Origin of the sequence: Oceanobacillus sp. CF4.6 (assembly GCF_051262635.1) — a bacterium.
Taxonomy (GTDB): domain Bacteria; phylum Bacillota; class Bacilli; order Bacillales; family Amphibacillaceae; genus Oceanobacillus.
Genome location: NZ_JBIMEX010000002.1, coordinates 1 through 57,671 on the forward strand (window position 1 = coordinate 1; position 57,671 = coordinate 57,671).

The following is a 57,671-nucleotide window of genomic DNA, read 5'->3' on the forward strand; positions in this document are numbered from 1 at the left end:
CTAAGTAAAACTTAATTGAGGTTGTTTCAGAAAGAAAAACAAGTTTTCTTCCTTTGACATACTGGTTGTTTTGTTCAGTTTTCAAAGAGCAAATTTGTAAGTCGTTTAAAATAGCGACCCGATTAATATACCACATTCAGCAAGTATTTGTCAACATTTATTTTTTTCTTGTAAACAGATGTTGTCTTTGCTTACTTGTGGAATCTTATTATAGCATTTATTATCAAAGCTTGTCAATACTATTATTTGTGTTTGTCGAAAAAAATAAAATTACTGTTTACCAAGTCGGCATCAACCGGTTCCTAAACAGTAAAATTAATATTACACGCTTTTATTCATAAAATCAACCTATTCTTACTAGAGGTTATTTCCATTTTTCCCAGAGATAACCTCTAACAATAGTCAGACGATTACTTCGCCTTCCCACTTCAACATGCCGCCTTTCATATTTATAACCTTAAAACCTTGTTCGTTCAAATACTTCGATGCATTCATACTTCTGGCACCTGAACGGCAAACGAGTATATAATCTTTGTTTTTATCCAATTCGGAGGCTGCTTCAGGAATTTCTCCCAATGGAATATGTTTCGCTTTCTCAATAATACCTTGCGCAACTTCCTCATCTTCTCTTACATCAATCACTACAATATTATCTTTATTCATTAGTTCTTCTACTTCTGTTGGCGTTATTTCTTTAATATCTGCCACAACAATCATCCTTTCCTATTATATGCAACTTCAATTTTACGGATTTTACGCATAAGATGCAAACACTACGCGCAATCTAACTGCATTAAAACAATCGTGATTAGCGACGTAACATTTAAAAAAATAAACATTGAACGGAGTGAGTCTGCAATGCAATTCCTGTTTCTTCTATTATTAGTTATCCCTTCTGTTACTTTTGCTGCTGAAACAGATCCTAAAGAAGCGATCATAATAGAAACCTATCATGAAGATGTTACAGGTGATGGTGAAAAGGAGACAATTGAATTAAAAGGGATGCTTTTCTCCCCTGATGCCCAGTATTATCAGGATATATGGGCAGAGGTCACATCAACTTCAAGTAATGATTGGAAAATTAGCTATGGCGGTGGATATGATCCCGTTATACAGTTTATTGATTTAAATCATGATGGCATCAACGATATTTTTTTCCAAAGTCCAACTGGTGGAAGTGGTGGGCTGTATACTTATAACTTCCGGACGCTCGCAAATGGTAATATGAAAGAGATTGACTTGCCTGAACAACGCTTTGTTGAAGGGAGTTTTGAAGAAAACTTCAAGGCTACACTCCAAATGAATCCTGGTGATAAACCGATTATAATAGAAGTAATGGATAGAGCTGGTGATTATATACGTCTCGGTATTTATGATAAGAATGGTAAGTTATTGGTACAAACACCGCTAATGATTGATCCGATTGCTTTTTTTGAACCAATTAAGATTAGCGACAGTAAAGGTTATGGGTTAAAAAGTTATAAACAAATAAGTGGTGCTTATCATGCGGATGGTCTTGGTACTATTGAAACGCTGTGGTATTTTGAAAATGGTGAATGGGTTATTTTAAAAACAGAATGGGTACCTTCAGATTAAATACGCCCTACTTATTCTTCCCTGAATATAAAGATCTCTCCTTATTATAAGAAGAGATCTTTTTTCATTTTTTTAATTTGCTACGAAGTTAACCAGCTTTCCTGGTACGACAATCACTTTTCGGATTGTTTTACCTTCCAGCCATTTTTGCATACCTTCATCAGCACGTGCTGCTTTTTCCAAGTCGTCTTTAGAAATATCTACGGAAACATTAATTTTCGAACGAACTTTTCCCATTACTTGAAGGACTACTTCAACCTCATTCTCAACTAATTTGGATTCGTCATATACAGGCCATTTGGAATAGCTGATCGTTTCTGTATAACCAAGTTTCGCCCAAAGTTCTTCAGCAATATGTGGTGCAACTGGTGAAAGTAGCTTCACAATACCTTCCATATATGCTTTTGGCATACTGTCTGCTTTATAACCGTCATTGATGAACACCATCATTTGGGAAATACCTGTATTAAAATGAAGGTTCTCAAAATCATCGGTCACTTTTTTCACGGTTTCATGATATACCTTATCAAGATCAGCATTCTCTCCATCTATAATCTTATCGGATAGTTTACCATCATCATTGATGAACAATCTCCAAACTCGATCAAGGAATCTTCTAGCACCATCAAGTCCATTTGTTGACCAGGCAACAGATGCATCCAGTGGTCCCATGAACATTTCATATAGACGAAGTGTGTCTGCTCCGTGAGAAACAACGATATCATCAGGGTTAACAACATTCCCCTTGGATTTACTCATTTTTTCATTACCTTCACCAAGGATCATTCCTTGATTGTACAATTTCTGGAATGGCTCTTTTGTGGATACCACACCGATATCGTACAGGAATTTATGCCAGAAACGAGCATATAGCAAGTGAAGTACGGCATGTTCCGCTCCACCGATGTAAATATCGATTGGCAACCATTCTTTCAACGCTTCCGGATCTGCAAGCTGTTCCGTATTGTCCGGATCGATATAACGGAGGAAATACCAGCAGCTGCCTGCCCATTGTGGCATTGTATTTGTTTCACGGCGCCCCTTCATACCTGTTTTTGGATCAATGACATGGACCCATTCTGTATTATTGGCAAGAGGTGACTCTCCTGTACCAGATGGTTTTATCTCGGACATCACTGGAAGTTCCAATGGTAGCTCTTCTTCAGGGACCGCTGACATAGAACCATCTTCCCAATGAATGATTGGAATTGGTTCACCCCAGTACCGTTGTCTTGCGAACAACCAGTCACGTAGACGATACGTAACCTTCTTTTCGCCTTTATTTTCTGAAACAAGCCAGTCAATCATTTTGCTAATACTTTCATCTTTTCCAAGACCATTCAAGAAGTCGGAGTTTACATGTTCACCATCACCTGTATAAGCTTCTTTTGTAACATCTCCACCGGCCACAACTTCTATGATCGGCAACTCAAATTTGCTTGCAAACTCATAGTCACGTTCATCATGTGCCGGTACCGCCATAATTGCACCCGTCCCATAACTCATCAATACGTAATCAGCAACCCAAATCGGCATCTTTTCATTATTAACTGGATTAATCGCATATGCTCCAGTAAATACACCGGTTTTACCTTTTGCAAGATCGGTCCGCTCAAGGTCAGATTTTGTTTGAACATCATTCAAATAAGCATCAACTGCATTTATTTGTTCTGCAGTTGTAATTTTTTTAACAAATGGATGTTCAGGAGCAAGTACGGCATAGGTTGCACCAAACAATGTATCTGGACGTGTTGTGAAGACAGTAAATTCTTCATCATGGCCGTCAATATGGAACGTTACTTCAGCACCTTCTGAGCGACCAATCCAGTTGCGTTGCATTTCTTTTAAACTGTCAGGCCAATCTAAATCATCCAGATCTTCAAGAAGGCGATCTGCATAAGCAGTAATTTTCAGCATCCATTGTTTCATTGGTTTACGAACAACCGGATGCCCACCACGTTCACTTTTTCCATCAATAACTTCTTCGTTTGCCAACACCGTTCCAAGAGCAGGACACCAGTTAACAGCAACTTCATCAATATAGGCAAGACCCTTTTCATAAAGCTTAATGAAAATCCATTGTGTCCATTTATAATAATCTGGATCGGTTGTATTTACTTCACGGTCCCAATCATAGGAGAAACCAAGCTCCTGAATTTGACGTTTAAAAGTAGCAATGTTTTTCGCAGTGAATTCTGCAGGACTATTCCCTGTGTCTATAGCATATTGCTCTGCAGGAAGCCCGAAAGCATCCCAGCCCATTGGATGTAATACTTCATACCCTTGCATTCGCTTCATGCGGGATAGAATATCCGTTGCTGTATAGCCTTCCGGATGCCCAACATGAAGCCCAACCCCTGATGGATATGGGAACATATCTAGTGCATAAAATTTATCCTTTTCGGAAAAGGTCTCCGTTTTAAATGTTTTATTTTCCAACCAATGTTTTTGCCATTTCTTTTCAATTTGCTGATGGTTAAAACTCATATTCTTTACCTTCCTTCCACTGCTCAACACTCTATTCGATGGGCGCTAACGTTAGTTTCAACAACAAAAAAAGCCACTCATCCCTATGTAGGGACGAGAAGCTTTATCTCCCGCGGTACCACCCAAATTAACGCAAATTAGCGTTCGCTTGTAATCCTTAACGCGGATGTATCGGCAGAAGCTACTTGCGTTCACTTCTGCAACATTAAAGGTGAGTTCATAAATATCTCCAGCAGCAGTTTCCACCAAACACTACTTCTCTAAGCCTGAAAAAATTTACTACTAATCCTTATCAGAGTCGTTGAATTATTTAACCGAATTATAATGAAAAGGCGCCTCATTGTCAAGGCGACACGTATTTTCTATTTAATGCTTCATTCTATGTGAAATGTTCAAATTGGATAGTGCATACTTTTCAGAAATATTTCAATACATATTTTATTTCTTATAAAAGCGCTTCCATGATAAAATAAGTGAAAACATTAAATTTATAACGAAGGAACGTGCTCATTCATGCTAAAAGGCGTCTTAAATTATGCACATTATTTACTCGAAGAATCCATTGAAAAAGGTGAAAAAGTAATTGATGCAACGTGTGGTAATGGAAATGACACCTTATTTTTAAGCAACATTGTCGGCGAACACGGACATGTCTATGCTTTTGATATCCAGGAACAAGCGATTGCAAGTACTAGGAAAGCATTGATTAGCCATCAACGGACAAATGTATCGCTCATTCATGATAGCCATTCACAAATTGGTGACTATATAAAGAAAACAGAGATTGGTGGAGCCATATTCAATCTCGGATACTTGCCAAAAAGCGATAAATCCATTATTACAAAAGCAGCGTCCACCGTAACTGCAATTGATTCTATTTTAACTCTATTAAAGAAAGGTGGTCTTGTTGTTACTGTCGTATATTATGGACATAAGGGCGGTAAGGATGAGAAAAAGTCTCTATTGGCATACCTTCTTCAGTTGGACCAGAAAGAATATAATGTATTACGCTATGGATTTATCAATCAGAAAAACGACCCACCATTTATTCTTGCGATAGAGAAAAAGATCTAGGAGCCTGTCATTTCCCAGTTTTTAAGCTACACAACGATGACCGAATCAACCCGCTTGATCACCGGTACAATGATAACATTTGGTGGCATCGCTATTTACCTATTCCTAACGAATCGTATGAATAAGGCATAAACCTTTAAAAATGGGATTACAAAAACAAACCTTTGTAATCCCATTACTTTATTTACTCGGATACAGTCCTTGAAGAAATTCAATCGACTGATTGATTAATGCTTTTAAAACGTCTATATCAATATCTGCTACTTTATTGATATACACACAAGCTTTCCCTGTCGTATGCTTCCCAAAGTCCTTCAACAGTTCTCCTCTTCTATCATCCCCAGTAGCAAAGTACAGACTATGTTTTGCTTTACGCGGCGAAAAGCCAACTAACGGTGCATCGCCTTCATGACCTGTTTCATATTTATAATGATACGAACCGAATCCTATAATACTTGGTCCCCACATCTTTGCTTCGAAACCCGTTGTTTCCGTAAATATATCCAGAAGTTTGTAGGCATCCTCCCGCTTTTTGGGATTATCCACATTTTCGATAAATTCAATTACACTATGGTCTGTTTCTTTTGTTTTTAACTCATACACGTTCGTTCCCTCCTCAGGAATTTTCCATTTTATGATAAAATTTAATAGTGAAATTAATAAATTTTGCAGTATTTCCACTCGCCTTCAGTAGCGCCTTGCACATCTCTTCTGAACCTCTTACCTGCTCCAATTTTTCATCGGCTAAATAGAGTCCAACAAGGCCCTGAACGATCAATTCATGAAATTTCCTGTCTGGAAGTTGTTTCACATGTTTGTTAGACTGCTTGATAAAGTAGATGAGGCGTTCCTTCATTTGTTGATCATCGGAATAAAAATGACAGAAATTCAGATCTCCCTCTACCATGTCTTCTTGCTGATCAATATAATAATCAAGCAGGATATGTAAGCCTTGCACGAATGGAAAATAACCATTATATATAATCTGTGATATGTTGCTATCCATTTTACCACCTAATGTATAGGATACAAGACAATAGATTCCTATTGTCGAACCCGCTGCTGCGGAATATTCATACCATGATAATTCGGGTGCCTTCTCTTTGTCTTCCTCATACCAACTTGTTAAACGGGGGATTCTCTCCTCTACCGTTACATGCTTATGTACCTGTAAATCAGCATACATTCCCTCTAATTTCCAGACCTGATCGATAATCGTTGAATAACCATCCAGTTCTTCAAGAATTTGTTGACATGTTCCTACGAGCTCTGTTAAGTATCCCCCGTCATTCTGATTTTCACGTAGACGGTAATAGTTCTTCAACTCCTTATTGTCAGGGTTCAGAGCGTCTTTCATTGCCAGATGCAATAGTCTGAAATCATGAGGATCAAGTGATGTGCTGCGATCACAAAGATTATCAAGATAGTCACTGATGGTCTGATAGGCAACAATGAAGCGAACCGCTGTTTTAGCATTCTCGCCCGCAAGGAGTGCATACGCACCCCCACCCTGACAATGAAACTTTTTGGAATCGATACTCGCAATTGCCTGTGACCTCAATTCCTTATCGGGAATCTGTTCCGCTCGATTTCTCCAATAATTGATTTCCTCATCCACCATCGGAAAAATTTTCTGAAAACTGGACCGCAGAAGTGAAATAACGTTGCCTGGTGCTTGATTCACATGGTTCCCTCCATTCCATACAAAATTCCATCATATTTGCTATACTAATTATATCACCAAAATGAATTGAAAAATACAAATGAAAACAGGGGGAAAAATCATGATTGACCACTATCATCATATTTATCCAAAAATTCATGATACTGCTTTTATCGCAAAAGATGCGGTGATTAATGGAGACGTCGAAATTGGCGAAGAATCAAGCATTTGGTTCAAAACTGTGATTCGTGGAGATATTGCACCTACCCGTATTGGCAAAAGGGTTAGTATTCAAGATCTATCCATGCTGCATCAAAGTCCTAATAACCCGCTTATTGTAGAAGACGATGTAACGGTTGGCCACCAGGTTACCCTGCACTCAGCCATCATCCGTAAAAATGCATTGGTCGGAATGGGGTCGATTATTTTGGATGGAGCAGAAGTTGGCGAAAATGCATTCGTCGGAGCTGGAAGTCTCGTCCCACCAGGTAAAAAAATCCCACCAAACACCATGGTAATGGGCAGGCCAGCCAAGGTTGTAAGGGAACTGAACGAAGAAGATTATGCTGAAATGGAACGTGTTCGAAAATCATACGTAGAAAAAGGGAAATATTATAAAGAGCATACAAATATGGGGCTTTATTGAAAAATGGAAAGGCTAAAGCGAATCGATTATCTACTTTAGAGGCAATTTGTAAGGCTTTAGAATGTCAGCCTGGGGATATCTTAGAATACCGAAGTGATGAAGAAACCTAACCTAAGATTAATAAAGACATTTATTCAAATTTAAGGCACAAATAGAAGAGCAATAAAACACAGTTGGGAGCAAGCACTACCCGTGTTTGTTTCCGGTTGTTATTATGTGAAGAATAGATAAAGTTATGGTTGCAATTTATATCAACTACAAAGATTAAAAGCAACACCCCATTTCGAATATAGCCTATAAATGAAAACCTAACTATAAATTAAACATCCCAAAGAACTCAGATTTGAATACGACTACTACAGTAGCAATGATAAATATCAACTGAATAAGTGTAAACAGATAATTATTTTTCCCTTTTAGATATTTCCATTCCATATAAGCCCTTATTAATTCTTGTACTGCCATAATGACCATACCAACTACGAATAAATACCAAGAAGTTTCCATACCAAAATCCGAAGAATCAGCAATCAGGTAGAACATAGCAATCAAATAAACCATAACAGAAATTACTCGTATTCTCTTATCATACTTTTTATGTGTATCATTAACATAATGATTCGAGAACCATTTCAGGCGTTCAACATTCAATAATTTTCTCATGATCCAATTAAAAATGAAAATGATTAGTGAAAGAGTCCCTGTTAGGATAGCTATTTTCAATATTAAATGATCGCCATTATCATAATAATACATAACCTACCCTCCCTTATTTCTATACTACCAAACTGTATTATAATAAAAAACTACTATTTAGTAATTCAACGTTAGAATCTAGTTTATTTCGGACTTCTGCATCGTTCTTTAACAATACTACAAAGAATTCATATTAGAAAACTTGGCATGCGCCAAGCCTTTTCGGCGAATGCCTTAGTTGCACTTATTGCAAGTAAGAAAGTTTATACTTTCTTACTTGCCAAAAAAGCCACACAGCCTTTACAGCGTTGTGTGGCTTTCTATCATACATTTTATTTCGTCATTGCTATTAATTCATCAATTTTGTCTGTTTTCTCCCACGGAAATAAGATATCCGTTCTGCCAAAATGTCCATAGGCAGCAGTTTCTTTGTATATTGGTTTTCGCAAGTCAAGCATGCGGATAATTCCTGCTGGGCGCAAATCGAATAATTTACGGACTGCATCTACAAGAACTTCCTCGCTAACCTTTCCTGTACCAAATGTGTTAATTGCAATGGACACAGGTTCTGCTACACCGATCGCGTAAGCCAATTGAACTTCACATGACTTTGCAAGGCCAGCAGCCACAATATTTTTAGCAACATAGCGTGCAGCATATGCAGCAGAACGGTCTACTTTGGTAGCATCTTTCCCACTGAATGCTCCCCCACCATGACGTGCATACCCGCCATATGTGTCCACAATAATCTTACGGCCAGTTAAACCGACATCTCCTTGTGGTCCACCAATAACGAAGCGGCCAGTCGGATTAATAAAGTACTTCGTAGATTCATCAAGCAAGTCAGCAGGAACAACTTTACGAATAACATGTTCAATCATATCTTTTTCAATTTGTTCCGTAGTTGTATCCTGGCGATGCTGTGTAGAAATAACAATTGTATCAATGCGAACCGGTTGATCATTTTCATCATACTCTATTGTTACCTGTGTTTTTCCATCCGGACGTAAATAATCCAATACATTTTCTTTACGGACATCCGCCAAACGTTTGGATAGTTTATGTGCCAGTGAAATAGGTAAAGGCATGTATTCCTCTGTTTCATCACAGGCAAAACCAAACATTAACCCTTGGTCTCCTGCACCAATTGCATCAATCTCATCTTCACTCATTTTTCCTTGACGTGCTTCCAGTGCAGTATCAACTCCACCTGCAATATCGGCAGATTGTTCATCAATTGCAGTAAGTACGGCACATGTTTCAAAGTCAAAGCCATATTTTGCACGTGTATAGCCAATTCCTTTGACCGTTTCTCGAACAATCGCTGGAATGTCTACATAGGTGCTTGTGGAAATTTCACCTGCAACTAATACGAGTCCAGTTGTAACCGTAGTTTCACATGCTACCCTTGCATTTGGATCTTTCTTTAAAATTTCATCCAGAACTGCATCAGATATTTGGTCTGCCATTTTATCCGGATGTCCCTCTGTTACCGATTCTGATGTAAATAAACGACGATTTGCAGCCATATGGCTAAACTCTCCTTTGTTAAATATTACGGAACTCTATATCAATCATTCTCTTCTATATTATTCAAAGTACCTTCAAAAGGTAAAACAATTTTTAGATGACCAGTTAAATATGTTTTCATTAAAAATAATTTTAATATCCTTAAAAAACAAAAAAAGCCTTTCCTTCAATGCATGAGGAAAGGGACTACTAGCTGGCCTTTCGCTCTTATTGTTCAAGGAAAAATCCTTGCATCAGGTTAGCACCTTTTCACCGTAGTGATGGTTGCTGGGTTTCATCGGGTCTGTCCCTCCACCGACTCTGAATAAGAGAGTATCCGTTCAAAATTTAGATTACCGAAACAATGGCAAACTGTCAACTGTTTTAAACATGTAAGCGGTATCACATAAAGTTCATAAATTTCTTGTTTAATTAGTATGGACTATTAATTTAAATGTGTTATACTAATAAGCATATTAAGATAAATAATCTGAAAAGTTATTTCATTATAACATACAATACCTTTAAAAAGGCAGGAGAGTTCAATATGAAAACTGTGGAAAAGTCATTACTAAAAGAGCTTTACACCCATCAAAATATTCAACCAAATTTATCGGTGTCACAATTAGTTGAAAAAATCTTAAGCCGTAATGAAGGAATTTTGACTTCAACTGGTGCAGTGTGTGCTTCAACTGGAACATATACTGGTCGTTCACCAGGGGATAAATTTATTGTGAACGATGAAGTTTCTAAAGATTTTATTGACTGGGGAAAAGTAAACCAACCTATTCGTGAAGAAGTATTTGATCTTTTGTACAGTAAAGTGATTGACTATTTAAAAGAGAAAGAGGAAATTTACCAATTTAAAGGCTTTGCCGGAGCAGATGAGAAATACCGTTTACCGATTCAGGTAATCAGTGAATACGCATGGCACAATCTATTTTCAAGACAGTTATTCATACCACCGACAGAAGAAGAATTAGATAATCATCAAGCTGAATTTACTGTTATTTCTGCTCCTGACTTTAAAGCAGATCCAGCGATAGATGGTACGAATTCAGAAGCTTTCATATTGATTTCCTTCAAGAAACGCATCGTATTAATTGGGGGTACGGAATACGCGGGAGAAATCAAAAAATCAATCTTCTCAATTATGAACTACCTGCTCCCACAGCGTAATGTGCTATCCATGCATTGTTCCGCAAATGTCGGTGCTGAAGGTGATGTCGCATTATTCTTCGGTCTATCCGGTACTGGAAAAACAACATTGTCGGCAGATCCTTATCGTCGTCTAATCGGTGATGATGAACATGGTTGGAGTCCAAATGGCGTGTTTAATATTGAAGGCGGCTGTTATGCAAAATGCATCAATCTCTCTGAAGAAAAGGAACCGCAAATTTTTAATGCCATTCGCTATGGTTCTGTACTTGAAAACGTGATTTTGGATTCAGATTCACGTATTCCAGATTATGATGATATATCTCTAACTGAAAATACACGTGCAGCATACCCGCTTGAAAATATTGATAACATCGTCATACCAAGTGTTGCAGGGCATCCGAATACAATCATTTTCCTGACAGCAGATGCTTCCGGTACATTGCCACCGATCAGCAGATTAACGAAGGAACAGGCGATGTATCATTTTCTTAGTGGTTACACGAGCAAACTAGCTGGTACCGAACGTGGCGTAACAGAACCACAGGCCACATTCTCTGCTTGCTTCGGCTCTCCATTCCTGCCTTTAGCTCCATCAAAATACGCAGAAATGCTTGGAGAAAAGATTGATATGTATGAATCCAGCGTCTTTTTGGTTAACACTGGTTGGACTGGTGGCTCCTATGGTAAAGGAAATCGCATGAAGCTTTCCTACACTCGTGCAATGGTCCACGCTGCATTGGAAGGTGAATTGAACTCTGTTGAAACAGTAACCGATGGCATCTTTGGATTGGAAATTCCCATGCATGTACCAGGTGTTCCTGATGAAGTTCTTATCCCTAAGAATACATGGGAAGATAAAGCTGCCTACCAAAAAGCAGCTGAATCACTTGCCCTTAAATTCCAAAAGAACTTTGAAAAGTTCACGTTGGCAAGTGACGAAATCAAGCAAGCAGGACCGTTGTATAAAGGTTAAAACTTAGTTTCCTCATCCCAAAAAGATTATTTATATGAGTAAAAGTCTTGGTCCGCTTTTGTGCTAGTAGCCGGTCTCCCGATGGAGGCCGGCTTTTTTATTTTGGATCTTTTCGTATACTTTGTTGCATTTTTAACCTTCTCAGTTTCTATAAACTGCGAAGTAACTGCTGGTTTTCTATCAGTATGCAGGAACTTCGGCGACCGCTCTGGGAAATACACTTCGCTTTTCGCGGGCGGCTGGTGAGCCTCTCTTCCCGTTGGAGTCTCCGTGTATTTCCCATAGCTAGTTAAGGTTGCTAACAATTACTATACTTGCGGGTGCTAAAATAACATCATACAACTTCACCAGTCCGGGATTGCTCTGGGCGGTGACTCCTACGGGAACAGCACGTGTCCGAAGACCCCGCAGAGCGATTTTCTCGAGGAGGCTGAGGCCGTGCCCGTGGAAAGCATCCGCCCAGAGCAATCCCGGACGGTAGCAAGAGCACATTTCTCCTGAAAATGATTTCTAACATGATAGAAGTTATGTCGCAGTTTATCTCGACTACGGAGCAGTTAACAACAATCCATGCGAAAAGTACTTTACTTTTTAATAGTATTTGAGACCTGAGTTGGGTGCGGTTATTTGGTTTTGTATGTAGCGTTCGATACACTGTATACCGCTCTTCAAATATGGGCATTCACACATTTTTCCCATATCGCATAAAATGTGTTGATAAACCATCACATATTTTGAAGGGAAAGAAATGTATGAAGAAAATTAGATTCATTGCTGTTTTGTCAGGTTTTTTCCTCATCTTCCTTTCGGCATGTAATGCTGCGGAAACAACGAAAATAAGTTTAGCAGAGGTTACGCGTTCTCTCTTTTATGCACCACAGTATGTAGCGCTTGAGAAGGGATTTTTTGAAGAGGAAGGCCTTGAAGTCGAGCTGCAAACAACATGGGGTGGCGATACGACGATGACTGCACTACTTTCAGGTGGGGCTGATATTGCATTGGTCGGATCTGAAACATCCATTTACGTGTATGCACAGGATTCAAGGGATTATGCGATTAACTTCGCACAACTAACCCAGACGGATGGTACTTTTCTGGTAGCAAAGGAGCCGAAACCTGATTTTACATGGGAAGATCTTGAAGGTAGTAACTTTTTAGGACAGCGTGTTGGCGGTATGCCTCAAATGGTTGGAGAATATGTTTTAAAGCAACATGGCATTGATCCACACGCAGACCTCGACCTTGTTCAGAACATCGATTTTGCGAATATTGCCGGTGCCTTTGCATCTGGGGATTACGAATATGTTCAATTGTTTGAACCCACTGCGAGTGTATTTGAAAAAGAGGGTCAAGGACATATTGTCGCTTCCTTCGGTGAGGAATCGGGGAAAGTCCCTTATACCGTCTTTATGACGAAACAAAGCTATATGGAAGAGAATGATAAAGCTGTGGAAGCATTCACCCGCGCGATTTATAAAGCACAACAATGGGTACAGGAAAACAGTGCGAAAGAAATAGCTGAAGTCATCGAGCCTTACTTTGAAGATACCGATTTGGAAATGCTCGCATCATCAATTAATCGCTATAAGAGCCAAGGATCCTTTGCCACTGATCCAATCTTGGATGAGGAAGAGTGGGATAATTTGAAAGCCATTATGGAAGAGGCTGGCGAACTTCCTATTGATGCCCCTTATAGTGACTTAGTGGATACCGACTATGCTGAAAGAGTCATGACGGATTAAAAGGAGGAGAGCTTGTGTCATTTTTGACTTTGGACCATGTCTCCCATCATTATTTCTCTAAAAATAGCTTTACAAAAGCATTAAATAATATTTCCTTAACCGTTAAAGAGGGAGAATTTGTCGCAGTGCTTGGACCGAGTGGTTGTGGTAAGTCTACCCTTCTCTCCATTATCGCTGGCATCATCCGGCAAACGGAAGGAAATGTTTTACTTCAGGGAAAAGCAATTTGGGAATCCGAAATGGATATTGGTTATATGCTCCAGCAGGATTACCTCTTTCCTTGGAAAACGATTATTGATAACACGTTGCTCGGTCCTAAAATTAATAAGATTCATACCATGGAATTAAAGGATAAAGCAGTTCAACTGCTCGATGAGGTTGGCTTAAGAGATGTATCTAAAAAATATCCAAATGAACTCTCTGGTGGTATGCGTCAGCGTGTAGCATTAGTAAGAACGCTCATTAATGACCCAAAAATTTTATTGCTTGATGAACCATTTTCAGCACTTGATTACCAGACAAAACTGAATCTGGAGGATCTCGTCGCAGATTTACTGAAATCCTATCATAAAACCGCGGTACTTGTAACACATGATATTGGAGAAGCAATCGCAATGAGCGACCGCATTGTTATGATGAATGCCAATCCGGGGTCAATTGCCAAAGTATATGATGTTCCCATCGAGCTTCGAAACGAAGTCCCTTTCATGGTAAGACGTCATCCAAAGTTCCAGATTCTATTTGATAAGATTTGGGATGAACTCGAAGCAAAGGGGTCTGACAAAAAGGCGGTGGAAATCTCAAATGAATGATCGCCAATTATTTGAAAGGTATCAACGGGGTTTAAAAAGGGAATCAAAAATCATTTTCAGTTGGCAGCTAAGCATTCTAGTTGTGTGTATCGGCCTCTGGGAAACAGCCAGCCGCTTCTATTGGATCGATCCATTGTTATTTAGCTCGCCGAGTAAGGTTTTGAACCTGCTCATAACCCGATTTGCGAATGGTTCTATTTTTACCCATATACAAATAACTCTTTTTGAAACGATCATTGGGTTTATCATCGGAACAATCGGTGGAATTATTATCGCTACGATGCTCTGGTCATCCGGACGATTCGCAAAAATTATGGACCCCTATCTTGTTATATTCAATGCAATGCCAAAAGTAGCTCTCGGACCAATTCTTATTGTAGCACTCGGTCCCGGCTATCTTTCTATTATCGCTATGGGGTTCATCATTTCGGTTATCGTAACCACCTTAGTTGTCTTCTCCGCATTTAATGAAGTTGACCCAAACTATGAGAAAGTACTGCGGAGTTTCGGTGCAACGCGATGGCAATGCTTCAAGGAAGCCATTTTTCCAGCAGCCATGCCAGCCATGATCTCTACTTTGAAAGTTAATGTTGGCCTTTCATGGGTTGGCGTTATTGTCGGAGAATATCTAGTATCCAAACAAGGTCTTGGATATTTAATTATCTATGGATTTCAAGTATTTGATTTCACCCTCGTTATGTCAAGTCTTGTTATCATCGCTATCTTGGCAGCAATAATGTATAAGTTGGTGGAAAGGCTTGAGCGTTGGGTAATCAGAAACAGAAATATATAGCTTGATTCTTCAGGCTGTAAGTTTCTGTTTTTATTTGTGGATCGATATTGAGGAAAATGGAAGAATTTTAATAGAACAAAGACCACATCCACCCAGATGTAGTCTTTGTTCCATTACATTTTATTCGTTTTAATGTATTTCATGCAGTTTTCCAGAACGCCGTCTTTCATAATAAAACTGTATTTCTTGATATATTTGACTTTACCAGGGATATATTTGAGCAAAATAGGTCCTTCTGTTTCGTAATAGGTTTCCTGTTCTGTCAGTTTATCGATTGTAGCAAAGTAAACATTTTTTATTACCGTATCGCTTCTGCCATCTACCATATACTGACCAACATAATTAATATCCTGGATGGTACCGCCTGTTTCTTCCATCACTTCTCGTACGGCTGCTTCTTTAGCTGTTTCTCCTTCTTCCACTTTCCCACCTGGAAACTCCAATCCGCGTTCACTGTGTTTGGTTAAAAGCCACTGCCCTTTATGCCTGCATATCACCCATACATGCATGGGGCTCTCTGAAAAGGGGTGATCTTCAAAGGAAAGCTTTACTTCATTGTTGTAATAATCTCTGAATGTTATCAAATAATTCAACTGCCTTTTTTGCTGGTTGGAAAGTTAGTTATATATGATATTTGTAATTTTCCAATCGTTATCAAATGTAAATTCCAACTCCAGCGAGTAGTTGCCATCAAGATCAGTATGGTTGTCCTGAACAACTTTTACCGTTGAAGCGTCCACTGTTATCATATCATAATCATTTTCTTCAAGAAACCATGGTGGCGTTTCTGTTGGCAAAATATACATACCATCTGCTTCCTCACTGTAATAAAAGTCAACAAATTCCTGTGCAGTTTCCTTCGTTGTCACTGTTTCAAATTCTCTCAGAAGTTCATCTTTTGTATCGAAATGAATTACTTTATAATTGGCATCGATATCCTGTACGAGAATATCCATGAATTGATTTGTTAAATTTATTACTTCCGCATGGGTTAATTCCTGTTCTCCCTGTGTTTTCACTACTTCTTTAACGGAAGATAAAGTTTTGATTTGTTGGTGATCATTCGCAAATACCTGCTCCTTATTCACAGTCAGATTCCCCACCAATAGGAATAGCGTAATGATTCCTATTGGTATAACCCACTTTAATTTCATATGATGTTTTTTCATTTTAAATCCCCCTGGTCGTTCATCAAGTGTTATGTGCTTTTTCTATTCCTTTTATTCCAAGAGATTAAACATGTTTTACGAATTATATTCCAACATTTAGCTACATATGATTGTCCGATAAGATTCCCATGGATTCAATATGGGATCTTGTCTGTTCATCCCCAAGTTGATGGAGCATTCTAAATGCTTCTGTGATGTTGACATCATATTCATCGTTGGCTTTGTCATTATGATATGGAACGATTGGAACATGGGCACGTATAAACGAATCAACGCTTGCTCCGTGCATGTTCTCCATTGTGGCTCTTAACAAGGCTATATCTTCGGAACTTGCGTAGATTATATAATCATCATTATTTTGGTAGCGGTTCTGAGAGATTTCGCCAGTACCAATGTTCACATAATATTTTCCCTTTTCCAATTCAAGCACCTCCTGTCTTTAATTTGGCTCATTTACAGAAATTTAACCAAAAAGAGCATTTGCCCATCGTCAGGCAAATGCTCGTATGTTACTTATTATGGTTTTTCTGGATCATCATTGATAAAGGGATCTGTATCATCGATAGTCTGTTCCGTTGACTTATTAAGATTCACTTCTGTATCTTCCATCAGATCCGTTACATCCGTTTGTTTCGCTTCTTGTTCTTTCACTGATGTTTCGTCAATCGTGTTATCGAACTTACGTAAATATTTGCTTGCGAAATCTTTTCCGCCAAGTCCAAATGCAAGACCGAATGCTAAAGCTACACCACCAAGGATGAGGATAAATGCTGCATTAACAATAGTCGGAGCAATTCCAAGTTGTGTCAGTGCCATAAATCCAGCTAATACAAGAATGGCGTATTTTGCAAAACCGGCCAGAGCATTAGCAGCAGGACCATCTAAGATATTTCTCAACAGCTTTTGAACCATATTTCCCAGGATAATCGCTACTCCTAGAATTAGCACTGCAGCAAGCACATGTGGAATGTAAGCTGTAATTATTGTTGCAATTCCTACAAGGAAGTCAAGCTGTACAAGATTCAATGCCTGTACGGTAAGGAAAAATACAATCAGTATCTGTACGATATACCCTACAATTGAAGAAGGTGTCATTTTATTGGACACTGCGTTTTTACTGCCTACATTTAATTTAGAAGATAAACGATTAAAACCGAGTCGTTGTAAATAATCTTCCACAAACCCACCAATCAGCTTACCTAACCAAACACCGACAAGAACAAGTCCAATTGCAACCAGGATACTTGGAATCATGTTCATGATTGTGTTCAGCATCGCAATAGCCGGGTCTGTAATTCCTCTTAGTTCAAGTTGTTCAAGTGCAGCAATCGTAATTGGAATCAAAATTAAAATAAATACGATATTACCTACAAATGCCGCAAAGCTTGTCCCTTCAAATAATTTGGTAAGCTTCAGGCGATCAATCAGTTTTTCGGAACCTACAGCATGTAACAGATTCGTTACAATACTTTTAACAATCTTAGCTACAAACCAACCTACTCCAAAAATAATGGCTGCAGCAATCAACTTCGGAATGAATCCAAGGATCGTTGCCAATAAGCCACTAAATGGTTCTGCTACACCTTGAATATTCAGTGCATCAAGAACACCTGGGATAAACAACAGTAAAATCAGATAAAATACGATCTTACCAATTGTTTGTGTATATTTTTGTATATCTGCTTCTGTTTTTGCCAGCTTAAGTTTGAAAAATAATTGTTGTAAATTGACTTTTTTGCTTCCTTCAACAATTAACCATTGGGCAATGCTCGCAATAACCCAAGCCAGTAGAAGGATAAGTGCTGCGCTTAGAACAGCAGGAATAAAGTTCAGGAATGTAGAGATAAGTTCAGAAAGTGGATTTGCAATCATATTCAGATTCAATACATTAAAGAACAGAATGAAGACAACCACTAGAAGTATGTAATAAACCACTTTCCCGATGAGTTTAGCTGAGTTGACTGGTTTATCACTTGTACGGTATTTGTTTATTAATTTATCGTCCCAATCGGTTTTTTTTAACGCTTTTTCAACTAAATTTCCGATTACTTTGGCGATTAACCACCCTACTACTAGAACAATAAGTGCAACTACAAAATTTTGCAGTCCTTGCATAAAACTACCCGATAAATAATTGTCCATAAAATTGTTCATACATATCAAGCTCCCTTCAAGTATATACCCTATGTATACCTTAAGAGAGCCAGCTTGAAACATTTAATATAGATCGAGTAATTTGTTACGCACCAATTTATTCGAAGCATTTCTAGGAAGTCCTTCAACAAAGTGAATTTCTTTAGGCAATTTATATTTTGCCAAACGTTTTTTTAGATAGGTGTAAATTGCGTCCACGGTTACTTCTTCATGTTTGACGATGTATGCGATGGGTACTTGCCCCCAGACATCATCTTTTTTTCCAGCAACGCCTACTTCATGGATTTGTTCCATACCGCTAAGCACACTTTCGATTTCGGATGGATATATGTTTTCCCCACCTGAAATAATTAAATCATTGCGTCGGTCCACGACATATAAAAATCCTTCATCATCGAGATAACCCATATCACCTGTTGCCAGCCAGCCATTGTCGAATAATTTTCTATTCGCATCCTCGTTCTTAAAATAACCATTCGTCACCATGGGTCCTTTTACGAGAATTTCCCCTATTAACTCATCTGTAGCTCGTGCAATTTTCAATTGTGCAGGGAATAGTGGTTTTCCAGCTGATCCGATTTTCTCAAGTGCATCTTTCGGTGCAAGCGTTACAATTTGAGAAGCAGTCTCCGTCATGCCATAGGATTGAAATACAGGAATTTTTTTCTCCTTCGCTCGTTCCAACATTGGCTTTGGTGCCGGTCCACCTCCTAGAAGCATGCAACGAAATGATTCGGGATAGCTTTCGTCACCGAGTCGATCCATCAGACGTTGCACCATCATGGTAACGACGGAAACAATGGTAACTCCTTTATTCATAATAGCTTGATGTACTGTTGCAGCATCAAATTTTTCCAGAAGATAGACTGGCATACCATAGATTACACTCTTAATTGAGGTCGATAATCCACTCACATGAAAAATTGGAAGTGGTATCAGCCATTTATCGTCTTTATTCAAACCAAGATTCAATGCTGATCCAATTGCACTCCACCAATGATTGCCATACGTATGGAGGACTCCTTTTGGAAAACCAGTTGTGCCGGAAGTATATATAATCGTAAAGGTATTATCCAAATCTAACTCCGATTTTAAGATTACCTCTTTTCCTGGTTGTGCTTCAATATCGGAAAACGATTGAATGTGTTTTACTTTTAAAGATTGAGCTGATTCTTTTAAATGATCTGCAGTTAGCAAAATGGAAACTTCTGCATCTTTCACTTGATAATTAAGCTCTTCGCCAGTCAGCCGAGTATTTAATAAAACACCAACAGCACCTAAATAGCTTAATGCATGAATGGCCACAATCATCGGAATTTGGTTCGTCGATAGTATTCCAACATGACTTCCTTCAGTAACTCCACGTTGTGCCAGTTGCTTAGCAAAGCGCTGGCTTTTTTCTTTTAACCGTTTAAATGTAACCGTGCTGCCATCTTCCAACTCCATTGCAATTGCTTCTGGAGCCAAATCAGCTTGTTTCGTTAACCAATGTGGAATAACTTCTGCCATTATGTTGATTCTCCTTACTGATATATAGTAACGATGGATGCAACGATTCGAGAGGGATACTTCTAAAAACAAAAACCTCTGCCCAGGTTAGCAAAGGTTTTCGTATGATCATCCGTCTTTAGATCAAGGGAAACGCGGAAATTGTTTAAAGTCCGGTTTTCTCTTTTCTTTGAAAGCGTCGCGTCCTTCTTTTGCTTCATCTGATGTGTAGTAAAGTAATGTCGCCTCTCCACCAAGTTGCTGCAAACCAGCAAGTCCATCTGTATCTGCATTAAATGATGCTTTAAGGAAGCGTAGTGCAGTTGGTGATTTTTCTAGAATTTCTTCACACCACTGTAATGTTTCTTCCTCCAGTTTTTCCAGTGGTACGACGCTATTCACCATACCCATTTCATATGCTTCATCGGCATTGTACTGGCGGCATAGGTACCAGATTTCACGTGCACGTTTATGACCGACCATGCGCGCAAGGTATCCTGCTCCATATCCAGCATCAAAACTTCCCACTTTTGGCCCAGTTTGTCCAAAAATTGCGTTGTCTGCTGCGATGGTTAAATCACAAACAATATGCAATACATGACCGCCACCAATTGCGTACCCGGAAACCATTGCAATTACCGGTTTTGGAATTTTACGGATTAAGCTTTGTAAATCAAGTACGTTCAAGCGCGGAATATTGTCTGATCCAACATAACCACCATGTCCGCGGACAGATTGATCTCCACCGGAACAGAATGCTTTATCTCCAGCACCAGCGAGTATAATTACACCAATTGATGAATCATCACGTGCATCTACAAACGCATCAATCATCTCTTGAACAGTCCGTGGTGTGAATGCATTGCGTTTTTCGGGGCGATTAATGGTTACTTTAGCAACGCCATTATATTTCTCATAAATGATTTCTTCATACTTCTTCACATTTTGCCATTCTACAGTCATTTTAAGTTCCTCCTTAAAAATAGATCATATGTAGTTCTTCAATCTAAGTCCCTATTCGCATTTAAAAATCCTATTACTATTTTACCAAAATTTTCGGGTTTTTCCACGTGGATTGCATGTCCTGCATTCTCACATACAACCAGATTACCCGATTTTAAATGATTTTGCATCTTTTTACTGATCTGTACAAATTTAGGATCACGTTCGCCGGCAATCAAAAGCACCGGCATATCAAAGTTCTCCAGATGAGGCCATAAGGATGCCTGGCTGCCTGTTCCCATTGAACGTAGGGATAATGCCAATCCTTCAGTCGTATGAGAAAGCCGCTCCGCACGAAGCTGTTCCTGAACATTGGGCGCTAACCGCTTTTGTGTATGAAACAAAGCAATGTCCTGCCAATAATTCACAAACGATCGTACGCCATCCCGTTCAATTCGCTCGGCAAGCACTTCATCACTCTCCTTGCGCAATCTTTGTTCCCGAGCGCTTGCAAGTCCTGGTGATGCACTTTCCAAAACGACAGAACGCACTCGCTCCGGATATAACAGGCTGTATGACAAAGCGGTGCGACCGCCCATGGAATAGCCGACTAGATGAAAGGCCTCCAATTGAAGCATTTGAAAAAGTGAATGTAAATCTCGGCAGCACTCCTCCATTGATTGGAGCAAAGGGGTGCGGGTTTTACCATGCCCTGGCAAATCGATCGTAATGATTCGATAGCCGGTACCATACGCATTGATAAAAGATTGCCATGTTGCTGAACTTCCCGTAAACCCATGCAACATCACAACCGGAAATCCTTCCCCCTGTTCCTCATACCAATAAGTTGCATTCTCTTTGGAAAAATACAAAAATATCAATCCCCTTCTTGTAAGATTTCCTTCTCAATGGCATGCCATTTCGCACGATGCCATTCCACATTTTCGTTACGATCTGTTTTCACTTCAATAACGGAAAGGCCTTCGTGCTGGTAACTTGTATATAGCAGTTCCTTTAAATGATCCTCAGTTGTCGCTAAGGCATATTTCCCACCATACATAGTAATCGCCTTTTCGAATTCGATATCCACTGGTGTTCCGAACAGTGCTTCAAAATGCTTATTGTCGTTCGACTGTGGTAAAAAGGAGAAAATACCTCCACCATTATTATTTACCAGTAAAATCGTAATGTTAAGCTTGTAATGCTTCGCTGCCAAAAGTCCATTCATATCATGGAAAAAGGATAAATCTCCTAATAATAATGTAACCAGCTTACCTGTAGTTGCCGCACCAATACCACTTGATACCAAACCATCAATACCATTGGCACCACGGTTTGCAAGTATCGAAATGTTCTTTGGTGTCGTCATTAGGAACGAATCCACATCACGAATGGCCATACTGTTACCGACATATAGTGTACTGTCTTCCGGGATTACGTCGCACAATCCTCTTACAACTTCTCCTTCTTTAATCGCAGTTTCTGTACCGCTTAACAGATGTTTTTTAGAAATTCTATTCATTTCCTGCCAACGATTCAACCATCCTGCATCCACATCAAATGCAGCAGATTCTGCAATCAAATCCTCACAAAGCATCACCGGATCCGCAAAAATGAATTCCGTTATATTTCCAGTTGGTTCGCGGTAACCCGTATAATTTTCTACTAAGTACTGCTTGGAATCCTTGTTTTCTTTTACATAAAAAAGGTATGCCTTCGAAACAGGCATGGCACCAAAGCGAATAATATAATCTGGCTTCAATTGTTCACGGATCGATTTATTTCTTAAGAAAGCATCATAGGATTCAATAACCTGATCTTTATGATGGCTGCCTGTACGTACTTGTGATAATGGATCAGCCAAAACAGGAAGACCCCAAATATGCGCAAGTTCAGTTACTGCAGAAGCAAAATCCGGATCCGTTTGCGGTCCACAAACGATAACACCCTTTTGACCTTCACCCAATACTTTTACAAGTTGTTGAACGTGTTGCGCTGCCAATCGTTTTTTTCCATCAAAGACTGGATTAACGGATTGCGTTTGTTGTTCTGTAGCAGGAGATTCCCATAATTTTCTCAAAGAAAAGTCTGGGTTGAGCGGTTCCCGGAATGGAAAGTTTAAATGAACCGGACCAGGGTTTCCTTCCCGTGCCATATACACCGCCCTTGCTGCTTTGTTTCTTGCATAACCAAGCATTTCAGGCGTACCTTCAGGCAGTGCCATTTCATGAAACCATTTCACATAATCACCATACAATTTAATTTGTTCAATTGCCTGTGGTGCACCAACATCACGTAGTTCATGTGGGCGATCTGCTGTTAAAACAATCAATGGTACTCTACTGTAATGTGCCTCAACAATAGCAGGAAAATAATTTGCTGCAGCTGTCCCGGATGTACAAATAAGTGCAACCGGACGATTCGTTTGCTTCGCGATTCCCATTGCAAAAAATGCTGCAGATCGTTCATCGATAATGACCCATTCTTTGATTGAAGAATGCTCCGTAAATGTCAATGCAAGTGGCGTAGATCGGGAACCGGGTGAAATAACTACATCCGTCACACCACTTTTTGTTAATTCATCTACAAAGTTCGCTGTATATCTTGATAATGTTTCTATATGGTTCATTTAGTGTTTGCCTCCTAGTACAGATAGCATAGGCACCAGCTTAATTTTTGTTTCTTCATATTCACTGTCTGGATCGGAATCTTTCACTACGCCACACCCTGCAAAAAGGGATGCCTCGTCACCTTGTATGAGAGCAGAGCGTATTGCCACAGCAAACTCACCATTCTGATTACTATCCATCCAGCCAATTGGTGCACCATACCACCCACGATCCAAAAGTTCCTGTTCACGAATGAATGCGAGCGATTCCGCACGCGGTGTTCCACCAAGTGCAGGTGTAGGATGCAATTGCTTAATAATATCAAAAATACTGTAGCCATTTTTTAGATTTGCCGTCACAGGTGTGTATAAATGCTGTAAATTACTTAACGGATAGATGACTGGTTCATCTGGAATATTCACTTCTGTACAATAATCCATGATTGCATGTTTAATCATTTTCACAACGAAATCATGCTCTTGTCGATTCTTCTCGTCATGCAAAAGGTCATCACTAATCTTCCTATCCTCTATTTCTGTTTTCCCACGGGAAGCCGTACCTGCAAGACACGTGGATAAAAGATTCGTTCCTTCCAGTTTTACAAGTCTTTCCGGAGTAGCTCCAACAAAACAATCTTCATCCATTTCATAGGCAAAGATATAGCTGTTAGGCTGTGTGTTCAAAAGATTCGATAGTACGGTTGAAATATCTGCTTTCCGATTGAATTTTAACCGAACTTCCCGGGCCAACACGATTTTCTCCATATTGCCTTTTCCTATTACTTCCGTAGCTTTACGAACACTGTTTTTCCATTTTTCTGGATCAATCTCTTTCACCTTGGTAATTTCCAATCTATCGGCTTCTCGTTTATTATTGAAAATAAGCTTTCTTTCCATCATTTTTAAATCATCTGCCAGCTGCTTGGCATGATCATTTTTTTTCACATAAATATTTATTGTAAAATAATAGCTGTTATCATATTTTGTTAGTAGAAATTCAGGTACGGTAAAGTTACTCGGTTTGAACTTCTTCCATAACTTCGTTGGTTTCTTTTTTGGATCAAAAGACATACCGCCAAGTGCAACGACTCCAGTCCCTGGAACGTCATATGGATTATGAACGAATGCCTTTTCTAATACGGAGTCCCATTGTTTTTCCGTTTCCTCAAATCGTGACTTCTCTGCACTGATTTGGTGCGCGCTTCCAGCGCCCACAAGTAGAAACTGTTGGGAAGAACTTGTCCAAAATGTGCGATTTCCTCCGATTTGCTTAGCTGCATCAAAGAAACAAAGCGGATCTGTTTCTTCTATTTTTTTCGTTATACTTACAAGTCTGGTATCATCTTCTGTCTGAAGTTGTTGTATAGCCTCACTCAGTATTGATACTACTTGTTTTTCCTTTATATCAATCATCTAAATTAACCTCCGTCATGTCCTGAAGTCAGAGACATCCTATCTTATTTTATGCTCTTTTCATCAGATTCTCAAGAGAAGCCTTCAATTTCTATAAAAATTGTCACCAGAACCTATCGGAATAGATTGACAGGCCTCCTGTATTTCCCTAAAATTATACTGATTGGCAGAGATAAATCAGGGGGAACAAATACATGCAGTCATCCGATAATAATACGATTAAACAGGCTTTAAATGAACGTGGCGGTTTTCACGTTTGGTGGCGTCTATTGCGCCCACATACACTCACAGCATCCTTTGTTCCCGTTTTTGTTGGAACGATGATCGCTTTTAATGAAGGATCCATTGATTGGTTATTATTCCTCGCTATGTTAGTTGCATCCATACTCATACAGGCAGCAACGAATATGTTCAATGAATACTACGACTTTGTACGAGGTTTGGATACTGATGAATCCGTTGGAATTGGCGGTTCTATTGTTCGGGACGGTATTGCACCGAAGAGAATTCGGAATCTGGCATTCGGTTTCTATGGCATTTCCATTCTTCTCGGCATCTATATTTGTATGACTTCCAGTTGGTGGATTGCAGTTATTGGTTTAGTTTGTATGGCTTTCGGTTATTTATATACTGGAGGGCCGCTTCCTATATCCTATACCCCATTTGGAGAATTATTTTCAGGCGTATTAATGGGAACAGTAATTATTGGCATCACTTACTATATACAAACCGGTACTGTTACAGCTGAAATGGTTTGGATTTCTATTCCAATTTCAATATTCATCGGAAGTATCAATTTGTCCAATAATATTCGTGACCGTGATGGAGATAAACTAGGCGGCAGGAAAACAATCGCTGTGTTGCTTGGCAGAGAAAAATCCGTCAACTTGCTCGCTTTTTTAATGATTATTGCCTATGTAATCACTAGTATCTTAATTATTACCGGGAATTTACCTCTTTGGTCACTAATCACATTTTTCAGTTCTGTGAAGGCTCGTGAAGTTATTAAGAAGTTCCGAGGTAAAACAGAAGCAATTGAAATGATGCCTGCCATGGCAGCGACCGCAAAAACAAATACGATTTATGGTTTCCTTTTGGGTATTTCACTCCTTCTGGCAGCGTTTATTTAATTCTACGTGCCAGAGAAGCGCCTCCGTAACGAAAGGAAGGATGGAATTATGAATCAACTTAGTAATGAGAAGCTTGCATATTTCAAAGAAAAACTCTTACAAATGAAAAATGAGACTGAACAGGAAATCCATTCCAATAGCAATCATGGACCAAATGAATCGATTCAAGAACTTGCTGATTACGATAACCACCCAGCTGATATGGGTACTGAACAGTTTGAACAGCAACGTGACGCGGGATTGGACCTTATGCGGCAAGATCATTTAAAAGAAATTGAAGATGCACTTGATCGAATAGTAAATGGGTCATATGGGCTTAGTGAAAAATCAGGCAAACCAATTCCAGAAAAAAGACTGGAAGCAATGCCGATTGCCAGAAATTTAGTTGAAGAAGAAGACTAGTTTGAAATCACCCTTTAGGAACATGAGGGTGATTTCTTTATGTAAAAAAAAGCCAACCTCTGCTGAGATTAGCTTTCTGATGTTAATTTTTGTAGTTTATATAAATCTTGCTTGTTGGCTTTCTATCCAGCTACGCATTTTTATGAATATTGGTACAAATAGTAACGCAACAACAATTCCTTTAATCATATTAAATGGAAGTACACCTACCAGTACGGATGTCCAGATTACTTGATCTGTCATTTCCCAGCCCATAAACCAGCTATACGCGGGAAGAATAAGAAAGTAATTAAGTACACTCATACCTACTGCCATAATGATTGTTCCAGCCACTAATCCGGAAATAATGCTTTTAACACCATTAAATTTATGGTAAAGCAACGAAACAGGAACAACAAACATGACCCCTGCAAGGAAATTAGCTGTAACCCCGATTGGATCTCCTGCTCCCGATACTGCTAAATAAAGAATATTTTTCACCGCTACTACGATAACACCTGCAATTGGCGAGAAAATGAGTGATGCCATTAATGCTGGCACATCACTGAAATCTATTTTTAAATAAGCTGGTAAAAACGGTAATGGGAAGTTAATAAAAAATAAGACCAGTGAAATCGTTCCCAACAATGCTAGAATAATAAGTTTTAATAAATTTGATGATTGCTTTTTTGTATTTTGCATCATCCTATTCCTCCTTCATCTTATCGATTCCGCTCTCGTGATGAAGGATCGCTACCCTGAACATCACCGAATAATCACAAAAACCCTAAAGCAAATAAGGGCTTTAGGGTTGTAAATTCATCGGTAAATAATGGTGTAAGGATACACCAAAATCAGGCTCGACATCTTCTCCCATCCAGACTGTAACTGTCGGTCCTGGAATTGCACCAGGTCAACCATATAGCAAATCTGCCATACAGTTCGCGGACTTTAAGTAATTATACTTATCACCGCCGGTCGGGAATTTCACCCTGCCCCGAAGATTGGAATCGATTATTTAATTGTTTAACTATAGTATACTAGAAATTCACTGGTTTGCAAGAAAAAAATTTCAGAAATCCAGGTCAAAAAGTAAAACAAACAAAAGGATGTGGAATATAACTCTTCCACACCCTCTTCGTATGCTTTAGACTAATCTTTACTTTTTCCCTTTTCCTTTTCCATTGCCTTCATCTTCTTCATCGCCGATATATAGCTTTCCTTCCGCTTGTTCACGTGTTTCGTTACCAAATTCATCTACTGCTTTTACTTCTACTACTGCGCCATCTGCAGTTACATTACTTGGTACTGTCCAATAACCTACATAGGTTCCATCAGATGTTTCCATCATTGGAAGTTCTGTAGCATTCGCAACCCCAAGATTTGTGAGTGGCATATGAATCATAAATGAAGCATCCAATCCTGGTTCACTTTCAAACTCAATCTTGACACTTTGACCAGTTTTAAGATTTACATCTTCTGTAGGTGTTAAGTTAGAGATCTCAGGAGCAGTGAAATCTGCCTCGATTACTATAGATTCAGTTGCTGTATTTCCAGCTACATCTACTGCAACAACTTCAATTGAATTTTCGCCTTCATCAAGCAAGATACGTTTAGAGTAGCTTCCATTTTCGACAGCAGCTGCTTGACCATTAACTTCTACAAAGTCAAGATATGCATCAGCTACAGTTCCTTCCACCGTTACTGTTTCACGAGTAGTTTGATCTCCATCACTTGGAGAATCAATTGTAAGTTCTGGTGCTTCTGTATCCAGTGTAACTGTCACTGGTTCAGATTCACCGACTACTACACCGTTTAATAACGTCAATGCCTGAAATTCATTGTCTCCTTCTGTCAGTTCAGTTGGGAATTCGAAAGACCCATCGTCGCTAACTTCAACAGATTCAATTTCTTCTCCATTATTCAATAACTGAACAGTTGTTGTTGCAGAAGCAGTTCCTTCTACTGTCAACTCCGTTTCATTCGTAATGAAGTCTTCTGCAGGGGTAGTAATTACAGGATCTTCTACTCCATATGCTACACGAGCACGAATCATATAGTTACCTTCTGCTGCTGGAGATGGTCCCCATGCGCCACCAACATATTGATAGCTACGTTCTGCATTTGGTCCATTTTCATCTGTTGCAAGTCCTGGTACATTTGGATTTGCTCCAGTTTGAATGTATACCATATAGAAGTCACCATCAACTTGAATAGAATGTTCGGTTAGGTCAACAACAGTCCACTCATCTAGACTTCTGATTGCCTCTGCATCAACCGGTCCAGCTAATTTTTCTCCTGGAGCTCCATCCGGACCTGTAGCATCCCAAACTTCTACAGCAAATTCAGTTCCCCCTGGTGTTGGCCAGTCTGTACCATGAAATTGGAAAACACCATCCGTTACGATAGCAGATTCCTGTCCTTCAGGTAGTGACATTTTTACTGCCCAACCATTGCCAGCGTCATAGAAGGCACGTGCATTCTCTGCAGTTCCATCATCATAACCAATTTCTCCGCCAGGAACAGTGTAGAATGGTTCCAGTACCACATTTACTTCAGCGTCTGAACCATCAAGATCCACTTCAACCTCAGTACCGTGATATCCAGCTGCAAGAATTTTCAATGTGTACGTACCTTCGTATGCAGTCAATGCGAAACTACCACTAGCATCTGTTTCGATAGGTTCAATATTTGCATCTTCTACAAGAAGCACTGTTGCACCTTCGATTCCTTCTCCAGTGTCTTCATCAGTAACCGTACCACTAACCGTGTATTGATCAATTTCTTCCAGTATGAAATCGGCTACCGCAGTACCATCTGCTTCGATTGATACGGATTGCTCTTCCGATTCAAAACCGTAAGATCCTGCTACAACTGTAAACTCCCCAGCTGCATGTAGTAAGGAATAACTTCCATCTTGTGGATTTGTGTTTGCCGAACGCCCACTTTCAAGTACGCTTACTTGTGCACCTAATGGAAGTAGTGTCGGATGAATTTCTTCGTTCTCTAATGAAACAGATTCATCCTTTGTCATGAAAGGTTGCATTTTATCTGGATTCACTTTTTCCTTTTTAGCCTTCTCACTTGGACCGATTACACCAAGTGAAATTGGCTCTTTAGCTGCTTCTATTTCCAATGATGTATCTGATAATGCTACATCATCAATATACCATCCATCTCTTAGTACACTACCATCAGAATCAAAATTGAAACCGATGTAGACACGTTCTCCGCTATATTCGGAAAGGTCAATTTCAACTTGTTCCCATCCATCAGATGTGTTTGTCAGTCTAATAAGCTGTGTCCAGTTTTCCTGATCAGTTGAAATGAACACATGACCATAATCCCAGTTATTTTCAATGTTATACCATTGTTCAAACTGCAAGAAGGATTCTCCTTCAGGCAAATCGATTGGAGGCATAACTAGTGTTGAGTTCTCATTATTGTTATATGTTCCTTCTGTATTTGTCGCATAGACATTTTCACCTGAAACTGCTTCTCCTGGTCCAGAAGTTGGAATACCACGATTCCAGCTAATATTTTCACCGAATAGTGTCCAGCCTGCAGGAGCTGTTTCAAAGTCTGCAGAATAGCCAACCGTGATACCAGGATGAACTGCAACAGTATATTCATCACTGATTACTTCATTTCCACCAAAGTCATTAATAACGATTTGATAGGTAAAAGAATCACCAGTTAAATCTTCCCCAGGAATGGTTGCAACATATTCGCCGGATTTAAAATCTCCTGTTACTCGAGATGCTTCAACAGCTTGTCCATCCCCATAGACAACCTCCACAGAATTAACACTAATATTATCTGTAGCTTGAATGCTTAAATCAAGATCCATTCCTTCATATGTTTCTATTGGTGCCTCATGCTCAAAAGTAGGAGCTTCTGTGTCTTCCCCTTCTTTAGTTACTTGTCCTTCTAATGTTCCAAGACCAGTTACTAGAGATGAAACAGCGTCATATGCATTAACAAGACCATACCCGTATCCCATGTTTGGGGCCTCAGGATAAGTGCCGTCTGTTAAAGATGTCGCTGTACTCATAACAATTTCTTCCAATTCATCAACCGTTAAACTCGCATTCGCTTGAATCATAAGTGCTACTGCACCAGAGACTGCAGGTCCCGCCATTGATGTACCATTCCATCCACCTTCATAACCACCGCCTGGTACGGTTGAACGAATGTTCACACCAGGAGCTGATATATCTGGTTTAATATCACCTTCATATGGTGAAGGTCCTTCCAATGAAAAACTAGCTAAATTGTCATTAATATCTGTAGCTCCAGTTGCAAATGACTCTGGATAGTTTGCTGGAGTTGCAATCGATCCAGGACCACCTGGGTTAGAGAACGTTGTATTACCTGCAGAGAATTCAGGGAAAATTTCCGCTGCTCTCCAAGAAATAACTACATCGCGGTACCATTCATCAAGACCTGGTCCACCACCCCATGAATTATTGACAACATCCGGAGCCATGGAGGCATCCCCACCAGGTGCTAAAATCCACTCAGCAGATGCTAATAAATCTACATCTGTTCCTCCAGCAGCAGTGAATGCTCTAGCGGAAATAAACTTAGCCCCAGGCGCTACACCGACCTGATTTGAACCATCTGGCTCACTACCAACCATTGTACCAGTTACGTGTGTACCATGCCCCTGGTCATCATAAGGAACATCCTGACCTGCTGTTGCATCAAACCAACTGTACGTATGATCTACCTCGCCAGTTGCAGCATCATAGCCACGATATTTATCGGCTAATCCTGGGTGATCATGCTGAACACCAGTATCGATACTTGCTACAACAACACCTGAACCATCAAATCCCATATCCCAAACACCAGGAGCGCCAACACGTTCTACGTTCCACTCTACGTTTGCAATATCAGATTTTGGTGTTTCTGCATCTTTGGAAACTGTTGTATACAGTTCACGTGTTTCATTTGGTAAGATTTTTTCAACTTCAGAAAATGTAGCGATTTTTTCAGCTACTTCTTTTGTAGCTGTTACTGCCAAACCATTGACAATGTGATAAGATTTGAGATTTTTAGCATTTCCTTTTTCTATTTCCTTTTCCAAGAATTCCTTTACATTCTGTTGGGACGTTAAGGACGTTGCTTTCAATTCAGCAATTACTGCTGAGCGCTGAATATGTTCTGCTTTTTGTGCTGAAAGACTTTCCTTTGTAGCACTTTCCCTAGCTTCACTAGCCACCTTCTCTACTTCAGCTGTTTCCTTAAATTTAACAAGAAATGTAACTTTTTCATCATCATTAAATTGCTTCAACAGCCGGTCATTTACTTTAACTTCTGCTACCTTATTGGAATCATTTAGTGAGTAATGCGATTTGCTATTCGATTCAGCAAGCGCGACACTTGGTGCAATTAAAGAAAATGTCATTAAAAATGATGCTGCGATACTAAATGCTTTCACTTGACGCTTTTTCTTTAGTCTCAAATCTTTTCCTCCCCTCAATTTTTGAAAACAATGCATATACCAGCTGAAAATACGACATTTAAACGCACAAAAAAACACCCTAGCCTCCTTTTCAAATGCGAACAATTTTCATGTCGATTTAAAGCCCACTATGGTGTGAATGCAGATTCTCGTTGATAGTGCCAGTATAGTAGATAAATAGAAAGGTTAATGTCGAACTACGTCAAATATAATCTGAATTTTTAAAATTGATAGATTAGTATGACTTTTTCCTAGTTTTCTTCAACTAACATTAACCACTAAATAGCATGTAATTATCAGTATGTAAGGGTTTATAAGGGATTTATTAGTTATCTAGTTAACAGTTTATTTATAAATGATTCTATAAACCTATATTTATTTTGTATAATGGTGTTATTTTTTCCAAAAATAGGAAAAACAGGACTATATATGCGTAGATAGTCATTCGTTCTTAATAGGAAATGGTTCTATGGTCGTGGCATGAAATACAGGCAGGACTTTTGTCGGAACTACTAAAAAGGCGATATAATCCACTTCATTGGACTCTATCGCTTTTTTGCTTAGGTTCTTTTTGTAATTTTTGTTTTTAATCCTCCAGCGGATTTAGGCTTTCTTCTCCAGTCATATCGGCAATCATAGTGACGAGTAATTCAATTTCCTCCTCAATATCTTTAAAACTTGCTGTTTCCACAGGTGAGTGCATATAACGTAATGGCAAGGAAACTAAAGAAACAGGAACTCCCTTGCCAGTTAATCGCATTTTGTCTGCGTCTGTACCTGTCATTCTCGGAGTAAGTTCATATTGTACGTCCATATTCAGCTTTTTCGCAGTACGTTCAAGCAATTTATTAATTTTAATGTTGATTGGTGCCCCTTTTGCAAGTACTGGACCGCCATCAAGCGTGATATCACCATACTTATTTTTGTTTACACCCGGATAATCAGTTGCAAACGTGACGTCACAGGCAATTGCCATCGTTGGTTCGATACCCGCTGCCGCAAAATACGCTCCACCCATATTCGTTTCCTCATTAACCGTGCTTGCAGCATAAACGCCTACCTTCACATCTTTTTCAGAAAGACGTTTTAAAACCTCTGCAACAATAAAGGCTCCTGTCCGGTTATCGAGTCCACGACCTGCTACATAACGATCTTTTAAAATCTCAGGTTCCGTTTTATAGACACAGAGATCACCGATTTGAACATCTTTCTCTGCCTCATCTTTCGTTTTATAGCCGCAATCAATAAAAAGATCTTCGAGGCCGAAATCATTTTTCAAACCTCCATGGTGCTGTGCATTTACACCTATAACTCCAATAACTATTCCGTTATATCCAAGTATGGTTACACGCATCCCAACTGCCGCTTTTGAATTAATTCCACCCATCTTATCAAAATGCAGGTAGCCGCTCTCATCAATCCGATTCACTACGAGCGCAATTTCATCACTATGGCCTGCAAGTAATATTTTAAATGGTGCTTCAGGATTTAATACACCGATTGCATTTCCTGCATTATCGGTGCGAATTTCATGAGCAAAATCCTTTACATAATGAATCCATTTCTTTTGTATTTCCATTTCCATACTGGATGGAGATGGCGTTTTTAATAATTTTAGTAAAAATTCCTGATTTATTTTTGTCATCATTTCTTCCTCCTCGAGTAAAACATTTCATTAATTTCATGATAGCAAAGATTTTACCGAAGAGCACTTTTGTTTACGCCTCATTCAATAATGGGTAAACTCCAATTAAGAGGCTTATAATCTATAAGGAGTGTGAAATGATGAATTTGAATGAGTGGTTCGAAAAAGGCTTGAACCCGGATCTTTATATTGAATCAATGGAAAAGCACAAGGATGATTTACTGTATATTTATGATCAATTCATTTTGCCTGAGGATGAAGCATTTTTCGAACAAATGCGGGAAAAAAATCTTCGTGCAATTGTATTGACAGAAGACTGGTGCGGTGATGCCATGCTTAATATCCCAATTCTTCTAAAACTTTCTGAAGCATCAGGTATTCAGGTACGGATGCTTTTACGAGATCAAAACTTAGAACTGATGGACCAATACCTGACCAATGGCAAATCTCGCTCCATCCCCATATTTATCTTTATTGATGAAGATGGAAATGAAGTTGCTAAATGGGGACCACGCGCAACAAAGATTCAAAATTTTGTTGATGAGTCACTGAGTAAGCTTCCACCAAAAGATGCAGAAGACTTTAAAGAAAAGTCGAGTGAAGTGTTTCTATTTATGACAAAATCCTACCGGGACCATCCCGACTTTTGGAAAGATGTTTATACCAGTTTAAGAGAAACATTGCAATAACATTCCAAAGTAACAGTGATTTTTTGCTGTTACTTTTTTTGTGGGTGGAAAATACCGTAACATAAAACAATAGCAAATAGACACAACTAGTATAACCTCCCCCTAACTTGGCACATACTATGTAAAAATCCATTTATTTCCAAGGTGATGCCATGTATATTCGATTCCTGAAACAAATTTATTATCGCCTTCCAACTGCACTGAAACTGCTCGTTACCATTTTGTTTCTTATGGCCTTTTTTGGATTTCTAATTCATTTGGCAGAGCCTGTACAGTTCCCGACCGTCTTCGATGGGATTTGGTGGGCTTTTATTACTGGAGCTACAGTTGGATATGGTGACTATGTACCTTTGACTCCAACTGGCAGGATTATTGCTATATTGCTGATTCTAACAGGGGGTGGGTTTCTTGGTTTTTATATCACTTCCTTATCCACTGCAACCGTGAAGCATGAACAAAATCTTGAAAACGGTAAACTCCCATTCAAGGGGAGTAATCATTTTATTTTTATCGGTTGGAATGAACGAACAAGGCAATTAATCGATATAGTAGCGGAAAAACATCCAAGCATCCGTATCGTGTTGATTGACAGAACGTTACACCATTTGTCATATCAGGAGTTCCCGGTTCATTTTATTAACGGCGATGCAACGGAAGACAGTGTGCTGGAAAAAGCAAATGTTGCCCATGCTGATCGCGTGTTAATCAGTGCTGATATAACTAAAAATGAACGTCAGTCAGACCACTTCACGATTTTATCTACCATTGCAGTTAGAGGAAATAATGAGAAGGTTCCCATTGTAGCTGAAATTTTGTCCAAAATACAGATTGAAAATGCGTTGCGTGCCGGTGCTACAACTATTATACGATCGAATGATTTTATGAGTGGCTTGTTCTTTCATGAACTTTCCCATCGGAAGACCGCAACCCCGTTTGAAGATATTATCCAAATTTTACGTCAACAGCAGTTTTCACATATGACACTTCCAAAAGAGCTTGAAGACCAACCTTTTAACCTGGTATTGAATGAAATGCTCAAAAAGGAAAATCTGGTTTTTGGTTTTATTCGGGAAGGTAATTATTATGTGCATCCAGAATCAGAGCATATCTTAATGAAGGATGATATTCTTGTTTCACTAACACGTTGGTAATTTACAACCGATAGTTTCTATTTTTACTTTGCTAGAATCAATAAACTGTGCTATAATAATATATTGTGTATTAGAATCGAATATAGGTATAGGAGTTGTTCAGCATGACTAACAAATTTGAAGCTGGTCAGATTATAGACGGTAAAGTTACAGGAATTCAGCCATACGGAGCATTCGTTGCTTTAGACGAAGAAAACCAAGGCTTAGTTCACATCTCAGAAATCACACATGGATATGTTAAAGATATCAATGAGCACCTAACAGTTGGAGACGACGTTAAAGTTAAAGTTATGAACGTTGACGAAGCAAGAAATAAAGTTTCTCTATCCATTCGTGCTACAGAAGAAGCTCCAAAAAAACCAGCAGCAAGAGCAAAGAAACCTCAAGCTACATTCCAACAGGAAAATGATACAGCTGGATTCAACACATTGAAAGATAAACTTCAAGAGTGGATCGATCAATCAGAAAAGAAGTAAGCAACAGGAAAAAGAGGCATACGTGGTGGATATTAACTTACCTACCACGTATGCCTCTTTTTTATTAATTCTTTCTACGTTAATACTATTTTCAGAAAATAATTGGGTATACTCTCTTTGTTCTTGATTTCACATTCCTAATAGCTTAAAGTAAAATAGTATTATTACTGTAGCCACAAGGAGGATAACAATGACACATGTATCATTTACGTACGATAAAGCGCTGAAGTTTTTCGACAAACAGGAAGTGAACAACTTAAGTCCATTTGTTGAAGCAGCTCATCAGATGCTTCACGAAAAAACTGGTGCTGGCAATGATTACCTTGGTTGGATTGATCTACCCGAAAACTATGACAAAGAAGAATATGCACGGATTAAAACAAGTGCAGAAAAAATCAGAAATGATTCGGATATTCTACTTGTAATTGGGATTGGTGGTTCTTATCTTGGAGCACGTGCAGCACTGGAGATGTTGAACCATTCTTTCCAGAACCTGCTTTCCAAAGAAGAACGCAAGGCGCCACAAATTATTTTTGTTGGCCATCATTTAAGTTCTACATATATGAGCGAACTTTTTGATGTACTAAAAGATAAAGATTTCTCCGTTAACGTTATTTCCAAAAGCGGAACAACAACAGAACCTGCAGTTGCCTTCCGTATTTTCAAAAAATATCTGGAAGAAAAATATGGTGCACAAGAAGCAAAAGGCCGTATTTACGCAACAACAGATAAAGCAAAAGGTGCGCTAAAAACATCTGCAGATAACGCTGGCTATGAAACATTTGTCATTCCTGACGATGTTGGGGGTCGTTATTCCGTACTTACAGCAGTGGGACTTCTACCGATTGCCGTAAGTGGTATTTCCATTGATGACATGATGCAAGGTGCGAAAGATGCGATGAATGACCTTGCTGAACCTACACTTGAAAAAAACCCGGCATATCAGTATGCAGCTGTTAGAAACGTATTGTACAACAAAGGAAAAGTCACTGAACTTCTGATCAATTATGAACCAAGCCTGCAATATTTCTCTGAATGGTGGAAACAGTTATTTGGCGAAAGTGAAGGAAAAGATCAAAAAGCCATCTATCCTTCATCCGCTAATTTCACAACTGATCTTCATTCACTTGGGCAATACATTCAGGAAGGGCGCAGAAATATTTTCGAAACGGTTTTACATGTGAACACTGCGAAAAAAGAAATGACTTTGGAAGCAGAAGAAAATAATTCGGATGGCCTAAACTATCTTGCTGGGAAAACCATTCATGAAATTAATAATAAAGCATTCCAAGGTACGATGCTTGCGCATACAGATGGGGATGTTCCAAATCTGATTGTTGAAGTGCCTGCACTTGATGCGTATACATTTGGCTATATGGTTTACTTCTTCGAAAAAGCTTGTGCCATTAGTGGCTACCTGCTTGGAGTTAATCCATTTGACCAACCAGGTGTGGAAGCATACAAAACAAATATGTTTGCTTTGCTTGGTAAGCCTGGATTCGAGAAAGAAAAAGAGGAACTTGAAAAACGATTATAAAAAAGTGAAGCACCTCATGTCTTACGGCATGCGGTGCTTTTATTTTTCTCAAAAAAAGTTCAAAAAGATTGTTTATAATTTTCAACACCGGGTAATACTATAAATGTAAGACTTTCTCGTATTCCCCCTGTAGGCAAGGCGTTTAGACGCTTTGCTTTTTTTTTTGCTATTTTCTTTGATATAATAGCACTACATGAATATTAGGAGGCAGCTGATAATGAGTATTTTTGACGAAATATATGATCGAAGAAACACAAGGTCGGTTAAATGGGACCTGCTACAAGAAGTATTTCAGTCTGACGATGTTCTGCCAATGTGGGTTGCAGATATGGATTTTAAAGCACCTGATGAAGTAAACGATGCATTAGTAAAACGAGCTCAGCATGGAATATATGGATATACCGTTATCGATGACGATGTATCAGACTCCATTCTAAATTGGCTACAGAAAAGGCATCAGTGGAAAATTGATAAATCATGGCTATCCTATAGCCCAGGTGTCGTAACAAGTCTACATATGGCTGTACAGGCCTTTACCGAACCGAAGGATAAGATTCTCATTCAAACTCCTGTCTACACTCCCTTTTACAGTGTAATTACGGAACATAATAGAGAAGTAGTAAAAAATAAACTTGTTCATAGTAATAATTATTATGCGATTGATTTTGAAGACTTCGAGAAGAAATTAAAAGATAACGTAAAAGCGTTTATCTTATGCTCTCCGCATAATCCTGTTGGAAGGGTTTGGAAAAAAGAAGAATTGGCAGAAATGGCAAGACTTTGCCTGAAGTATGATGTCATGATTTTCTCTGATGAAATTCATAGTGATCTCGTCTTCCCTGGTGAACATCATATTCCAATCGCATCCCTTTCGGAGGAAGTCGCCGATCAAACGATAACGTGTATGGCACCATCGAAAACATTTAATCTTGCTGGGCTAGATGCTTCCTATGTGATTACTACCAATAAGGAAAGAAGAAAGAAACTCGATACAACATTTAGTAAGCAAGGTTTTCATAATATGTTGAACACTATGGGTAACACAGCATTGGAAGCTGCCTATACACATGGAGAGCCATGGCTGGATGAACTTGTTGCATTGTTAGAAAATCATACAAATTATGTAACAGAAATGTTTGCTAAACACGCACCACAATTAAAAGTCAATAAAACAGAAGGAACTTACCTACTCTGGGTTGACTGCACTGACCTTGAGATGGATAGTAAGGAATTGAAAAAGTTTATGATTGAAAAGGCAAGAGTCGGCCTGAATGCTGGTGTTGACTACGGTGAAGATGGCGAACAATTCATGCGAATCAATATCGCCTGCCCACGAGCAACGCTCGAAGAAGGCGTGAAACGAATTGTTGATGCTGTAAAAGCACTTTGATTCCTATGTAAGCATAAAGACAGCTTGGTGAAACTACACCAAGCTGTCTTTTAATTACTACTCTTCCTGATCTTCATTTGTTTCGGTTGGGTCTGTAGGTGATTCATCTGATACGCCGCTATCCTTGTCTTTCTTTATTTCACCACAAAGTATTCTGACCCCGGAATCTCCGCTTGGCTGGGTAACACCATCATCCTGTGCTTCATGAACAATCAGTGAACTTCCTTCTTCATTTAAGAGAGAGTTCTTGCCGTCCAGCAATGTAGCGCCGGCGAGCATTAATTCAGCTTCGACGAGCCCACCCGCATCAGCTTCTATATTTGGCAAGTCACCCATATGTGGGCCATCCGGATGCATCAATCCATGTTCCTTCCCTTCCGGATTATAATGGTTTCCCGCAGTTGTAAAGTCAGGTCCTTCACATTTAGGAAATTCATGTACATGTATGCCATGAAATCCGGGTTCAAGCCCTTCCAATTTAAGTTCTATCCCTACACCATCTTCTTGTTCATTCATTGTCGCAGTTCCTACCATATCCCCTGCACCATTGTACATTTCAATTGTTTGTGTCGTGGGACTGTCCGTCTGACATGCCCCTAGCAGCAGAATACTAAACAGAAAAATAAAACGCATATAACTTATCTCCTTTTGCATTTCTTTGTATTCAGTATCTGCAATTAATCTATAACCTAAACCAAAAAGCCTCCTCATCTTTTCAGATAGAAGGAGACTTGATTTCAGGAATTAGGCTTATCTGTTGTGCTATTGGCACTTTCTAATTGTTGATTGTATTTCTTTTTAAAATCCGCTTCATCTTTTCTCGACTTTTTCATCATAAAATACATTGCAATAACCGCTAGAGTCATAAAAATCGCCAGTGCGATGAACGCTGGAATATACTCCATTTTATCTTCCGGAAAATAAAGAAATGGCATCATCATACTTCACACCCTTCTTTTCCTATTATATCAAACTTCTTGTTATAGCCAACAACCTGAGTTAAATATTCGCTAATCTGTTACATTTTTGGCACAATATAGCTGAGGAGAGTGATAACCATGGCGGAAGCTATAATTGGGGATATTGTCAAAGCACATTATCATTCAGGTACATATATCGGTGAAGTAAAAGAGGATCGTGGAGCAAATTATTTAATTGAAGTACTCGCTGTTTTGAAACATCCACTTCAAGGTGACCTGCATAATTACGGTAAGCTTGAAGATGTTTTTTTCCATGAACGTAAAGCATTGGCATTTCATGAAAAAATGAATGTGAAAAAAGCAGCAATTCATCCAATCGATGAGGAAATTCCTGCGTATGGGAAATCTCTGAAAAAAGCAGTGAATGAATACAAAGAGAAGCTGACAGCCGAGGATACAGAATTTAACCGTCAGGCCATATTAAAACTGAAAAATTTAGAGGAGAATTATTACAATAAATTTTAGTATTAAAAGAAGCCAGGAATTCCCTGGCTTCTTTTAATACTACTGACCTAAGTGTTCTTTAATTACTTCTCCAACACCATTCATTGCGTCTTCTTCGTCGCTACCTTCAGCAAAAACTTCGATTTCTGCATTTTTTGGAATTCCAAGTGACATAACACCCATGATGGATTTCAAGTTAACTTTTTTCCCTTTATAAGATACCTCTACTTCAGAATTATATTGGCCTGCTTTATTAACTAGTAGTGTAGCAGGTCGTGCATGAACTCCAGTTTCAGCTGTAATCGTAAATGTTTGTTTCTTCATTTAATTCCATCCTTCCAAAACCTATTAGTTATCTTTTGTTTATATAATAAACCATTCCTGTTATGTGGTCCACATAAACCTACGTTTATTATATACAATTACACGATTTTATGAAACATTTAACTCTAAAAAAATAGAATGATGTGGAAATTTGTCTTTAACCTGCTGTTATGATAACTTTATTTTAAAAGAAGTTTCGAGAAACAAGGAGGAAAATACATGAGTGTGCACATCGGTGCCAAACAAGGTGAAATTGCCGATAAAATTCTATTACCGGGGGATCCACTCCGCGCGAAATTTATTGCTGAGACTTTCCTGGAAGATGCAAAACTTTATAACGAAGTTCGTGGGATGTATGGTTATACCGGAACATACAAAGGAGAACGTGTCTCTGTACAAGGAACGGGGATGGGTGTCCCTTCTATTTCCATTTATGTTAATGAATTAATTCAAAGCTATGATGTAAAAAAACTGATCCGCGTTGGAACTTGTGGGGCTATTCAGAAGGATGTCAAAGTTCGCGATGTCATCCTGGCACAAGGTGCAACAACCGACTCACAAATGAATCGATTAATTTTCCAAGGAATTGATTATGCACCAATTGCTGATTTCGAGCTATTGAAGAATGCATATGATGCTGGCGTGGAAAAAGGACTTAACCTCCGTGTTGGAAATGTTTTCACGAGTGATACTTTCTATCGCGACAATGCAAAAGAAGTAAATGAACTCCTAGCCAAGTACCAAGTGCTAGCAATTGAAATGGAATCGACAGCACTTTATACATTGGCGGCAAAATATGGCAGACAGGCATTATCTGTACTGACGGTTTCCGACCATATTGTTACTGGTGAAGAAACAACTGCAGAAGAACGTCAAACAACTTTTAGCGAAATGATGGAAATTGCTTTAGATGCTGTAGTTAAATAAAAATCATTTGAAACAGGTTGTCTAAAAGTGGACAACCTGTTTTTTAAAAAACAAGCGTTTCCTAAAATAATAATAATAATAATAATAATACCAGACGTACTCCCTTAAGTTTAGACCTAGGTACTTCTGTATGGTAAAATAAAAAAACAAAACGGAAGCGTACCGGTATGTATTCAGGTTTCCATCAGTAGGAAGGATGATTTAGCTAATGACTCCGTTTTCCAATTTCCCTTTATGGGCAGCCTTAGCGGCGATTGTATTTGCCCAGGTGGTTAAGATTCCAATTAAATTAATTTTTACAAAAGAATTCCAGCCGGGACTTGCTTTTAGTACTGGTGGAATGCCAAGCAGTCATTCAGCTGCTGTAACTGCATTGACAACTGCAATTGGTATTGTAGAGGGCGTAACCTCGAGTGTCTTTGGATTGGCATGTATCTTTAGTGTCATAACGATGTTTGATGCTTCTGGGGTACGGAGACAAGCCGGAGAGCAGGCTGCTGTTCTCAATCGATTAATCAAAGACTTTCAACATTTCACAGACAGTGCAAAAGGTTGGAATAAAAAGGAAGAAACAGAGAAACGCAGAGAACTGAAAGAATTACTCGGTCACCAGCCTATCGAAGTCTTTTTCGGTGGATTGACAGGAGTTATCATTGCTTTCCTACTCTACCCGCTTTTCCAATAAAGAAAGACTCCCGTATTCCATTTGGGAGTCTTTCTTTATTGGAAGGCTATGTCAATACACTTTATACGGTCGCATGAGCTTTTGATAGTTAACTCTCATTAATTTGTTGTCGAAATACTTGCATTGTTTCTTCTTCATTTAATTGGATGAGTTGTTCTTCGTTCAGTTTTCCATTGCCCATTTCGACAATATATACTTCTAATTCTTTTTTACCCCACTCAGAAAAGACATCTTCAACGGAATTATAAAACAAATCGATTTTGTTTCCTTTGATTGCACTTCCCTTATCAGCAACTACACCATAACCATAATCAGGTATATAAAGAATCGTACCAATTGGGTACATATCTAAATCTGCAGCAATGGTAGAATACAAGTCTCGCTTCACTTTAACACCTGAAAAAGTAATACCATATTCTGGATGATCAGGGGTCTTTCCGGTGGACTCAATTCCAGCCGTATAACCTGTAGCCAAAACCGTTGCTACTGGATACTGATCGAAATCAATTGCTTCTTCAATTGTCTTCGGGGCTTCAATCTCATCGCTTGAAATATACTTTTGTTTTACATTTGAAAAATTCAAACCTTTATCTTTTAACGCACTGTGTCTGTACTCTGCTGGTTTTGAAGTGAAAGAATTATCCAGTTGGACACTTGCAGCCTCAACGTTCTTTTCACTCGATGCGACATTGGAAATGGATGTTGCTGCTTGGAAAAATAGTACCAAAATCAGCGTCAGCATTACTAAATGCCAAATAATTTTTTTGATTTTCATAAATAACACCTCTTGGATGCTATCATTTCCAATCTATTAAAATTTATTCATAAAAAAATGCTAAAACATCTGATATCCGCTCTTACGCAGGAATTTTATAACCAATCCAGAAACAATTGTACCAATAAATCCAGAGGATAAAATAATGATATCCATTACTGCTAAACTAGTTATTTCAGCAGATAACTGGGAAAAAGATTCTCCTGTATTCGTAAAATATTCCAGTGTTGATAGATTATCAACAATCATAATTACAACGAATGGATACAGAAATGACATCAGCCACGTTTTTCTTAACAGCATATTTAGAATAAAAGCTACTCCGAAAAATATAACAAAATATAATGTTACGGATACGATTAATTGAATCAATATTATAACTCCTCTCACTTAACTATGTAGGCATATAAAAGCCATTCTATAATAAAACAAAGAAAAAGCAAAGGCTGTACCCTTGCCTTTGCATTATTGTCATAAAATATCAATAAAAAAAGTTAAACTTCCCTTTTTTCATTAAGAGGCCGATTCCACCCAATTTTAGAAGGTAACGATTGTCGCTCATTTTTTTCATAAAAGCTGCTTTCCAGCCGAATAAATTGCGGCCAAATACTTCAGCAATCGCATCATCATTACCAAGTGAAGCAATCGTTCCTTTCAAGTTCGGGCAAAAAGACTCCAATTCATCACGGCGAACTTTTGCTCTCACATTATGGGCGACAGTTTCTGCCTGTTGAATGGCGATTTGTGCAGTTGGAGGAAATGGTTTACCAGTCTCTTCATTTTTAATTGAGGCACAATCTCCAATCACGAAAACATCTTCAAAATCAGGCGTGCGCATATCACTTCGAACTTCCACTTTCCCACGATTCGTTTCAAACCCGGATCGTTCCACAACCGAATTAGCGCGTACTCCCGCTGCCCAAATCGTTGTCATCGTTGGTAGTTCCTTCCGTTTTCCATCTTTTTCATACACTATATTATCTTTATTACATTCTTTCAGAAGGGCGCCATTAATAAATTCAACCCCACGGGATTCCAACGAATTCATCGCATATGCTACAAGTCGCTCATCAAATCCAGGCAGGACAGTTGGAGCGCCTTCTATAATAATAATTCGCACCTGTGCCTTTTCAATATCGTATTCTTCACAGAGATGCGGGATTCGATTTGCCAATTCTCCAGCAAATTCAATCCCCGTGAATCCCCCACCACCAACAACAATATTCAAACGCGCATCATTTTTTTCAAATTCATTATGATAGCTAGCAAAATTGAAGTCGAGCTGTTCTCTAATTAAACGGGCATTATTTATATTTCCAATTGTAAATGCATGTTCACTAAGCCCAGGTATACCAAATGTAGCGGGTTCAAATCCTAAACCAATCACGAGGACATCATAATTCATTACCCCATTTGCCAGTTTAACCATTTTTTCTTCAGGCTTAATGCAAATCACTTCATCTAATACAATATTAACTTTATTTGAGTCAATTACGTCTTTGATCTTAATTTTCGTTCGATCATGATGAAGTGTCCCGGCAGCATTTTCATGTAGCCACGTTGTTTGATAATGGTAGTCGTTCTTATTTATAAGCGTAATAACAGCTTCGTTTGTATGCAGGGTCTTTTGCAGTTTCGCTGCTGTCATCATCCCGCCATATCCAGCTCCCAAGATAACGATATGTTTTTTGTTCATTTTATTTCACTGCTCCATTTATCTTAATTGTCTAGTTTGTGATATGTTTCACTAGTATGCAAACCTTTGAATTGACGAATTGACTATTAATAGATGCAAAAGTTACCGAAATAAAATCTATTTGTAACCTGTTTGTAATATGCACTTTATTATACTAGCCTTTTTAATCATAAATTTCAACCCTTTATTCGATATTTTGACTATTGATGCTTTCGCTTTTTTCCCTTAATCTATAAGTACGCATTTATACCATGCTCGAGTCGTTTTATGGTACGATATAATTGGCAAAATTAATAGATAGAAATGAGGGTTTACCATGTCTGAAAAAGTATATGATATTACAATTATCGGAGCGGGTCCGACAGGGTTATTTACAGCTTTTTATGGCGGAATGCGTCAGGCAAGTGTGAAAATAATCGAAAGCCTACCACATACCGGTGGACAACTTACAGCCCTTTATCCGGAAAAATATATATATGATGTAGCAGGATTCCCAAAAGTTCGAGCACAGGAATTGGTGGACAGGCTTGAGGAGCAGGCAGCCATGTTTGATCCGGAAATTGTTCTTGGACAAGCGGTTGATAAGGTGGAACGCCTGGAAGATAATTCCTTCAAGATGACTTCCACTACTGGAGAAATTCATTATACGAAGACCATCATTATTACAGCAGGAAACGGTGCATTCCAACCACGCCGTTTAAATATTCGTGAAAGCGAAAGTTTTGAAGGAACAAACTTACATTATTATGTAAAAGACATGAATCAATATAAAGATAAAAATGTTGTACTTCTAGGTGGCGGTGACTCGGCTGTAGACTGGGCTCTAATGCTTGAAAAAGTTGCAAAAAATGTCAAACTCATCCACCGCCGCGATCAATTTCGTGCACATGAACATAGTGTGGAGCAGTTGATGAATTCTACGGTAGAAGTACTGACACCATTTACACCAACTGACATTATCACGTCTGATAAAATTGACAAAATTATTTTAGAAGAGGTAAAAGGTGAAAGAAAGATGGAACTTGAAGTCGATGATGTGATCTGTAACTATGGTTTCATTTCAAGCCTTGGACCAATTAAAGACTGGGAACTTAATATCGAGAAAAACAGTATTGTAGTAAATACAAAAATGGAAACGAATATCCCAGGAATTTATGCCGCAGGAGATATTTGCACATACGAAGGAAAAGTAAAATTGATTGTGACTGGATTTGGCGAAGGTCCAACAGCAATCAACAACGCTAAAAACTATATCGATCCAAAAGCGCGTATTCAGCCCAAACATTCCACGGCAATGTTTTAATCAAATGACAAACCATCCAGCAACGATAGCTTGCTGGATGGTTTTTTGTATAAGCCTTTTCCTGAAACTTTGTTGCCTTTGTCAAAAAATCCATAAACTACGAAGTAACTGCTGGTTGATTTCTATCAGTATGTAGAAACTTCGGCGTCCGCTCTGGGAAATACACTACGCTTTCCGTGGGCGGCTGGTGAGCCCTCCTCGTGCTACCGCACTGTGGGGTCTCACCTATGCCTTTCCTCCCACTGGAGTCTCCGTGTATTTCCCAGAGCTGGTTTTAAGTTTGCAAACTGCTAACTGCATTAGTTATTTATAAAAAACATATCTTACAGCTTCACAGTCCGGGTGAGCGGCGGGCGGTGACTCCTGCGGGAAAAGCACGTGTCCGAAGACCCCGCAGCGGTGGTTTTCCGCGAGGAGGCTGAGGCCGTGCCCTAAGGATGCGCATCCGCCCAGAGCGATTCCGGACGGCGATAGAAGCACACGATTTTGGATATCAGCTAGTAGTTAGTTCGCATTTCACCTCAACTCCGCCATGCTTATAAAGCAACAAACATTACAATTATACAAAAACAAAAAAACCGGTGCGTGTTATCACGCTCCGGTTTCTATTAACAGTCTCCTGGGCTACCTACTTTTTCTTTCGTGCGGAAAGACGACCCACAGCCACATGATACGATTGCATTCGGATTGTCAATGCTAAATCCGCCGCCCATCATATTTTGTTTAAAATCGATTGTTGTTCCTTCTATGATAGCGACGTCCTGATTGAATAATACAACAGGAATTCCGTTTATATCTTCCACGACATCCAATTCTTCATTTACTTCATAATCAAAACCCATTGAATAGGATAATCCGCTGCAACCGCCGCCTTTGATACCAAAGCGGAAATGTGCGTTATCCGACTCTTCCTTCATCATTTCTTTGATTTGGGCACTGGCACTCTCTGTTATATTAATGACCATTTGACGGACCTCCTCTTTATTACTACCTTTAGTATACAAATAGAACAGATGTTATTCAACTATTTAATTTCTATATTTTAATACTGAAACGTCCCTGTAGCAATCACATCTGCTCCACCAGTCATCCAGACATCGCCTTTTTCATCCCATTTAATTGTCAAATCTCCACCAGCTAAATGGACGACAATATCTTCATCTCGCTTCACGTATTCATTTAAAACAGACGCGACGACTGCTGCACATGCTCCGGTCCCACATGCCTGCGTAACTCCGGAACCACGCTCCCATACACAGAAATTAATCTCATTCTGTGATACTACCTCAATGAATTCCACATTCACACCTTCTGGAAAGCGCATATCTTTTTCAATTTTAGGCCCAAGTTCATACAATGGAGCTTCTTCAATGTTATCTACGAAAAACACGGCATGCGGATTACCCATCGATACTGCGGTTACTTCTAGCTTCTGGCCACTAATGATAAATGGTTCAGATATGACTTTAGGGTCATCATTACCCATCATAGGAATATCCATCCGGCGAAGATATGGAGCTCCCATATTAATCGTAATTTCTTCAACCTGATCACCATTGAGAGTAACTTCAGATTCCACGACATTAGCTTTTGTGGAAATGGTGAATTTTTCTTTCGCTACGATGCCATGCTCATACGCATATTTTGCAGTACAGCGTAAACCATTCCCACAACTCATTCCTTCAGAGCCATCTTTATTGAAAATTCGCATACCAAGATCAGCATTATCACTCGGATGAATCAATATCATGCCATCTGATCCAATTCCTGTATTAACATTTGAGACTTTTTCAGCAATATCTGCTAGCTTTTCTTCTTCTAGATTGTGTTGGAATAAATCAATATAAATATAATTATTACCTAGTCCGTGCATTTTTATAAAAGGTATTTCCATTTCATTCCCTGCTTTCCTTATGACTGTAATGGTATGCCATACTTATCCAATGATTGATAGATCGTTTTCAATCGCGGAATACCTTCTGCGACCATTTCATTATTTACAAAGACAATTGGATAAAATAGATCTTCATCAAAAATCCGTTTTACAAACTGTTTATGCTTCTCCACCTCTGGAGGTTGGTTGATATCAATATATTCATATGCAATTGGTTCATCCATATACTTTCTCCCAATTGCTGCCTGGAGCCATTCATACGTATCCTTTGAACCTGGAGCCCCAACACAGCTTGCACAAATCTGTTTCGCTCCATAAATTGTAATCGTTACTTTTTTTGTTTCCATCCATTTTCCTCCCACTTCCGCTTTTGTTCAGCTAGCTTCAGTGTGCAGCGACACCCGAGACTTCCTTCACCTCTGTGCGATAAGTCAACATCGAATCGCTTTCGCTCTTCGTGTTTCCTTTATCTTCGCCGGCTCAGTCCAGTCCGTTCGTCGCTAAACGCACACTTCCGCTTTTTTATGTAGATACTTTTATTTTACAAAATCTTGATAAAAAGATAAACTATAAATAACTGGAGACTTAAATAATTTTAAGATAGATTTTTATGCATTTACAATTTATAATGGGAGTATGGAAAGGAGTAGGTGGATATGCAAGAGCAAGTACAAGAAGTATTAAATAAATTACGTCCATTCTTACTACGCGACGGTGGAGACGTTGAGCTAATCGACGTGGATGAAGATGGTGTTGTTCTTCTTCGTCTTATGGGTGCATGTGGAAACTGTCCAAGTTCCACAATTACATTAAAAGCAGGAATTGAACGCGCGCTTATGGCAGAAGTTCCTGGTGTTAGAGAGATCGAACAAGTATTTTAAGGACAAATTTATATATTAGAAGGCAGACAAACTTTTGTCTGCCTTTTTTATACTACCCATAAGCAATGCCTCAACCAACAGGTGTTTTCGCACCCATTCCCCATATTACTCCTTTTATATTATCCAAACACAGCCTAATCATTGCCGTACGTGTGTCATCGCTTGCCGATCCGATGTGTGGCAGACATACTACATTCTTCAGACCTACGAACGGATTATCGCTATGAATTGGCTCTTCACGAAAGACATCCAACCCAGCACCTCTAATTTTATTCTCCTTTAACGCCTCGAGTAATGCCGATTCTTCAATAACATCTCCACGGGATATATTAATAAAAATGGCAGATGATTTCATTTTTTGAAAGGCATCTTTATTAAACATTTTTTCCGTCTCCTTCGTCAGAGGAACGACCGAAACAACAAAGTCAGATTCTGTCAGCAAATCATCAAAACTCGAATAAATTGCTCCGAGATCTTTTTCTGCATCTTCCTTCCGTGAACGATTGTGATAACGGATATTCATATTAAACCCGGTTGCGCGTTTTGCGATTGCTTCACCAATCCGGCCCATCCCTACAATTCCAATTGTCTTATGGTGAATATCAGACCCCGCCAACAAGTATGGTGCCCAATCCTTCCACTCATCGTTTTTTATAAATTCACTTGCCTCAACAATTCTTCTCGCCGTAGCCATCAACAGTGCAAATCCAAGGTCTGCTGTTGTTTCGGAAAGCACATCCGGTGTATTTGTCACAAGGACATTATGTTTTTTTGCTGCACTCAAATCAATGTTGTTATAGCCAACAGCCAAATTGGCAACTATTTTTAAGTTTGGCGATTGGGAAAGCAACGCTTCATCAACCTGATCACTAAGCACGGTGATTAATCCATCCGCTGTTTTTGCTTCCTTCAGCAATACATCCCTTGGTACTCTTTCATCCGCTTTCTCCCACATCCGGAATGTAAATTGCTCCTCATAATCCGAAAGCAGTGTATTCGGTATCTTTCGCGTAATATAAATAATAGCCTTATCCATGGAACCACCTCTTTTGTAACCTTTACAGCCATTGTACCACAGGAATATCCCAACCTTCAGTATCCACCCCTACGGTCTCATAAAAATTACTTAAGCGTTTTTCATAGTCCATTTGCAGCTTCATCACCCTTCTTAATTCGTTTTCATTCGGTGTAGTTACAAACCCTTTCTCTATAAAATCAAAGAGATGTATAGGAAACAGTAAACGTGCGTACACTAATCGCCATCCGAAGATAGATAACGGTAAAATCGTCTGATAATCATTTAAAAAGCTAATTATTTTATCCGAATGGTCATTTTTTAAGAAGGTCGAACGTATATATTCTGCAATGTCTCTTGAGGGGTGGTCATATGCTAGTTGATCTGCCCAAATAATGGATTGTTCCATAAACGAATCGAATCGAATAAATGTTGTTGTCCCTTGGTCCGTACTCAAGATACGTTGTTCCCGCTCACTTTCCTGCAAATATTGAATGGCATTTTCACTAACACCAATTAAATAAGGAAGGAAATCCATTAGGATACGATAATAGTCATTAGGTGTTTCCCTCGCTTGCGCTTCGATTCCCTTCTCAAATGCGGTTAACTTTTCTATCCACAGATCCTTCCACTTGCCATAGCTTGAAATCGACTTAGGCTCATAACTGAATTTGGATCCAACTTGATGGAATTCCGCTAATTGAATTCCAATCGGTTGACTATACTGCCGATTCGCATTCTTTACATGCAAAACCATATAGGAGTCTTCAGCATAGGTTGTATACCATTCCCCATTCATATTTGGAATCGGTATGGCAAGCATTTCCACTTCGTTTTCTCTTAAATAGTAAGATAAAGCTGCTTGTTCCATTAGTATTGTTTCCCTGTTCTTTCCAGAAATGGTAACATAGATATTATCATCCTGTCTGTATCCTTCTTTTTCTCCAAGAACTAATTTATCATCCGTTTGGATACGGTAATGGATATTCAACATCTCTTTCAATGGCAAAGAAATCTCTCCTTTTTTCTTTTTAGTGTATGAACTTCCTCTTATAATAAAAGTGTATGAATGAAAGAAAGATAACTTAACTATAATAAAGAAAAGGTGATCTTATGACTAAATATACAAAAAAAAGCGAACTTGAAATTAAAGCAAGACAATTACTGACGGAACGCGGCGTAGGGCTTGATGATATTGCGGAGCTGGTCTATTATTTACAATCCAAATATCATGAAAATCTATCCATGGATATATGCCGACATAATGTAGACCGCGTCCTTACTAAAAGAGAGGTTCAAAATGCCATTCTGACAGGGATTCAATTAGATGTTCTTGCAGAGCAGAAAAAACTTGAACAACCATTACAGAAGACAATCGAAATAGATGAAGGCCTTTACGGTGTTGATGAAGTTATTGCATTATCAATCGTTAATGTATACGGCTCCATCGGAATGACCAATTTCGGATATATTGATAAACAAAAACCAGGAATCTTGAAGAAGTTAAATGATAAATCAAGTGGCGAAATTCATACTTTCCTGGATGACATTGTCGGAGCAATTGCCGCTGCAGCGTCGAGCAGATTAGCACATAGCGATGCAGAAGACTTTGCTGATGTCGATTTTTAATTTGATTTTAATGTAATAATCTCAAAGACTAACTTATTAATAAATAATAAAAAGGACGTGTGTATGAAAATTGCACATGTCCTTTTATTTGAGAAATATTATTTTCAGTGTAATTACGCTATTACTAAATAGAAGCTATCCAATCGCTTAGTCCGTGCACATGATATGTTGGTTGAATGACTAAATTTGGCATTTCACCATAAGGGGTTACGCCTGTAAAAACCATTAATGTATCCATACCTGCATTAATGCCAGCCATCATATCTGTGTTATAATTATCGCCTACCATTAACGTTTCCTCTTTATCTAGTCCGAGAATAGTTAGAGCTTCTTTCATAATAATTGCTTCTGGCTTTCCAATAAAAATTGGTTGTTGACCGGTACTTACTGCAACAACAGAAGTTAATGCACCATTTCCAGGAAGGAGACCGCGTTCAGTTGGAATCGCAATATCACTGTTGGTAGATATAAATGTAGCACCGTTTCTTACTGCTAGACATGCCTTTGTAAGTTTTTCATAGGTCACTTGTCTGTCCATTCCAGTTACAACAAAGTCACAGTCTTCATCCGTTATTACCATGCCACTTGCTTCTAAAGCATGGTGTAGACCTTCCTCACCAATGATATAGCAACGGGCATGTTCTTTCTGAGACCGGATATAATTTGCTGTCGCCATACTTGTTGTAACGATCTGATTCGGCTCGGATTTTATCCCCATTGAATTTAACTTATTGGATACATCTTCCTGTGTCTTGGAAGAGTTATTGGTGACAAAAAGGTACGGAATTCCCTTTTCGGCAAGTACATCGACAAATTCTGCCGCGCCATCAATCGGCTCCGTCCCACGATACATCGTACCATCCAAGTCTATTAAATATCCTTTATACTTTTTCATGCAAATCCTTCTTTCAACGCAAAAGAAGATGATCTAGTCATCTTCCTTCCGGTTTTGTTATCGTCCATCTGCAAATTGGCTCACCTTTTGCTATAAAAGAATGAGCTTCGACTTCACTTTTCGGGAAGACCTCTTCATAAAGCTTTTTCTCATTTGTACACATCTGATGATAGCAAGAAGCAATATTTGCAACCGGACAATTATAATTATTTATCTTATAGTCACCCGATTTTGTTTTTTCCACTTCAAGCATATAGCCTTTTTTATTTTGAATACTCGTCATTTCAGCTATCTTTTCATCAAAGTCATCTGATTGTATTGCTTTTGTTAAGCTAATTTTGTCGCGATCGGTATGTTTATTCAATAGCTCGTGAACTGCCTGTTTTCCTTTCAATTCCTCCAAATCTTGAAGCAATTCTACAGGAAACTGTTTATATTGATTAGGAAACGTTTCATGGCCCTTCTCTGTCAGATCATAGGTAAGAAATGGTCGACCAATCTTCTGCTTATTGGTTTTCTGCTTTATTAGACCTTGCTGTACTAGTTCATGAATCTGCTTTCTAACAGCTATTTCTGAAATCGTAAAGTGCTCCATAATAGCACCAATCGTTAAACAGTTTTTCTTTTTCAGGACGACTAGTAGTTTCTCTTTTGTCGGTGTACGCTTACTCATTTAATCCATCACCTTCATTCATTTGAAAAAGCATTGGCTACTCCAAGCTCATTCGTTAAATATGTTCGAATGTTGCTGCTGAACTGGTCCAATACCTCTCCATATTCGGTCATCGTATGTAGCAATCTGACATGATCGACATCCGTATAGTCATTAACGAGCATCTTGCGGAGACTGATGAATGACTTGTATGCCTGTTCTTCTTCTGATGGTATAACTTTTTCATCAATTAGAATATCGATAATGTCATCATAACTCCCCGGATCCCTCATTATAAAACCATCAATCATCATATTTCCAACATCGAGCGTAGATTCAATCAGCACATGAACCATCCGTTCCAAACTAAATTTTTCCATATAACTGCTGAAGGTTTGTTTCTTCATTTCATTCAGAATTTCTTCCATATATAAAAGCGTTTGCTCAATTTTACTTCGGTCTACGAAATACATACATATTCCCCCCGTTAACTGACTATAATTTTATCATATCATATTCTTTATGAATATTAGCCAAAACATGATATATTTAAATGTAATGATACTTAAAATGAGGGGAAGCAAATGAAAGAGAGAATGATTATCGATATGGATGCAACGGCAATTGCCAGTGCAATTCAAAACCGGGAAATAAAAAGTTCGGAAGCGGTTACAGCTTATATCAAACATATATCGGAAGTAAATCCTACCATTAATGCCATGGTTGAAGATCGCTTTGAGAAAGCTTTGGAAGATGCCAACGAAATGGATGCTATGATGGAAAGAAATGAAGTAAAAGGGCCTTTACATGGTGTTCCTATCAGCATCAAAGAATCATTACATGTCACAGAGATGAAAACAACCGCAGGACTCGAACATCGTCAGGATCTAATATCCAAAGAGGACGCTGAGGTTGTTACCCGATTAAAAAATGCTGGTGCTATTATCTTAGGTAAAACGAACACTCCTGCATTATGTTTTTGTCAGGAAACGGAAAATAAATTATATGGAAGAACGAACAACCCCTGGGATGTAAGTCGTACTGCAGGTGGTTCTAGTGGTGGAGAAGGTGCACTTCTCGCAGTCGGCGGTGCTGCTGCAGGCATCGGTTCGGACATCGGTGGCTCCATTCGTTTTCCTTCTCATTTTAATGGTGTTATCGGATTCAAGCCCGGGATGAACCAAGTTTCCATAAGTGGGCATATTCCTCAAGTAGTGCATCCTCTACAGAAACGCATGATGACGATTGGGCCGATGGGTAAATCCGTCCAAGACATGAAATTATTGTATCAAATACTTACAGGATCTTCCTTGGATTCTAAACCATTGCATCGGTTCAGAATTGAAATATTACCAGGAAGTACAGACTATCCTTTATCACAAAAAACGAAGGAAATTCTTGACCAACTTGAAATCTTTTTGGAAAAAACATACTCCACCAAGCGGGCTGTCCCTCCTTATTTTAAAAATAGCTCATTAATCTGGCAGGAAATAATGTCCATTGAGGGAAGCAAATTAATTGAATTGGAAGCATACAACAATGACAGATCAAATGTTTATACTTCTTTCTTCAAAGAAAAGTTAACCCAACGGACAAAGGTACATCCATACCTTTCCTGGGCAATTATGGGATCAAAAATGTTCCGTCCGTCATTGAAGCGGGTACGTGAGATTGAGGAATCACTGGAACAAGGTGATGAATTACTGGCGACTTATTTAAAGAACCGGCTACTGATTTTCCCTGTGTATCATTCAGGTGCCCTTCCACATGGTCAGGTCTTTAAGGAAATCTTCTCCATTAGAAAAACATTCCTGCATTTTATGCCATATGTAGCATATGCGAATGTCTGGGGCCTTCCTGCTTTAACCGTGCCTATAGGTGTAGATGAGAACAATATGCCTGTCAGTGTGCAAATAATGAGCGCAACAGGCAATGAAGACGCCCTGTTCCGAATAGGGAGACTTCTGGAGAAAAAATTTAGAGGCTACGTTCGTTCCACATAAAAAGTTTAAAAACGGTCCTTCCAATGTTACAAGGAAGTGCCGTTTTTATTTTTGCCAAAAAGGTTATAACCTTCACTTTATTACAAAAGCTATTCGTAAGAAAGGAGGAACTGACTATGCGTAAAGAAAAGCAACCGTATTCCGATTTTCCAAACGTCAATCAACAACATAATCAGCTGATTCCAGAAGAATTCCCTGAAGGATCCTATGGTTCCGCAATTAATAAAGATGAAAAGGTAACAGGAAAGTCTGAACCATGGACAGAAGGACAGTATCGAGACAGTGCTTTTGTTTTTCCAGATAAGAACCAGCACGAAGGCTTACCGAGACAGGCTGATGGTGCACATCCGACACACGATGAGAAAGATACGTTTGAGGATTGAGGATTGAGGATTGAGGATAAAAAGACTGCAGTTCAAATTACAAACTGCAGTCACTTATTGTATGTAGAATTATTTATGTTATTTCGGTAATTTCTTCAGTACAAAATATGCACATCCAAAATTACAGTACTCCAGTAAGTAATCATCTAACGTACCTATTTTTGAATCAATCGCTGCTTTTGCATTTCTATCTTTATAAAATCCTTTTAATCGGAGCTGGTCATATCCCCAATCCCCTACAATATAATCATACTTCGCTAAGATTTCGGAATAACGGGCTTTTATTGCTTCTTCCTGAAATCCATCTTTTATATCTTCAATAATTTCATAATTCTTTCCGTTCAATTCAACCAAGAAACTCACCCCACTTAAACTGATTCTAGTTTACCACATGAAGCGATATGGAAACCAGAAATATTTCATGCATTAATTTTTGCTTTTTATAGAAACTAAAGGCATCTAATAAATATGTTAGGAGGGAAAATATGAAATCACTCATTTTTATAGCTCTTGCTGTTACTACAATCTTAACTGGATGCAATACAACAGATAATACAATGACAGAACAGGAACAGATTGCAGACGAATTGGACCCTTCGAGAAATTACGAAGCTCCAGCAGACGATGATCAAATTGGCTATGTCCGCTATACGAAAGAACAATTTGAAAATGATACGGTAAACGACGATAAGGAGATTACGATCGACCGAAATGAAATGGCTGATATGATTACCAGGATTATTTTAAAAAATAATGGTTTTAATGAAGTGGCTACCCTTGTAACGGACAGAGAAGTTCTAATTGCTTATGACAGAAATGAAAATACAGCTGAAGAAGAAGCTGCTGATATTGCCAAAAAAACTGCGATGTCTATCATGCCAAGTTATTTCGATATTTATGTTTCCGACAATGAAACACTCATGCAGGACATTCAAAGTCTGCATAATTCTTCAACAGAAAATCGCGATTACGATAATACGATTAATATGATTATTGAAGAAATGCAAAAATCCTCACAAGGTCTACCTAATGACCCGGAAAAATAATGTACGAAAAAAACTTCAAAAAATAATTCTTTCTGGAGGTGAGAAAATGTCTTTTCGGGCAACCATAGTATGCTTTAGTATGATGTTTCTTTTCTTCTATCCTTTTAATGTTCACGCGGAAGAAAATATTTATGATGAACGCATGGCGCTTTTTAAGAAAACAGAAGCACTTACACAGATTCCATGGTATTATTTAGCAGCAATTGATAATTATGAACGTAATATGAAGAACAGTGATGAACCTGAGCAACTCATCTCGATAGAAATCATGCCGGAAATTTGGTTCGGGCCTGGTAACAGTTCTTTGCTGAAAGACATAGCTCTCATCGACACATTCAATGGAAAAGGCAAAGATGGTAATGGAGATGGAATTGCAGACCCAGCTAACGAAGAAGATGTTCTGTACACAATGGCAATGATCCTTCTTGAATATGGTCCAACCAAAGATGAAATTCGAATTGCACTGTGGAATCATTACAATCGCGATTTAACGGTTCAAACAATCATGAATACATCAAAGGTATTCCAGACCTTTCAGGGTATTCATTTAACCGACAGAGACTTTCCAGTAGCCATAAAACACAATTACAGTTATCGGAACACATGGGGTGACAGGAGAGGATTCGGAGGAAATCGAATCCATGAAGGAACCGATATCTTTGCAAGTTACGGTGTTCCTGTTCATTCGACTACGTATGGTGTTATCGAAATGATGGGTTGGAATTTATATGGTGGTTGGCGGGTTGGTATCCGGGATATATTTAATATATATCATTATTATGCACATATGAGTGGATTCAGTGATGACATTAAAGTTGGTCAGGTTGTTAAGCCTGGCGATGTTATCGGAAGTGTCGGTTCAACGGGGTATGGACCTCCTGGTACATCGGGAAAATTCCCTCCACATTTGCATTATGGGATGTATAAAGATAATGGATACAGTGAATGGTCCTTCGATCCCTATCCATATTTAATAAAATGGGAGCGCATGGCTAAAGATAAAAACTAAAGAAAGAACCTTTATCTCAATGATAAAGGTTCTTCTCTATTTAATCGTTAATCGTTACGTTACTTTGCCGTTTTTGAAGTTTTAATTGCGTACCAAATGCTTGCTCCGAGTCCACCCCATATAATAACTATGCCGAGGCACATTACAAATATCGCTCCACCACTCATTTATTTTGCCTCCCCAGTCTTTTGTTTTTCTTCCTCCATTGTATCCGAAGTTCTCCATTTTGTAAGAGAGAGTAAAATACCTATAAGCAAAGCTGCAGCTGCAACTGCCCATCCACCAAACATAATAAAGGTATCCGAATAGCCTTCATAGTTACCAGTAGCACTATC

58 protein-coding genes, 2 pseudogenes, 2 riboswitches and 1 other annotated feature (1 of these 63 running past the window's edge) are annotated in these 57,671 nt (G+C 38.8%); of the genes and pseudogenes, 25 read left to right on the forward strand and 35 right to left on the reverse strand.

The window, feature by feature from the left end; genetic code table 11:
* Nucleotides 1-402 precede the first annotated feature (402 nt).
* Entirely contained in the window at nt 403-717 is a 315-nt protein-coding gene (locus ACHABU_RS03610) for a rhodanese-like domain-containing protein (RefSeq protein WP_435762366.1), read from the reverse strand.
* 141 nt (nt 718-858) lie between these two features.
* On the opposite strand from ACHABU_RS03610, the gene ACHABU_RS03615 reads away from it, so the two are divergent.
* On the forward strand, nt 859-1,596 hold the full coding sequence (locus ACHABU_RS03615) for a hypothetical protein (protein ID WP_435762368.1): 738 nt from the start codon (nt 859-861) through the stop codon (nt 1,594-1,596).
* A gap of 72 nt (nt 1,597-1,668) precedes the next feature.
* Here ACHABU_RS03615 and leuS read toward each other — a convergent pair whose 3' ends face one another.
* Nucleotides 1,669-4,083 carry a leucine--tRNA ligase gene (gene leuS / locus ACHABU_RS03620; protein ID WP_435762370.1) on the reverse strand — a complete coding sequence of 805 codons (2,415 nt, stop codon included), beginning with the start codon at nt 4,081-4,083 and terminating at the stop codon, nt 1,669-1,671.
* An 86-nt stretch (nt 4,084-4,169) separates the two neighbouring features.
* Nucleotides 4,170-4,388: a binding site (T-box leader), on the reverse strand.
* Nucleotides 4,389-4,596: 208 nt separating this feature from the next.
* Here leuS and ACHABU_RS03625 point away from each other — a divergent pair.
* Entirely contained in the window at nt 4,597-5,157 is a 561-nt protein-coding gene (locus ACHABU_RS03625; RefSeq protein WP_435762372.1) for a class I SAM-dependent methyltransferase, read from the forward strand.
* A gap of 180 nt (nt 5,158-5,337) precedes the next feature.
* Here the strand turns inward: ACHABU_RS03625 and ACHABU_RS03630 are convergent, their stop codons facing one another.
* Together ACHABU_RS03630 and ACHABU_RS03635 are read right to left on the reverse strand one after the other, a co-directional pair.
* Nucleotides 5,338-5,760, reverse strand: coding sequence for a DUF1801 domain-containing protein (locus ACHABU_RS03630; RefSeq protein WP_435762374.1), 423 nt, complete (start codon nt 5,758-5,760; stop codon nt 5,338-5,340).
* 13 nt (nt 5,761-5,773) lie between these two features.
* Nucleotides 5,774-6,841, reverse strand: a complete 1,068-nt coding sequence (locus ACHABU_RS03635; protein ID WP_435762376.1) for a tetraprenyl-beta-curcumene synthase family protein — start codon at nt 6,839-6,841, stop codon at nt 5,774-5,776.
* Nucleotides 6,842-6,941: 100 nt separating this feature from the next.
* Here ACHABU_RS03635 and ACHABU_RS03640 point away from each other — a divergent pair, with 100 nt between their 5' ends.
* Nucleotides 6,942-7,466: a gamma carbonic anhydrase gene (locus ACHABU_RS03640; RefSeq protein ID WP_435762378.1), complete on the forward strand. Its 525-nt coding sequence runs from the start codon at nt 6,942-6,944 to the stop codon at nt 7,464-7,466.
* Nucleotides 7,457-7,576: pseudogene (locus ACHABU_RS03645) on the forward strand (helix-turn-helix domain-containing protein); the annotation flags it as partial. The gene ACHABU_RS03640 and the pseudogene ACHABU_RS03645, both read left to right, overlap by 10 nt.
* A gap of 202 nt (nt 7,577-7,778) precedes the next feature.
* Here the strand turns inward: ACHABU_RS03645 and ACHABU_RS03650 are convergent.
* Both ACHABU_RS03650 and metK read right to left on the reverse strand, forming a co-directional pair.
* A complete protein-coding gene (locus ACHABU_RS03650; RefSeq protein WP_435762380.1) occupies nt 7,779-8,222 on the reverse strand; it encodes a DUF4181 domain-containing protein in 444 nt (147 codons plus the stop codon).
* Between the two features lie 272 nt (nt 8,223-8,494).
* Nucleotides 8,495-9,691 (reverse strand): methionine adenosyltransferase, encoded by a 1,197-nt coding sequence (gene metK, locus ACHABU_RS03655; RefSeq protein WP_435762382.1) that lies wholly within the window; start codon nt 9,689-9,691, stop codon nt 8,495-8,497.
* Between the two features lie 205 nt (nt 9,692-9,896).
* A riboswitch (SAM riboswitch) is annotated at nt 9,897-10,003 on the reverse strand.
* Between the two features lie 215 nt (nt 10,004-10,218).
* On the opposite strand from metK, the gene pckA reads away from it, so the two are divergent.
* The 4 genes from pckA (at nt 10,219) to ACHABU_RS03675 (ending at nt 15,152) form a co-directional block, all read left to right on the forward strand.
* The gene (gene pckA, locus ACHABU_RS03660; protein WP_435762384.1) at nt 10,219-11,805 is read left to right on the forward strand and encodes a phosphoenolpyruvate carboxykinase (ATP); all 1,587 of its coding nucleotides are present in this window, start codon (nt 10,219-10,221) and stop codon (nt 11,803-11,805) included.
* A gap of 752 nt (nt 11,806-12,557) precedes the next feature.
* Nucleotides 12,558-13,547 (forward strand): ABC transporter substrate-binding protein, encoded by a 990-nt coding sequence (locus tag ACHABU_RS03665; RefSeq protein WP_435762386.1) that lies wholly within the window; start codon nt 12,558-12,560, stop codon nt 13,545-13,547.
* A gap of 14 nt (nt 13,548-13,561) precedes the next feature.
* Nucleotides 13,562-14,359: an ABC transporter ATP-binding protein gene (locus ACHABU_RS03670; protein WP_435762391.1), complete on the forward strand. Its 798-nt coding sequence runs from the start codon at nt 13,562-13,564 to the stop codon at nt 14,357-14,359.
* Nucleotides 14,352-15,152: an ABC transporter permease gene (locus ACHABU_RS03675; RefSeq protein ID WP_435762393.1), complete on the forward strand. Its 801-nt coding sequence runs from the start codon at nt 14,352-14,354 to the stop codon at nt 15,150-15,152. The genes ACHABU_RS03670 and ACHABU_RS03675 overlap by 8 nt, the downstream gene beginning before the upstream one ends.
* 113 nt (nt 15,153-15,265) lie before the next feature.
* On the opposite strand, the gene ytkD is transcribed toward ACHABU_RS03675, so the two are convergent.
* The 9 genes from ytkD to ACHABU_RS03720 all read right to left on the reverse strand — a co-directional run bounded on the left by ytkD (nt 15,266) and on the right by ACHABU_RS03720 (nt 24,926).
* A complete protein-coding gene (gene ytkD, locus ACHABU_RS03680) occupies nt 15,266-15,736 on the reverse strand; it encodes an RNA deprotection pyrophosphohydrolase (RefSeq protein WP_435762395.1) in 471 nt (156 codons plus the stop codon).
* A 33-nt stretch (nt 15,737-15,769) separates the two neighbouring features.
* Nucleotides 15,770-16,321: a hypothetical protein gene (locus ACHABU_RS03685; RefSeq protein WP_435762397.1), complete on the reverse strand. Its 552-nt coding sequence runs from the start codon at nt 16,319-16,321 to the stop codon at nt 15,770-15,772.
* 100 nt (nt 16,322-16,421) lie between these two features.
* Nucleotides 16,422-16,742 carry a hydrolase gene (locus ACHABU_RS03690; RefSeq protein WP_435762399.1) on the reverse strand — a complete coding sequence of 107 codons (321 nt, stop codon included), beginning with the start codon at nt 16,740-16,742 and terminating at the stop codon, nt 16,422-16,424.
* 95 nt (nt 16,743-16,837) lie between these two features.
* Nucleotides 16,838-18,475: a mechanosensitive ion channel gene (locus tag ACHABU_RS03695; RefSeq protein ID WP_435762401.1), complete on the reverse strand. Its 1,638-nt coding sequence runs from the start codon at nt 18,473-18,475 to the stop codon at nt 16,838-16,840.
* A gap of 63 nt (nt 18,476-18,538) precedes the next feature.
* Complete coding sequence (locus ACHABU_RS03700) at nt 18,539-19,984, reverse strand: o-succinylbenzoate--CoA ligase (RefSeq protein ID WP_435762403.1); 1,446 nt, start codon at nt 19,982-19,984, stop codon at nt 18,539-18,541.
* Between the two features lie 123 nt (nt 19,985-20,107).
* Nucleotides 20,108-20,926: a 1,4-dihydroxy-2-naphthoyl-CoA synthase gene (menB, locus tag ACHABU_RS03705; RefSeq protein ID WP_435762405.1), complete on the reverse strand. Its 819-nt coding sequence runs from the start codon at nt 20,924-20,926 to the stop codon at nt 20,108-20,110.
* A 38-nt stretch (nt 20,927-20,964) separates the two neighbouring features.
* A complete protein-coding gene (gene menH, locus ACHABU_RS03710; protein ID WP_435762407.1) occupies nt 20,965-21,777 on the reverse strand; it encodes a 2-succinyl-6-hydroxy-2,4-cyclohexadiene-1-carboxylate synthase in 813 nt (270 codons plus the stop codon).
* Between the two features lie 5 nt (nt 21,778-21,782).
* Nucleotides 21,783-23,534 carry a 2-succinyl-5-enolpyruvyl-6-hydroxy-3-cyclohexene-1-carboxylic-acid synthase gene (menD, locus tag ACHABU_RS03715; protein ID WP_435762409.1) on the reverse strand — a complete coding sequence of 584 codons (1,752 nt, stop codon included), beginning with the start codon at nt 23,532-23,534 and terminating at the stop codon, nt 21,783-21,785.
* Complete coding sequence (locus ACHABU_RS03720; RefSeq protein ID WP_435762411.1) at nt 23,535-24,926, reverse strand: isochorismate synthase; 1,392 nt, start codon at nt 24,924-24,926, stop codon at nt 23,535-23,537.
* Nucleotides 24,927-25,120: 194 nt separating this feature from the next.
* Here ACHABU_RS03720 and ACHABU_RS03725 point away from each other — a divergent pair, with 194 nt between their 5' ends.
* Both ACHABU_RS03725 and ACHABU_RS03730 read left to right on the forward strand, forming a co-directional pair.
* The gene (locus ACHABU_RS03725) at nt 25,121-26,056 is read left to right on the forward strand and encodes a 1,4-dihydroxy-2-naphthoate polyprenyltransferase (RefSeq protein WP_435762413.1); all 936 of its coding nucleotides are present in this window, start codon (nt 25,121-25,123) and stop codon (nt 26,054-26,056) included.
* Nucleotides 26,057-26,104: 48 nt separating this feature from the next.
* Nucleotides 26,105-26,458: a hypothetical protein gene (locus ACHABU_RS03730; protein ID WP_435762415.1), complete on the forward strand. Its 354-nt coding sequence runs from the start codon at nt 26,105-26,107 to the stop codon at nt 26,456-26,458.
* Nucleotides 26,459-26,554: 96 nt separating this feature from the next.
* Here ACHABU_RS03730 and ACHABU_RS03735 read toward each other — a convergent pair whose 3' ends face one another.
* The 3 genes from ACHABU_RS03735 to ACHABU_RS03745 form a co-directional block, all read right to left on the reverse strand.
* Nucleotides 26,555-27,139: an ECF transporter S component gene (locus ACHABU_RS03735; protein WP_435763662.1), complete on the reverse strand. Its 585-nt coding sequence runs from the start codon at nt 27,137-27,139 to the stop codon at nt 26,555-26,557.
* A 159-nt stretch (nt 27,140-27,298) separates the two neighbouring features.
* Nucleotides 27,299-27,446, reverse strand: a riboswitch (FMN riboswitch).
* 150 nt (nt 27,447-27,596) lie between these two features.
* Nucleotides 27,597-31,943, reverse strand: coding sequence for a S8 family serine peptidase (locus ACHABU_RS03740; RefSeq protein ID WP_435763664.1), 4,347 nt, complete (start codon nt 31,941-31,943; stop codon nt 27,597-27,599).
* Nucleotides 31,944-32,493: 550 nt separating this feature from the next.
* Nucleotides 32,494-33,552 (reverse strand): M20/M25/M40 family metallo-hydrolase, encoded by a 1,059-nt coding sequence (locus ACHABU_RS03745; protein WP_435762417.1) that lies wholly within the window; start codon nt 33,550-33,552, stop codon nt 32,494-32,496.
* A 140-nt stretch (nt 33,553-33,692) separates the two neighbouring features.
* Between ACHABU_RS03745 and ACHABU_RS03750 the strand changes: the two genes are divergently transcribed.
* From ACHABU_RS03750 to ACHABU_RS03770, 5 genes are all read left to right on the forward strand, one after another.
* The gene (locus tag ACHABU_RS03750; protein WP_435762419.1) at nt 33,693-34,241 is read left to right on the forward strand and encodes a thioredoxin family protein; all 549 of its coding nucleotides are present in this window, start codon (nt 33,693-33,695) and stop codon (nt 34,239-34,241) included.
* A 152-nt stretch (nt 34,242-34,393) separates the two neighbouring features.
* Nucleotides 34,394-35,392, forward strand: a complete 999-nt coding sequence (locus ACHABU_RS03755) for a potassium channel family protein (protein WP_435762421.1) — start codon at nt 34,394-34,396, stop codon at nt 35,390-35,392.
* 104 nt (nt 35,393-35,496) lie between these two features.
* Nucleotides 35,497-35,868, forward strand: a complete 372-nt coding sequence (yugI, locus tag ACHABU_RS03760) for a S1 domain-containing post-transcriptional regulator GSP13 (RefSeq protein WP_435762423.1) — start codon at nt 35,497-35,499, stop codon at nt 35,866-35,868.
* A gap of 190 nt (nt 35,869-36,058) precedes the next feature.
* Nucleotides 36,059-37,405, forward strand: a complete 1,347-nt coding sequence (locus tag ACHABU_RS03765; protein ID WP_435762425.1) for a glucose-6-phosphate isomerase — start codon at nt 36,059-36,061, stop codon at nt 37,403-37,405.
* A gap of 217 nt (nt 37,406-37,622) precedes the next feature.
* Complete coding sequence (locus ACHABU_RS03770) at nt 37,623-38,795, forward strand: MalY/PatB family protein (RefSeq protein ID WP_435762427.1); 1,173 nt, start codon at nt 37,623-37,625, stop codon at nt 38,793-38,795.
* 57 nt (nt 38,796-38,852) lie between these two features.
* Here the strand turns inward: ACHABU_RS03770 and ACHABU_RS03775 are convergent, their stop codons facing one another.
* Both ACHABU_RS03775 and ACHABU_RS03780 read right to left on the reverse strand, forming a co-directional pair.
* Nucleotides 38,853-39,428, reverse strand: a complete 576-nt coding sequence (locus tag ACHABU_RS03775) for a superoxide dismutase family protein (RefSeq protein WP_435762429.1) — start codon at nt 39,426-39,428, stop codon at nt 38,853-38,855.
* A gap of 104 nt (nt 39,429-39,532) precedes the next feature.
* Nucleotides 39,533-39,736: a hypothetical protein gene (locus ACHABU_RS03780; protein WP_435762431.1), complete on the reverse strand. Its 204-nt coding sequence runs from the start codon at nt 39,734-39,736 to the stop codon at nt 39,533-39,535.
* A 117-nt stretch (nt 39,737-39,853) separates the two neighbouring features.
* On the opposite strand from ACHABU_RS03780, the gene kapB reads away from it, so the two are divergent.
* Nucleotides 39,854-40,240, forward strand: coding sequence for a sporulation phosphorelay system protein KapB (gene kapB, locus ACHABU_RS03785; RefSeq protein WP_435762433.1), 387 nt, complete (start codon nt 39,854-39,856; stop codon nt 40,238-40,240).
* A gap of 39 nt (nt 40,241-40,279) precedes the next feature.
* On the opposite strand, the gene ACHABU_RS03790 is transcribed toward kapB, so the two are convergent.
* A complete protein-coding gene (locus tag ACHABU_RS03790) occupies nt 40,280-40,543 on the reverse strand; it encodes a phosphocarrier protein HPr (RefSeq protein ID WP_435762435.1) in 264 nt (87 codons plus the stop codon).
* A 219-nt stretch (nt 40,544-40,762) separates the two neighbouring features.
* Between ACHABU_RS03790 and deoD the strand changes: the two genes are divergently transcribed.
* Both deoD and ACHABU_RS03800 read left to right on the forward strand, forming a co-directional pair.
* Entirely contained in the window at nt 40,763-41,470 is a 708-nt protein-coding gene (gene deoD / locus ACHABU_RS03795) for a purine-nucleoside phosphorylase (RefSeq protein ID WP_435762437.1), read from the forward strand.
* Nucleotides 41,471-41,678: 208 nt separating this feature from the next.
* Nucleotides 41,679-42,155, forward strand: coding sequence for a divergent PAP2 family protein (locus ACHABU_RS03800; RefSeq protein ID WP_435762439.1), 477 nt, complete (start codon nt 41,679-41,681; stop codon nt 42,153-42,155).
* A gap of 88 nt (nt 42,156-42,243) precedes the next feature.
* Here ACHABU_RS03800 and ACHABU_RS03805 read toward each other — a convergent pair whose 3' ends face one another.
* The 3 genes from ACHABU_RS03805 to ACHABU_RS03815 all read right to left on the reverse strand — a co-directional run bounded on the left by ACHABU_RS03805 (nt 42,244) and on the right by ACHABU_RS03815 (nt 44,626).
* Nucleotides 42,244-42,930, reverse strand: coding sequence for a 3D domain-containing protein (locus ACHABU_RS03805; RefSeq protein WP_435762441.1), 687 nt, complete (start codon nt 42,928-42,930; stop codon nt 42,244-42,246).
* Nucleotides 42,931-42,990: 60 nt separating this feature from the next.
* Nucleotides 42,991-43,302 (reverse strand): YuiB family protein, encoded by a 312-nt coding sequence (locus tag ACHABU_RS03810; protein WP_435762443.1) that lies wholly within the window; start codon nt 43,300-43,302, stop codon nt 42,991-42,993.
* A gap of 109 nt (nt 43,303-43,411) precedes the next feature.
* Complete coding sequence (locus ACHABU_RS03815) at nt 43,412-44,626, reverse strand: NAD(P)/FAD-dependent oxidoreductase (RefSeq protein WP_435762445.1); 1,215 nt, start codon at nt 44,624-44,626, stop codon at nt 43,412-43,414.
* Between the two features lie 316 nt (nt 44,627-44,942).
* On the opposite strand from ACHABU_RS03815, the gene ACHABU_RS03820 reads away from it, so the two are divergent.
* Complete coding sequence (locus ACHABU_RS03820; protein WP_435762447.1) at nt 44,943-45,929, forward strand: NAD(P)/FAD-dependent oxidoreductase; 987 nt, start codon at nt 44,943-44,945, stop codon at nt 45,927-45,929.
* Nucleotides 45,930-46,537: 608 nt separating this feature from the next.
* Here ACHABU_RS03820 and ACHABU_RS03825 read toward each other — a convergent pair.
* The 3 genes from ACHABU_RS03825 to ACHABU_RS03835 form a co-directional block, all read right to left on the reverse strand.
* Entirely contained in the window at nt 46,538-46,894 is a 357-nt protein-coding gene (locus ACHABU_RS03825; RefSeq protein WP_435762449.1) for a HesB/IscA family protein, read from the reverse strand.
* 77 nt (nt 46,895-46,971) lie between these two features.
* Nucleotides 46,972-47,823 carry a diaminopimelate epimerase gene (gene dapF, locus ACHABU_RS03830; RefSeq protein ID WP_435762451.1) on the reverse strand — a complete coding sequence of 284 codons (852 nt, stop codon included), beginning with the start codon at nt 47,821-47,823 and terminating at the stop codon, nt 46,972-46,974.
* A gap of 17 nt (nt 47,824-47,840) precedes the next feature.
* A complete protein-coding gene (locus ACHABU_RS03835) occupies nt 47,841-48,170 on the reverse strand; it encodes a YuzD family protein (RefSeq protein ID WP_435762453.1) in 330 nt (109 codons plus the stop codon).
* Nucleotides 48,171-48,459: 289 nt separating this feature from the next.
* On the opposite strand from ACHABU_RS03835, the pseudogene ACHABU_RS03840 reads away from it, so the two are divergent.
* Nucleotides 48,460-48,704 (forward strand): annotated as a pseudogene (locus ACHABU_RS03840) (NifU family protein).
* 70 nt (nt 48,705-48,774) lie between these two features.
* Here ACHABU_RS03840 and ACHABU_RS03845 read toward each other — a convergent pair.
* Nucleotides 48,775-49,740, reverse strand: coding sequence for a 2-hydroxyacid dehydrogenase (locus ACHABU_RS03845; protein WP_435762455.1), 966 nt, complete (start codon nt 49,738-49,740; stop codon nt 48,775-48,777).
* 22 nt (nt 49,741-49,762) lie between these two features.
* Nucleotides 49,763-50,728, reverse strand: a complete 966-nt coding sequence (locus ACHABU_RS03850) for a hypothetical protein (RefSeq protein WP_435762457.1) — start codon at nt 50,726-50,728, stop codon at nt 49,763-49,765.
* Nucleotides 50,729-50,832: 104 nt separating this feature from the next.
* Here ACHABU_RS03850 and ACHABU_RS03855 point away from each other — a divergent pair, with 104 nt between their 5' ends.
* Nucleotides 50,833-51,348, forward strand: a complete 516-nt coding sequence (locus ACHABU_RS03855) for a phosphatidylglycerophosphatase A family protein (protein WP_435762459.1) — start codon at nt 50,833-50,835, stop codon at nt 51,346-51,348.
* A 124-nt stretch (nt 51,349-51,472) separates the two neighbouring features.
* Here ACHABU_RS03855 and ACHABU_RS03860 read toward each other — a convergent pair whose 3' ends face one another.
* Genes ACHABU_RS03860 through ACHABU_RS03870 form a run of 3 tightly spaced genes read right to left on the reverse strand, consistent with a single transcriptional unit; the run spans nt 51,473 to nt 53,368 of the window.
* Nucleotides 51,473-52,243, reverse strand: a complete 771-nt coding sequence (locus ACHABU_RS03860) for a TIGR01457 family HAD-type hydrolase (protein WP_435762460.1) — start codon at nt 52,241-52,243, stop codon at nt 51,473-51,475.
* 37 nt (nt 52,244-52,280) lie between these two features.
* On the reverse strand, nt 52,281-52,916 hold the full coding sequence (locus ACHABU_RS03865; protein ID WP_435762462.1) for a helix-turn-helix transcriptional regulator: 636 nt from the start codon (nt 52,914-52,916) through the stop codon (nt 52,281-52,283).
* Nucleotides 52,917-52,930: 14 nt separating this feature from the next.
* Nucleotides 52,931-53,368: a DUF86 domain-containing protein gene (locus ACHABU_RS03870; RefSeq protein WP_435762464.1), complete on the reverse strand. Its 438-nt coding sequence runs from the start codon at nt 53,366-53,368 to the stop codon at nt 52,931-52,933.
* A gap of 111 nt (nt 53,369-53,479) precedes the next feature.
* Between ACHABU_RS03870 and ACHABU_RS03875 the strand changes: the two genes are divergently transcribed.
* Both ACHABU_RS03875 and ACHABU_RS03880 read left to right on the forward strand, forming a co-directional pair.
* Nucleotides 53,480-54,898, forward strand: coding sequence for an amidase (locus tag ACHABU_RS03875; RefSeq protein ID WP_435762466.1), 1,419 nt, complete (start codon nt 53,480-53,482; stop codon nt 54,896-54,898).
* Nucleotides 54,899-55,014: 116 nt separating this feature from the next.
* The gene (locus tag ACHABU_RS03880) at nt 55,015-55,281 is read left to right on the forward strand and encodes a hypothetical protein (protein ID WP_435762468.1); all 267 of its coding nucleotides are present in this window, start codon (nt 55,015-55,017) and stop codon (nt 55,279-55,281) included.
* 78 nt (nt 55,282-55,359) lie between these two features.
* Here ACHABU_RS03880 and ACHABU_RS03885 read toward each other — a convergent pair whose 3' ends face one another.
* Complete coding sequence (locus ACHABU_RS03885; RefSeq protein ID WP_379496223.1) at nt 55,360-55,635, reverse strand: YutD family protein; 276 nt, start codon at nt 55,633-55,635, stop codon at nt 55,360-55,362.
* Between the two features lie 131 nt (nt 55,636-55,766).
* Here ACHABU_RS03885 and ACHABU_RS03890 point away from each other — a divergent pair, with 131 nt between their 5' ends.
* Nucleotides 55,767-56,327, forward strand: coding sequence for a YhcN/YlaJ family sporulation lipoprotein (locus ACHABU_RS03890; RefSeq protein WP_435762470.1), 561 nt, complete (start codon nt 55,767-55,769; stop codon nt 56,325-56,327).
* A 79-nt stretch (nt 56,328-56,406) separates the two neighbouring features.
* The gene (locus ACHABU_RS03895; RefSeq protein WP_435763666.1) at nt 56,407-57,336 is read left to right on the forward strand and encodes a M23 family metallopeptidase; all 930 of its coding nucleotides are present in this window, start codon (nt 56,407-56,409) and stop codon (nt 57,334-57,336) included.
* Between the two features lie 59 nt (nt 57,337-57,395).
* On the opposite strand, the gene ACHABU_RS03900 is transcribed toward ACHABU_RS03895, so the two are convergent.
* The gene (locus ACHABU_RS03900) at nt 57,396-57,503 is read right to left on the reverse strand and encodes a MetS family NSS transporter small subunit (RefSeq protein ID WP_435762472.1); all 108 of its coding nucleotides are present in this window, start codon (nt 57,501-57,503) and stop codon (nt 57,396-57,398) included.
* A protein-coding gene (locus ACHABU_RS03905; protein ID WP_435762474.1) for a sodium-dependent transporter crosses the window boundary here: on the reverse strand, nt 57,504-57,671 show its 3' end. The gene runs 1,371 nt beyond the window's last position; the window shows 168 of its 1,539 coding nt (coding positions 1,372-1,539); its start codon lies beyond the right edge, outside the window; the stop codon is at nt 57,504-57,506.

Bases quoted from the DNA above. Each gene is read 5' to 3' on its own strand.
- ACHABU_RS03610 (WP_435762366.1), bottom strand. From the start codon at position 717: ATGATTGTTGTGGCAGATATTAAAGAAATAACGCCAACAGAAGTAGAA.
- ACHABU_RS03875 (WP_435762466.1), top strand. From the start codon at position 53,480: ATGAAAGAGAGAATGATTATCGATATGGATGCAACGGCAATTGCCAGT.
- ACHABU_RS03825 (WP_435762449.1), bottom strand. From the start codon at position 46,894: ATGGTCATTAATATAACAGAGAGTGCCAGTGCCCAAATCAAAGAAATG.
- ACHABU_RS03700 (WP_435762403.1), bottom strand. From the start codon at position 19,984: ATGGCAGAAGTTATTCCACATTGGTTAACGAAACAAGCTGATTTGGCT.
- ACHABU_RS03650 (WP_435762380.1), bottom strand. From the start codon at position 8,222: ATGTATTATTATGATAATGGCGATCATTTAATATTGAAAATAGCTATC.
- ACHABU_RS03890 (WP_435762470.1), top strand. From the start codon at position 55,767: ATGAAATCACTCATTTTTATAGCTCTTGCTGTTACTACAATCTTAACT.
- ACHABU_RS03815 (WP_435762445.1), bottom strand. From the start codon at position 44,626: ATGAACAAAAAACATATCGTTATCTTGGGAGCTGGATATGGCGGGATG.
- ACHABU_RS03725 (WP_435762413.1), top strand. From the start codon at position 25,121: ATGCAGTCATCCGATAATAATACGATTAAACAGGCTTTAAATGAACGT.
- ACHABU_RS03865 (WP_435762462.1), bottom strand. From the start codon at position 52,916: ATGAGTAAGCGTACACCGACAAAAGAGAAACTACTAGTCGTCCTGAAA.
- ACHABU_RS03770 (WP_435762427.1), top strand. From the start codon at position 37,623: ATGAGTATTTTTGACGAAATATATGATCGAAGAAACACAAGGTCGGTT.
- pckA (WP_435762384.1), top strand. From the start codon at position 10,219: ATGAAAACTGTGGAAAAGTCATTACTAAAAGAGCTTTACACCCATCAA.
- ACHABU_RS03730 (WP_435762415.1), top strand. From the start codon at position 26,105: ATGAATCAACTTAGTAATGAGAAGCTTGCATATTTCAAAGAAAAACTC.
- ACHABU_RS03755 (WP_435762421.1), top strand. From the start codon at position 34,394: ATGTATATTCGATTCCTGAAACAAATTTATTATCGCCTTCCAACTGCA.
- menB (WP_435762405.1), bottom strand. From the start codon at position 20,926: ATGACTGTAGAATGGCAAAATGTGAAGAAGTATGAAGAAATCATTTAT.
- ACHABU_RS03665 (WP_435762386.1), top strand. From the start codon at position 12,558: ATGAAGAAAATTAGATTCATTGCTGTTTTGTCAGGTTTTTTCCTCATC.
- ACHABU_RS03675 (WP_435762393.1), top strand. From the start codon at position 14,352: ATGAATGATCGCCAATTATTTGAAAGGTATCAACGGGGTTTAAAAAGG.
- leuS (WP_435762370.1), bottom strand. From the start codon at position 4,083: ATGAGTTTTAACCATCAGCAAATTGAAAAGAAATGGCAAAAACATTGG.
- ACHABU_RS03685 (WP_435762397.1), bottom strand. From the start codon at position 16,321: ATGAAAAAACATCATATGAAATTAAAGTGGGTTATACCAATAGGAATC.
- ACHABU_RS03625 (WP_435762372.1), top strand. From the start codon at position 4,597: ATGCTAAAAGGCGTCTTAAATTATGCACATTATTTACTCGAAGAATCC.
- ACHABU_RS03855 (WP_435762459.1), top strand. From the start codon at position 50,833: ATGACTAAATATACAAAAAAAAGCGAACTTGAAATTAAAGCAAGACAA.
- dapF (WP_435762451.1), bottom strand. From the start codon at position 47,823: ATGGAAATACCTTTTATAAAAATGCACGGACTAGGTAATAATTATATT.
- yugI (WP_435762423.1), top strand. From the start codon at position 35,497: ATGACTAACAAATTTGAAGCTGGTCAGATTATAGACGGTAAAGTTACA.
- ACHABU_RS03740 (WP_435763664.1), bottom strand. From the start codon at position 31,943: ATGCATTGTTTTCAAAAATTGAGGGGAGGAAAAGATTTGAGACTAAAG.
- ACHABU_RS03835 (WP_435762453.1), bottom strand. From the start codon at position 48,170: ATGGAAACAAAAAAAGTAACGATTACAATTTATGGAGCGAAACAGATT.
- ACHABU_RS03870 (WP_435762464.1), bottom strand. From the start codon at position 53,368: ATGTATTTCGTAGACCGAAGTAAAATTGAGCAAACGCTTTTATATATG.
- ACHABU_RS03775 (WP_435762429.1), bottom strand. From the start codon at position 39,428: ATGCGTTTTATTTTTCTGTTTAGTATTCTGCTGCTAGGGGCATGTCAG.
- ACHABU_RS03735 (WP_435763662.1), bottom strand. From the start codon at position 27,139: ATGCAAAATACAAAAAAGCAATCATCAAATTTATTAAAACTTATTATT.
- ACHABU_RS03880 (WP_435762468.1), top strand. From the start codon at position 55,015: ATGCGTAAAGAAAAGCAACCGTATTCCGATTTTCCAAACGTCAATCAA.
- ACHABU_RS03805 (WP_435762441.1), bottom strand. From the start codon at position 42,930: ATGAAAATCAAAAAAATTATTTGGCATTTAGTAATGCTGACGCTGATT.
- ACHABU_RS03615 (WP_435762368.1), top strand. From the start codon at position 859: ATGCAATTCCTGTTTCTTCTATTATTAGTTATCCCTTCTGTTACTTTT.
- metK (WP_435762382.1), bottom strand. From the start codon at position 9,691: ATGGCTGCAAATCGTCGTTTATTTACATCAGAATCGGTAACAGAGGGA.
- ACHABU_RS03745 (WP_435762417.1), bottom strand. From the start codon at position 33,552: ATGACAAAAATAAATCAGGAATTTTTACTAAAATTATTAAAAACGCCA.
- ACHABU_RS03750 (WP_435762419.1), top strand. From the start codon at position 33,693: ATGAATTTGAATGAGTGGTTCGAAAAAGGCTTGAACCCGGATCTTTAT.
- ACHABU_RS03845 (WP_435762455.1), bottom strand. From the start codon at position 49,740: ATGGATAAGGCTATTATTTATATTACGCGAAAGATACCGAATACACTG.
- ACHABU_RS03820 (WP_435762447.1), top strand. From the start codon at position 44,943: ATGTCTGAAAAAGTATATGATATTACAATTATCGGAGCGGGTCCGACA.
- ACHABU_RS03695 (WP_435762401.1), bottom strand. From the start codon at position 18,475: ATGAACAATTTTATGGACAATTATTTATCGGGTAGTTTTATGCAAGGA.
- deoD (WP_435762437.1), top strand. From the start codon at position 40,763: ATGAGTGTGCACATCGGTGCCAAACAAGGTGAAATTGCCGATAAAATT.
- kapB (WP_435762433.1), top strand. From the start codon at position 39,854: ATGGCGGAAGCTATAATTGGGGATATTGTCAAAGCACATTATCATTCA.
- ACHABU_RS03765 (WP_435762425.1), top strand. From the start codon at position 36,059: ATGACACATGTATCATTTACGTACGATAAAGCGCTGAAGTTTTTCGAC.
- ACHABU_RS03780 (WP_435762431.1), bottom strand. From the start codon at position 39,736: ATGATGATGCCATTTCTTTATTTTCCGGAAGATAAAATGGAGTATATT.
- ACHABU_RS03640 (WP_435762378.1), top strand. From the start codon at position 6,942: ATGATTGACCACTATCATCATATTTATCCAAAAATTCATGATACTGCT.
- ACHABU_RS03720 (WP_435762411.1), bottom strand. From the start codon at position 24,926: ATGATTGATATAAAGGAAAAACAAGTAGTATCAATACTGAGTGAGGCT.
- menD (WP_435762409.1), bottom strand. From the start codon at position 23,534: ATGAACCATATAGAAACATTATCAAGATATACAGCGAACTTTGTAGAT.
- ACHABU_RS03790 (WP_435762435.1), bottom strand. From the start codon at position 40,543: ATGAAGAAACAAACATTTACGATTACAGCTGAAACTGGAGTTCATGCA.
- ACHABU_RS03800 (WP_435762439.1), top strand. From the start codon at position 41,679: ATGACTCCGTTTTCCAATTTCCCTTTATGGGCAGCCTTAGCGGCGATT.
- ACHABU_RS03900 (WP_435762472.1), bottom strand. From the start codon at position 57,503: ATGAGTGGTGGAGCGATATTTGTAATGTGCCTCGGCATAGTTATTATA.
- ACHABU_RS03895 (WP_435763666.1), top strand. From the start codon at position 56,407: ATGATGTTTCTTTTCTTCTATCCTTTTAATGTTCACGCGGAAGAAAAT.
- ACHABU_RS03860 (WP_435762460.1), bottom strand. From the start codon at position 52,243: ATGAAAAAGTATAAAGGATATTTAATAGACTTGGATGGTACGATGTAT.